Source organism: Pedobacter sp. 22163 (genome assembly GCF_052045595.1).
Lineage (GTDB): Bacteria > Bacteroidota > Bacteroidia > Sphingobacteriales > Sphingobacteriaceae > Pedobacter.
In genome coordinates this window covers 230,686-271,254 of the sequence record NZ_JBQEPM010000009.1, presented here as the reverse complement: position 1 = coordinate 271,254, position 40,569 = coordinate 230,686, and the positions used below count along the sequence as shown (strand labels likewise).

The window sequence follows — 40,569 nt, the reverse complement described above, 5'->3', positions numbered from 1 at the left end:
GCATAGGTATAAAAACCTTGACGATCTGTTAATGAGCCGCTACCGAGTTAGGTAATATTTGTATATTATTAATAGATAAAAATAAACTATAATTCCATTATACAAATCTAAAGGACGATCTTTCAATGCTTTTCCCCTTAAGTTAAAGAAATGGCTCTAGGCTAGAATTAAAATGTACAGGCAATTTTGCCATACACATACCTACCACTAAAACCAAACTGGCTAACGGCTCTTGAGTACAAAAACCTACCATTCGAGGTATTGTCTAATCCCCCAGAATAATTACTCGCAGCGTTTCCGCTCAAATTATTTTCATTATTACGCGGATCGATATATAATTTATCAGGGTAAACATCAAAAATATTATTGGCCCCAACGGTTACCGACCAGGTTTTATTTGCTGCATAACTTACCGAGAAATCTGTTATCCATTTTGGTGCAAAGGTCTGATCCAATTGTGTTGGTAAGCCATTGGCAGCAACATTCGGATCAATTGCATTTAAATAGGTAACCTCGCCAAAACGAACTGTTCTTGCCACAAACGATAGTTTATTTACATTATAGGTTGCGGTAATATTCAGTTTGTTTTTAGGCACAGAACTTTCGAAACGGGAGCGTTCTAAACGATCGAAAAGTTTAGCCTTTAATGTAGGATCACTTTCAATTTTATCAGAACCCTGGATACTTCTCACCACGGTTTTGTTTAAATTTCCGGCAACACTTAAAACTAAGCTGCTTTTTGCACCCAAATTGAACCTATTGGTTAAAACCACATCGATACCTGCGGTATTGGTAGTAATGGCGTTGGTAAAAAACTGGACACTGTTAATTTGTGCCGCTGGATCTACCGTATTTAAAATCTGATTTACCACGCCGGTTGGCACTAAAACACCGCCAGCACGTTCGCGGGCATATTGACTGGAGAAAACAATACGGTCGCTGATATCAATGTTATAAGCATCGATGGTAAAAGTAAAGGTTTTGGCGATTTTGCCTGCTAAACCTAAACTTCCCGATTTAGAAATTTCAGGTTTTAATGCGCCAACACCAAACTGAGCAACAATAGGATTGGCATTATTTACTGTTAAAACCTGCGTTGCATTGGTGCCTACAAACTGTGTACTTTCATTGTTAAAATATTGTTGGTGTAAAGATGGCGCCCTAAATCCTGTGGCATACGCGCCACGGATGGAAACATCTCCAAAAAGCATAACCTTACCCGTAAATTTATACGAGAAGTTAGAACCGAAATCACTATAATTTTCATAACGGCCCGCGGCCCCTAAAGTTACCCGGGGACCAAATTCAGCTTCAAGATCGGCATAGGCACCAACATTGTGCCTCGATTTATCCAATGCGTTGCTCGGCTTAAAGCCCGGGAATACCTGCGCACCTGATGCCGTAGGGGATGTCCCGATCAATCTTCCACCATTTGAATAGGACAAAAACTCCCCTTCTTTGATCTGGTAATTATCTATCCTGAATTCTCCGCCAAAGGCCGTATTTAATGAAGTTAAAAATCCACCGTCAAAAGTGTGCTTTTTGCTTAAATCAAGATTACTGGTGTTTTGCCTGAACAGCAATTCTCCTGCATAAAACGAAGTAGGGCTAGTGCCTGTTGGTAAAGAGGCATTTACCGTATTGTCAATATTAAATTCAATGGTATTTTCTCCACTTGTATTACTCAGGTCGTAATCCCAAGTGCCTATTTTACCTCTTAATCCGGCAGAGAATGAATAATCATTAATCTTGGTATCGATGAAAGGCAAAAATCCATTAGGATAGATAGATAAATCAATCTGTGTTGTTTGTGTTGGCAGGCGATAAAATCCTGCCGCACTACCTGTTTTATGGGTAAAGCCAGCTGCATAGTATAATTGAGTGGTTTTACCAAAATTAAACTGTCCGTTTAAAAAACCACCTCCATTTTTCGAATCGGAGTTACCCACGCGCATGTTGTTTCTATCCAAGCCATTTGCTCTTGCCCTTGCATCATCAGCGGCCTTTAAGCTTGCAAAACGGGCTTGGAAATCAGCTTCGGTTTCTGTTGAACCTTTAGTTGGGCTCGCAGAATATAATAACGGACGGGTGTCTAAGCCACCCCTGTTGGTATAGCCTCTTTGGAGGTATTGTGCCGCAAAATTAATGAAACCTTTATCATTTTTAAATGCCCATCCCTTGCTAAAATCTGCCTGAAAAGTTCTGCCATCGCTAAAATCGCGACCCAAAGCACTTGATGAAGACTGACCAAAAGAGGTAGAAAAACTATATGGTGTTACCTTTTTTAATACAATGTTGATTACCCCTGCAATGGCATCCGAACCGTACTGCGCCGCTGCGCCATCGCGCAGCACCTCAATGCGTTCTATTGCCGAAACCGGGATGGAATTTAAATCGGTTCCAACAGAACCACGGCCAAAAGTACCGTTAATGTTTACCAATGCTGTAGTATGCCTACGTTTTCCGTTTACCAGCACCAAAACCTGATCTGGTCCTAAACCGCGTAAAGATGCAGGATCGATGTGATCGGTTCCATCAGCAACGGTTTGCCGGTTAGAGCTAAAAGATGGCGCCACAAAGTTTAGAATCTGCGTTAAATCTGTTTGGGCAAATACCTTAACATCTTTTGTAGAAATCAGATCAACAGGTACCACACTTTCGATGTTCGTTCTCGGCGTTGATCTTGATCCGACCACAACTACATCACTTAACAGTTCTTTCGCATCCTGCAATGCAAAATCCATGGTTTTTACGGTATTATCAATCTGAACAGCTACTTCGGAAGTTTGATAGCCGGTAAAAGAAATTCTGACTTTATAAGCCCCGGGTGAAGGAAACTTTAAGGCATAAAGTCCATTTCCATCGGATGATGTTCCAACTTTTGAGCCAACTACCTGAACTGTAGCACCTGGAATAGCTAAGCCTGTAGAATCGGTTACCTTACCTTTTAAGCCTTGGGCTAATAATTGAGTAGAAGTTAGAAAGAGGAGAAGGGGTAGAATGTTTTTGAGTAAAATTCGTATCATAGTTCATAGGTTTATAAACAATAATAACAATTTTATTACAAAGATTTAGCGCGAGACCTAATTTTTCCAAATAAAATTTCGGAAAATACATTGAAAGACAAATAAACAATGACAATTGGCTAAAAAATCAATAGATTTTAAGTGAAAACAAAACTTATTTTGCTTCCTCAATCAATAAACCAACATCGCTTATCTCTACAAGTGGATTATCGCGCATATTCTGCTCAACTTCGACCTCAAACTTACCATTTCGGGGAAAATGATAGTTGGTTAACATCGGCAGGGTATAACTAAACATATTTCCGGAACCACTGCCCAACCATTCGCCATCATTTTTGGCGAGTTTGTATTGATAACGCCGGGTTATCATCTTCTTGCCATCTTTAAAATGGGCAAGGATAAAAATATTGGCATATTTATAATTGGCGGTATGTCTAAGCTTAAAATAAATGTTGTAAGTCTTGGTATTATCCTTAATCTCAAACGGCATCGAAATATGGTTACGGTAGGTCCACCTGCGGTCGGCAATTTCTATATTACTATCAATTACGCTGACCATACAGCCCATAAATAGGGTAACCATTAATAAAAAGCCAAGCAAAATTATTTGCTTTTTATTCAGCAGCAGGTTTATTTTCTGAGCCATTATTATTGTTTCGGCGGTTATTATTTTTCCTACGGTTATTTCTATTCTTATTTTTGCTCTGTTCTGGCTTAACACCTTCGGCCGCTACATTTCCTTCAGCTTTTACTACAGGCTTTTGCGCTTGTGGCTGCTGTTGTTTTGGCTTATTGTTTTGAGGTTTTGGGCCATTTACATGCTGTGGTTTAGGCACTGCCTGTTGTGGCTTTGGTCCATTAGGCTGTTGTTTTCCGCCTTGTTGAGCTTTCTGCACACCCTGTTGAGGTTGCTGAGTCTTATTATTAGGCCCTGCATTTTTATCTCCGGCAGGAATTCTTTCTCTTTTATTTTGGTTGTTGTTGCGGTTGTTTTTCTGGTTGTTTTTGTTCTGGTTGTTTTTACCCCGCGAGCGTTCATCTAAGCGGGTTAAACTATCCTGACCAACTACATTTTCGTAATCGAAAGATTTTTCTACCACAACCGGCGCAGCAATCTGAACGGCCTCTTCTTTTAAGTTAGGCGCTTTTTTGCCTGCCTTGTTCATCGCCATGATCTCTTTTACACGCGCAGCTTTAACCGGAATCCAGTTTTCATCACCCATGTAACTAAACCACATTATTTTTTTGAAAATATCTGTTTTTTGGTGACGGGCATAACCAGCCTCCGTATCAAGGTTTTCAATTCTATCGGGAATATCTTTTAAAGCATCCAAATAGGTATCCAGCTCATAGTTTAAACAGCATTTTAATTTACCACACTGCCCAGCAAGCTTTAAAGTATTTAGGGATAAGTTTTGATAACGAGCCGCAGCCGTAGATACAGTTTTGAAGTTGGTTAACCAGGTTGAACAGCATAATTCTCTGCCGCAGGAGCCGATTCCACCTAAACGGCCAGCCTCCTGACGCATCCCAATCTGGCGCATTTCAATCCTGATACGGAAACTCTCCGCCATTTTTTTAATGAGCTCACGGAAATCCACACGTCCATCTGCTGTATAAAAGAAAGTGGCTTTCGTTTTATCGGCCTGATAATCTACATCACTGATTTTCATCTGTAAACGAAGATCCAAGGCTAGTTTACGGGCTTTGTGCATCGTTTCCCACTCCATCCCTTTAGCAGCATTCCATTTTTCTACATCAGCTTCTGTAGCCTTACGGTAGATTTTTTTGGTTACCTGATCGAGTGCCGTTTTACGGCGTTTCATCTGGATCCTTACCAGTTCGCCCGTAAGCGAAACATGCCCCACATCAAAACCGCCAGTTGGCCCTTCAACGGCAACAAGTTCCCCGATTTCGAGGTAAATGTTATCGTTATTGAGAAAAAACTCTTTGCGTGAGCCTTTAAATTTGATTTCTGTAACCTGAAAAGGTTTATAATTAGAAGGCATATCCAAATTAGACAGCCAATCGTGAACTTCCATTGTTTGGCAACCACCGGTGCCGCATGAGCCATTACTTTTGCATCCATTAGGGGTGCAGCCACCACCTGTTGAACAACTTCCACATCCCATATTAATTGTATATATATTGAGTCCCCGTAGGGAGCGTTTTAAACTTGATAATTTTTACCAATTGTAAAGATACATCTAAAAACAGAATTTTCGGGTTTGCGTTTCTTTCAATGTGGTAATGTGCCTTTTCCAGTTCGCCTATTATAGCCTCTGCCATAGGCAAGGTAAGTACGTGTGTACTGAGTTTTTTCGCCGTTTCGAAGGTTAGGGGGGGTAATTTCACCAATTCTTCAGCACCACTTAAAATTAAACAGCATTCGCGTAAATAATTTACGCCATATTTTAAAAAATTCTTCTGGTTTTCTCTTCCCCACTTCGCTGCTTCGTCGGTAAACTCGATCAGATCGGGTACTTTGTTACCAAAACCCATCCGCAACCAGGCCGTAAATGTACCCGAACTATCACTTTGTGTATCGGCAGCCAGTGCTTTTGCTTCAATTAAATTTCCATCGGCCAAAAATGAGTAATCAATAGCCTGGTGCTCGCTTAATCCACTCGCATTTAATAAATATCCAGTTACCTCTTCTGATGAAAGTTTTGGGATTTTCACAATTTGCGTTCTGGATAAAATGGTAGTTAAAATCTGATCCTGACTTTGTGCAATTAAAATAAATAAAGTATTTGCTGGTGGTTCTTCAATTAATTTGAGCAGCGCATTTCCGGCCTTATCCAAATATTCGGGCAGCCACATAATTAAAACCTTGGTTTCGGCTTCGAAGGCTTTATAACTTAGTTTTTTAATAATATCGTGGCATTCGGCAATATTAATATTAGCCTGTTTATTGGCGGCATCGAGTTTAGAGCGCCAGATATCCATATCGAAATATGGGTCATGCATTAACATGCCCCGCCATTCTTCCAATACATCAACAGCTGTTTTCACACTCGCAGAAGCAAAAAAAGGATAGGAGAAATGGAGATCTGGGTGGATAAGACGTTCGTATTTTCTACAGCTCGAACATTCGCCGCAACTATCATTTTCGCCTTTGTTAAGGCAATTAATGTATTGTGCATAGGCAATAGCCAGCGGTACAGCGCCAGAACCAGCAGGCGACAAAAACAGTTGCGCATGACTAATGCGGTTTTCTTTAACCGTTTGCACCAATTGTTGCTTCACTCTTTCCTGTCCGATGATTTCTTTAAACTGCATTTGGTGCAAAATAAGAAATAGATATGAGATTCACGGCCTCGTCATTCTGAACTTGTTTCAGAATCTGCGTTTTTTAGATTAAAAAGACATTTTATTTTTTAGAAAAGCAGGTTTCGGTAGTGCTTTTGTTCAGTTCAGCCCCTCTTTCCGCTATATCCCAAATTGAACTAATTTGGGGATGCCGCTGCAATAGGGTTTAGATGGGTGCTGAAGAAGCTTCTTTGCCGAAAAACCCATTTCCTAAAAAACCTTACCTTTGGCTTTTATTTTTAAACGGGGCTAAGCGCTTTACGCCAAACACCCAACGCTTAACTATTTTTATGGCACGGATCCTCGCATTTGATTACGGAACAAAACGCATCGGTATCGCGGTAACCGATCCCTTGCAGATTATCGCGACAGGACTGGATACGGTGCACCCAAAAGATGTGATTGAATATGTTAAAAAGTATATGCTAACCGAGCAGGTGGAGGCTTTTGTATTGGGCGACCCTAAACAAATGGATGGTTCTCCGTCTGATTCGGCACAACATGTAAAGGGTTTTGCTACACTGCTAAAAAAATCATTCCCCGATATCCCAAGGCATTGGGTTGATGAACGTTTTACCTCTAAACTTGCCCATCAGGCCATTATGCAAAGTGGCCTAAAAAAAATGGACAGAAGAGATAAAGATCGGGTTGATACCATTGCCGCAACCATCATTTTACAATATTTTATGGAAAGTAACCGTTTATAACCAACAAATGAGCCTAATAAACGACGATTTACAGGATTTACTAATAGCCTATTGCGAACCTGAAAGCGAATTGCTTCAACAGATAGACCGCGAGACCAATCTTAAAGTTTTAATGCCCCGCATGTTATCTGGCCACTATCAGGGGCGGGTTTTGAGCATGCTGAGCAAAATGATTTCCCCTAAAAGGATTTTAGAAATTGGCACTTTTACCGGTTATGCTACTTTATGCCTTGCTGAAGGTTTAACCAAAGATGGCCTGTTGTATACGCTGGATATTAATGAAGAATTAGAAGATATGGTGTGCCGCAACTTTGCGCAATCTGCATTTAATGATCAGATCAACTACATCTTAGGCGATGCCACCACCACAATAGCGGGTTTAGACGAAGTTTTCGACATTGTTTTTATCGATGCCGACAAGAAAAACAATGGCACCTATTACGATCTGATTTTTGATCGCGTTCGCCCGGGCGGAATTATCATTGTGGATAATGTGCTATGGAGTGGAAAAGTACTGCAAGAGAAACAGGATAAAGACACCAGAAATATTACTAGTTTTAATGATAAAATAGCTGCAGATGAACGGGTTGAAAAATTGATATTACCTGTTCGCGATGGTTTGTTTGTGATTAGGAAGAAAGCTTAACATATAGTGGTTAATCGGTTAATTATTTTAATCGGTTAATCGTAAGTTAACCAATTAAACAATTTTTACAGTTAACCATGACTAAAAAAATCTTTACTTTTTGTCTGCTCCTTTTAACAGCAATTGTTGCAAGAGCGCAAGATACGGAAGAATATATTGCAGAGCATGTAGAATATGCACAGGGTTTAATGCACGATCATAAAATTCCGGCCAGCGTTATTTTAGCTGTTGCCATACACGAATCGGCTGCAGGAAACAGTAAAATCGCACAACACCTCAATAATCATTTTGGAGTAAAAGGCCCGAATAACAATGCCGAAATCCGTTCATCCTACCGCGATTATTTAAATGCCGATGAATCTTACAGCCATTTTGTAGAAATTATGGAAACCCGAAAGCCTTTTAATAATCTTTTTGAAAAATACGATCAATACGATTACAAAGGCTGGGCTTACGGAATCCGCCGTTGCGGTTATGCCAGCAGTAGAAGCTGGGCCAGCCAGGTAATTGGCTTAATTAAAAAATACGAACTCTACCAATATGATGAAAGGCCAGAAGGATATGAAGAGCCTGTTTATGCAGCGCCAGTTCACCACCGTAGCAAAAGCAGAAGAACAGCCAAAACTTATACTGTAAAATCTGGAGACAACCTAAGTATAATTGCAAAAAAGAAAGGCACCACCGTTAAAGCCCTCATGCAGAAAAATGGCATAAAAAAAGCGAACTTAAAACCAGGACAGAAGTTGAAATTTTAAGTCATGAGTCCAAAGTCGATAAAGCCATACAGTTAAACCAATTCCAACAATTAACCGATTAAACAAATCATAACATCAATGCGTTCATACAGCCATTACATCCTCATAGCAGCAATCCTCCTATTTTTTAGTTCTTGCGGTACGCGGAAATTTTCTAAAAACAATAAGCAAATAGAAAAAGCAGCTAACAAAGCCAACAACAATTCGTACAAAAGTTACAATACTTTAAGTTACATTGATGAGTTTAAAGGAGTGGCAGTTGAAGAAATGAATGCAAACGGGATCCCTGCAAGTATTACATTGGCGCAGGGAATTTTAGAATCGGGCAGTGGAAATAGTGACCTGGCCAAATACGCAAACAATCATTTTGGCATTAAATGTACATCAGATTGGAAGGGAAAAAACTACTTCCGGGACGATGATCAAAAAAACGACTGTTTCAGGGTGTATAAAGATGCCCGCGAATCTTTTAGGGATCACTCTGAGTTTTTAAAGCGCAAACGCTACAGCTTTCTCTTCCAGTTGGACAAAAATGACTACAAAAGTTGGGCACAGGGACTAAAAACAGCCGGATATGCCACCAATCCAAAATACCCGGATTTATTGATCAATACCATCGAAAAATACCAGCTTTACCAATACGATCAACCAGAAAGCGAAAAGCAAAAGATTGCCAGAGAGGATCGTGTCTTTTCAGAAATCAACCAGAATATTCCGCAGGAAAAGGCTAAATTTACGCCAGTGGAAACCCCACCTGCCGGAGCTAAACCCATTCTTGCCGATGGTACTTATACCGTTGTTAAAGGAGATACACTCTATAATATTGCAAAACGTTTTAATTTAACGGTCGATCAGTTAAAAATGCTGAATGAAATGAGTACCGACGCTATTAAACTGGGTCAAGTACTTAAGGTTAAATAATGTTAAGTACAAACATTGCCTGCCAGATATTTGTAGTTTTGTAGCTTAATGAAATTTTTTCTTCCCTTTATACTTGCTTTAGGCTTCTCTACGTTGCTTCATGCGCAGAATAAACCTGTGCAGGGAATTGTTATTGATAAAGAAACAAAGCAGCGTTTGGCGAAGGTTTATATTTATAACATCCGTACAGGCGATGGTTTATACAACAATACCAAAGGTGAGTTTAGCACCTTTGCTCTCCCAGGTGATACCTTAGTTGCGGCTTTATCGGGCTATGGGGTAGATACTATTGTTTTTAAGGGACAAACTGCCGCATACTTTCAACTCAGATCGTTGGGCATAAGACTGCGCGATGTACTTATTCAACAAAAAAGATTAAGTCCGCAGCAGCAATACGAAAAAAATGTTCAGGAATATCGTTACCAAACCATGAAAGGAAGTAGTAAAGATTTATTGAATTTAGGTAACGGTGGTGTTGGTTTAGGTATCGATGCGATCTATAACCTGTTAAGCAAGCAAGGAAGAAATGCCCGCCACCTTCAAAAAATCCTGGAAAAAGACTATCGTGAAGACTTGATCGATTATCGTTTCAGCGCCAGTTTGGTTAGCCAGGTATTAGGTATAAAAGATGCTGAACTTACTGATTTTATGCAGCAATACCGCCCAACTTACCAGTTTGTGCTCGATGCTAATGATTATTCTTTTAATCAGTTTATCAGAAATGCCTATAAAAGCTACAGGTTAAACCCGAAAGCACTGCAATTGCCTCCATTGCCCAAAATAACCATCGATAAGCTGTGAGGGCGCCTATTATCATCGTTAAAAAACTTCCGGCAGCGGGCATGGCAATCTTTCCGTTTATCCTGTTAAAATCGCCGCGGTTTAAGAGCGATCCAATTATTATTAACCACGAAAAAATCCATTTACGCCAGCAATTAGAATTGCTTATTTTCCCTTTTTATATTTTGTATCTGATTAACTACCTGGTTAATCTTATTAAATGCCGTAACCACGATTTAGCCTACCGTAACATCGTTTTTGAGCAGGAAGCCTATGAGCATGAAAATGATTTAAATTACTTAAAAAAGGGTAATTGGTACGGCTGGTTTAAAAAGATCTGAAACAATAGTTTTCATCTCCAATTCAATTGTCAATCTGACAATCATTTTGTTAAATGCTTTTTATCTCTAAAATTTTTCTTTTTCTTTGTAGGTAATGAAGAACTGTTTAGCTGCCATAATCCTGATTCTAAGTTTTTGCTCTACAAAATTATATGCACAGGAAATTGATACTGTTCCGATCAATACAAAAGACCTGAATATAAAATTAAAGCGTAGTCCTTTGCCGAGCAGACAAGGACCATTAAACTTTGAACCTGTAAAAATTAAGCCCTTGGTGGTAAACGCCAAGATTAATTACTGGAAAACAAAAACCAGCATCGGCATTAATGTTAACCAGGCCCAGTTCAGTAACAACTGGAAAGGTGGGGGTACTAACTCTGTGGCTGTTGGTGGATTGTTAAACTGGAAAGCAGAATACAATAAAAACAGCTATAGTTATATTAGTGAAGTTGTTTTACAATATGGTAAAATCAAAAATAAAGATCAGCTGCAAAAGAAAACCAACGACCGTATTTTTTGGGATAATAAAGCCTCATTCCAACTCTCTAAAAGCTGGTTTTTCTTCGGATCGTTAAGTTTTGAATCCCAATTTGATAATGGTTATTCTTACAACGTTACAAACGGACAAGAAACCGCCACCCTAATTTCAAAATTTATGGGTCCGGGTTATTTAACAGAATCTATCGGTTTCGAGTACAAACCGGTTAAATATTTTTCTACACGTATAGGTACTGGTACTGCACGTCAAACTTTTGTTTTGGACGAAAAACTTTTCATTGATCCAGATCCAACCAAACAACTAAAATCTAGCGTTTATGGGGTCGAATTAGGTAAAAAGGTACGTAACGAACTGGCTTTTCAAGTAGTAAGCGCATTTGATAAAGATGTATTTACGAACACCAATCTTAAGGCCCGATATCAGATGTTTGTTCCATATGAGGACTTTGAATGGTCTAAAATAGATCACCGTTTAGATGTGGCCATAACTGCGAAGATTAATCGCTTTATGAACACCAGTTTAACTGGGGTTTTATTGTTTGATGCAGATACACAAACAAATAAGATACAGGCCAGTCAAACCTTAGCCCTGGGTTTTGGCTTTACCTTTCCCAGATAGGCTTAGGCACCGCCAACTTTACCGATTTCCCAGTATGGCATCGTAACAATCTGCCTAAAGCTTACTCCCCTTTGCTTTAGGTACCTTTTAAACAGCTGTATAGACTTTGCTCTTCCTGTTAGATAAAAAGTAGCATTTTGCCACATTTCCCAGCACATCGGGTGCATATTTTCCATCCAGTTGATCGCGTTTTTAGCAGGGGTATCCACATCAGAAGGCACCACATCGATCAATAGATTTAGCTGCTCAACCGAGCAAAGGTTTTCTTCCTGCAGCTCTAAAATGCCAAAATATTCCAGATCCGCATCTACCACTTTTTTCCCAAGCGATTCGTATAAACCCAGGCTGGTTTCATCACCAAAAAAGAAATGCTGATTAGATTCTTCCTTGTATTTAATCCGCGCACGGTCTAGAATAAGCTTTAAAGTATCTCCTTTCTGAATGTTCACCGCAAGACTATGCCCAGGCCCTTGTCTGTTTAAATAAAAGATAACCTCACAGGTTTCATTCATTTGATCAAAGGCAGATAGGGTATAATGTCGGTACTCGTTTGCATTAACTCTAAACAGCACTTCCATTCCAGGAATAAATTTGGCATCGAAAAAATCGCCTTTAAAGGTAACGCACTTTAAGTTGCTGCTTAACATTTTAGTTTCTACAACTTCTACCTGATATATTTTATTGCTGATCACTTTTTCCATAGTGTTGGCCAGCCATGATGGTAATTTTGGCATCGTATTCTTTTGTTTAGTAACTTTGAACAAAAGTAATTGTCTAACAAACGCATCTTTTTATACCAAAAGGATTAAAGTTTATATCAAAAGGATTTTATGGCTTTAAACATTTATGATGGTGATGATAAATACTATATTGTTGGTAACAAGTTCGACAATAACGAATTTAATCAGGCACTGGTAACCGAAAGAAGGGACAAATACAGCTTTCCCTTTGGCGATGCAGAGATTGTGGAGATCGCTTTTTCGGGTATTTACATTGTTTACGGCGATATGCTCGTGAAAAAGAGCCGCCTGCGCATTAAATCTTTTGATGAGCCCGATATGGTTGAACTTCATTTTTCAATTACAGGCGGCGGCATTATGGAAAATTACCTCACCAACAAACGCCTGGATATCAAAGCCAATCAGCACAATATTATTTACAGTCCTGATTTTGATGGTATGGCAGAATTTTCGGTAGGGGGTCCGCATAAATTTTTCGAGGTAAATTTCGAACGATCACGTTTTATCGATTTAACCGGCGAGAGCAGCACTTTGCTAAAAAACTTTGCCGACAAAATCATGAACAACCGTTCGGTAGAGCTTTCATCAGAAAACCTGCCCATCAGCTTAGCCATGCACAGTTGTATAAATGATATTATGAACTGTCAGTTTACCGGTGGATTAAAGCTCTTGTTTCTGCAGTCTAAATGCCTCGAACTTTTAGCGTTACAAGCCCAGGCTTTTGAACTTGCAGCAAAAAAAACCGACACTTCTACTATTAGATCAGCCTACGATAAAGACCGCATTTATTATGCACGCGAATATTTGTTAGCAAATGCCAATCATCCGCCATGTTTAACCGAACTGGCAAAGGTTGCAGGCATAAATGAATTTAAACTGAAACAAGGCTTTAAAGAGGTTTTCCAGAATACCGTTTTTGGCTATTTAAGCGATTATAAATTGATGCGGGCCAAAGAACTCCTGGCCGATAGCAGCAAAAATATCAAGAATATTTCCGATGAACTGGGCTATTCTTCGGTACAGCACTTCAGCAGTGCCTTTAGTAAAAAATTCGGCGTAAGCCCTGGTAAAGCAAGGTAAGGTTAGTCCTTAGTTACAATCTTTATTCTTAGATGTACATTTCCTGGCCTTGGGTTTAAACCCAAGGCTAGGAACGGCCAAAACTTAACCCTTTTTCCTTTTTTTCCTAAAGTCCAAATAATCTACATAATACAAAACCTTAACCGAAAGGCTGTTATTCTGAGGGGCATTTAAAATTCCGCTCAGATTTTTATTGTAACGCTGTGTATAATAAGTGTCGTTAGTTTCTGCCGCATCTTTATAGGAAACAGATAAAGTGCTGCCTGGCGCGAACTGCCAGGTGTAAATTAAGTCAATGTTAAATACATTGTAATTTCTATCCAATCCATTTAGCGGCGCTCCAGTATAATCGGTTAAATTGCCATCAGGTTTAAGCAGGAAATATTCTTTATTTCTTCTGTCGCTCCAATAGTGTCTCAACACCACCGTAAATCCCATTAAATTGGTAAAAGTATATTTGGCATCGAAAGAGTTTTCTACCGTTCTGCGGTCATATATAGAGAAAATAGCTTTATCACCCTGTGCCGTTACCCAGTTTACATAATTATAATTCGGGTTAAAATTAAGATCCAAACCAAAAGCAATTTTATCATTTATCCGCAGGTTTTGGAAAAAGTAAAAGTTATATTCTTTGCCCTTAAAAAGTTCCTGTTCTCTGTAACGGAAATTTCCACCAAAGTTATAAGCTTTTGCACGATTGGGATTAACATATAACACGAAGCTATAGCTTTCAGGAGCTTTATATACCTGCCCGTTTCTCGATTCGTAGAAATCATTTTTTGCAGCGGTATAGATCCCGTTTATTTCTGCCGACCAAAGGTTTTTAAATTGAACATAAGGTCCGCCTTCTACAGAAAAGGTTTGGAAGCTACCCGGCGTAGCCCTCCTCGAGTATAAAACATTAAAGTAGCTTAATAACTGATTGTACCAACTGCTTGGTTTATAAACATTATAATGGAAATCCGCTACCTGATCTAAAAAATTGTTGTTGGTAAAAAAGCCTAAATCAGACGGATCGAATTTATCGTCGGCGTATTGCTGAGAATAGCTCCATAGGAAATTACCGCTCTGTTTACCAAACTTAAGCCCATAACTATATCCGGTATTGGTTTCTTTACCCCTTAAAGAGCTCATTTTAGCCGCGCCATTAACAAAGTATTTATTGCCCTTATTGTTCAGGTTAAACAGTAAAGCACTTACATTGGCATCGTAAGCAGAACCTTGCCTCAGTACATTTGTGTTGATAAACGTAGCCGAACTGTTGTTTTTTAACGACTGATCGAAAACCAGAATATTATAATTGGTGAGCGGTTGCGTTTCTACCATACGAAGGTTACCCTGAGCGTCCTCTACCTCGGTTTCCATGCTATTCGTAATGGCATTAAATATCCCGATACCCAGTCCTTTTGCTGTCCGTCCTGAAATCTTTGTAGCATTTAATACCTTGGCTTCAGTTTGATCTTTTACAATTTTATCACTGCTGCCCACACCGCTGTAATTATAATAGGATGGGATAGAACCGATGCGCTTTGAATAAAACAGATCGCCTTTGTTAAACAATTCTGTTCCTTCGGTAAAAAATTGTCGGTTTTCATTAAATTTCACTTCAAAAGGAGTGAGGTTTAATATCCGGTTATCAGATTGCACTTGCCCAAAATCGGGCACTAAAGTCATGTCTAGTGTGAAACTGTTATTGATTCCGTATTTAACATCCATCCCCCCGTTAAACCGAGAGGTTGTGTTTTTTACCCCGGGCAAATTAACCGGATAATGATTTACATAAGCTGAAATATATGGCGAAAAAGATAATCTTAACGGAGGTTTAACATCTTTTATGCCCATCCACAACCCTTCCTGATTGATAAAACCATTAACTTTAGGATCTACAAAATTCCAAAATGTCTGCGTATTGCTCCGTTGTATCCTGCGGCTAAAATTCAAACCCCAGTTCTGGACATCCTTACCAGAGAAACGCAGGGCCGAATAAGGGATCTTCATTTCGCAGGTCCAGCCTTTATCATCAATTTTAACAGCACTTTCCCACACCGCGTTCCAGTTTGCATCTTCATCACCCACCTGCGAGTATTTGGCATCAAACTGAACACCGGCAGCGGTAACGAAAAAGCCATTTCCATTCATCTTATCGTAAAAGGGATCGACAATAATTGATATGAAATCGGCGTTGCCAATATTGTCCCTCGACACCAATTCATGCGAAACACTGTCGGGGTGATCGTACATCCGGGCATAAACATAAATCGCAACGTCATCGTAAAGCACCTTCATTTCTGTACGCCGATCATGGGTTTCTATCTTTCCTGGATTTGGCCTGATCTGAATAAAATCAGTAGCAATTGGAACATTATTCCAACACTCATCATCTAAAACACCATCTATTTTGGGGCTTTGCAGCGTTCTTTTTGCTTCCAGTTGGCGCTGTTTCGAAATATCCTGAGCTTGGGAAAAAGCACAAATAAATATAAAAAAAAGGAGGATGCAGCGTTTCATTTGTTTAGGTTAGTTAGGTATAAGACCATGCCTTAAACAAAATGTTGCACCAAATGAAAAATTTAATATTCATCTTCCTAAAGTTTTGACTTTGAGTTGCTAAGATTTACAAGCAAAATTTGATACATTTGCCTTTTATTAAAAACAACCAGCTTTTTGCCCTTCGGCATGAAGCTTTTAGCTTAAAAAAAGATGTTTGATAATTTACAGGACAAGCTAGACAGAGCATTTAAAGTACTAAAAGGACAAGGCAGCATTACGGAAATCAACGTGGCAGAAACCATGAAAGAAATTCGTAAAGCATTATTAGATGCCGATGTTAACTATAAAACAGCAAAAGCATTTACCGATGATGTGAGGCAAAAAGCTTTGGGGCAAAACGTGCTTACCGCGGTTTCTCCGGGTCAATTGCTTACCAAAATAATGAACGATGAACTTGCAGCCTTAATGGGTGGCGAAGTTACAGAGTTAGATACTAAAGCAAATCCTACCATTATCTTAATTGCTGGTTTAAACGGTGCGGGTAAAACTACTTTCGCAGGTAAACTGGCTTTGCATTTAAAAGGCAAAGGTAAAAAACCTTTATTGGTTGCAGGCGATATGTACCGCCCGGCGGCTGTAGATCAGTTGGAGGTTTTAGGAACCTCGGTTGGTGTTTCAGTTTACGCTAACCGTGCATCAAACGATCCTGTTGGCATTGCTTTAGAAGGTATTGAACACGGTAAACAAAATGGAAATAACGTAATCATTATAGATACTGCAGGTCGTTTAGCGATCGACGAATCTTTAATGAACGAAATATCTGAAGTTAAGGCCAAAACTCAGCCGCACGAGATTTTATTCGTGGTGGATTCGATGACCGGTCAGGATGCGGTAAATACAGCCAAAGTATTTAATGACAGACTTGATTTTACGGGCGTTGTTTTAACCAAATTAGATGGCGATACCCGCGGTGGAGCAGCGCTTTCAATTAAATCGGTCGTAAACAAGCCGATTAAATTTATCGGTACCGGAGAGAAAATGGAAGCACTTGATGTTTTCTATCCAGACCGTATGGCATCGCGTATTTTGGGCATGGGTGATGTGGTATCACTTGTTGAACGTGCACAGATGCAGTTTGATGAGAAAGAGGCAGCAGAACTTCAGAAGAAAATCCGCAAGAATAAATTCGATTTCAACGATTTCTACAACCAGATTCAACAGATCAAGAAAATGGGTAACATGAAAGATTTGATGGGCATGATACCGGGTGTAGGCAAAATGATGAAGAACGTAGATATTCAGGACGATGCGTTTAAATCAATAGAAGCCATCATCAATTCAATGACTCCATTTGAAAAAGAAAACCCAGATGCTATTCAGCAAAGCCGCCGTTTACGTATTGCAAAAGGTTCGGGCAGCAAGGTAGAAGAAGTTACTAAGCTGATTAAGCAGTTTGAAGATATGCGTAAAATGATGAAGCAGTTTTCTAACCCGGCAGCCGCAGCAGCAATGATGAAAGGTATGCCTAAAATGCCATTTGGCAGATAGTTAGGAGGTTTAAGGTAGAGGGTTTAGGGCGTAAGATCTTATTCCTAGTGAAAATATAAATCCCGATCAGTAATGGTCTGGATTTTTTGTTTTTAGGTTTTGGAAATGGGGGCTCAGTATTTCATAGGGAGTGGCAGCCCTGCTTTCCCTACTGCCCATAGAAGGAATAGGCATTCGTCCAATCAGGTTTATTTAACAGCGTTGGTAAAACCGACTCGCCGATGAATACTAAAACTTGATCTTTTTTAAATAATCTGTATATTAGAATCAATATTCATCCCGAATAATTTACATCCGAATTTATTTTAATTAAAATCAATGCTTGTAAAAACATACGGGAGTGCTGTTTATGGCGTAAATGCACTAACCATAACAATAGAAGTGAATATTAGCGCGGGTACAAAATACTATATGGTAGGCCTGCCAGATAATGCGGTAAAAGAGAGTCTTCAACGTGTGGCCAGCGCCATTAATATTTCGGGATTCCGTATGCCGAAGCAGAAAATTGTAGTCAATTTAGCCCCTGCAGATATCAAAAAAGAAGGCTCATCCTACGACCTCCCAATAGCCATCGGCATTTTAGCAGCATCAGGGCAAATTCCTGCCGACGAACTGGACGACTATTTCATCATGGGCGAACTCTCTTTAGATGGGACTATTCAACCTATTAAAGGCGCCTTACCAATTGCTATACAAGCACAGCAAGACGGCTTTAAAGGATTTATTTTACCCAGGCAAAATGTTCGCGAGGCTGGCATTGTAAACGATTTAATTGCATATGGTGTAGAAAGTATCGCCTTATGTGGTTTGTTTTCCCCCAGTTCCCAGCTACAAACTGTAGCTCCATCAACGCCGAGAATTTTTCCATGTTGTTTCTGGCTAAGCCCATTAATACATCTATGTACTTTTAACTTCCCTGAAAGAGTTGTCAAATCAACATTGAATGGCAAGTATCCCAAAAAATTACTAATACGAGGATAATATTGAATTTGAGGAGTATTCCTGTTTTTTTCCCAATTTGTAATACAATCTTCACTAACTCCACAAATCTTTGCCAATAAGTACAAGTCTTAAATTATTATCATCATTTCAATTAAAAGAAGTCCTGAATTCTAAAGGTGAAAGATTAGTTTTTGTTTTAAATAGCCTGCTAAAGGATTGAGAATGTTCAAATCCTAATCCGTACGCGATTTCACTGATTGTAAGCTCAGTATTCATAAGTTTTTCCTTACCCTTTTCAATCAGTTTGTTCTGTATATGTTGTAATGTGCTTTGTCCGGTCAGAGATCGGAGCATATCGCTTAAATAACTCGGTGAAATATTCAGTTGTTCTGCAAGAGATTGTACTGTTGGTATTCGCTTATCCAATGCAATTGTGTCACTAAAGTGGTTTTCTAAAATTTCCTCAATCTTTTGCAGTAAATTGTTATTTATCGATTTCCTCGTAATGAATTGACGCTTGTAAAATCGATTGCTGTACGTTAGGAGCAATTCAATTTGCGATATAATTACATCTTGGCTTAAACCATCAATTGGTAATTTTAGCTCTGCCTCAATTATTTTGAACAGTGAAACGACTGTCTGCTTCTCCGGATCAGATAAGTGCAACAATTCATCCGTTGAATATGAAAAAAAACCATACTCTTTAATTTTCCTTGCTAAGGTATAGCCAAGCAGGAAATCCGGATGGATGAATAGCGTGAGACCAGAATGATCACCATCATCCTCATAATTTGAAATCACCTGTCCGGGAGAAATGAAAAACATCCCACCTTCATCAAAATCGTGTAAATTCTGTCCATATTTAAACTGCCCACTGGGATTAGCAAAGTATGATATCTTATAAAAATCTAAAACGAAGCTTGTTGCCATTTTATAAGATTCATATTCATTATCCATGTTGTTGACAACGCTTACCATCGGGTGCAAAGGCTTTGGTAGTCCTAGCACCCGATGTAATTCAGATAAGGAGTTGAATTTATGAAATTTGTTTTTTCCTTTATGCTCCATTCAGCCAACTTAATTAAATCTAATTTTCACCAGGGACATAAAGCATTTTCTGGATCAATATCTTCACTGAAAAACTTCCCTGTTGGTCCTGTTGACTCCATCATGGCTATTTTAATTACCCTTGCGGCAGCGACCATTACAGAATCAGTGCCAGTAAAGTTATTCATATCAGTCGCGACAAAACCTGGATCCACTAAATTAATTTTAAATCTTGTTTCACGCAAGTCGTAAGCTAAATGAATAGTGTACATATTTAGTGCTGTTTTTGATGAGTTATAAACGGCACCCTTGGCCTGGTAAAATTTCCAGTTCGGGTTATTGTGCAGGTTCATTGAAGCCAAACTGCTACTAACATTCACGATCCGCGGTTCTGTAGATTCTTTCAATAGATCAAGGAACACTTGTGTAACCTGTACTGTACCAAAGAAGTTGGTTGCGTAGACATCTTTGAAGACTGAAATATCTGCATCCGAAGTTTGTGGCCACGGGCCGGTTATACCTGCATTATTGATTAATACATCCAGCGCATCTATATTCTGGCCTATTTTATCATGCGCAGTTTTTATTGATTCAGAATCACTGACGTCAATCTGCACGGCCTCCAGATTAGTTAAACCTTCGGCTTTAAGCTTATCAACAGCTCCCTGACCAGATGCCATTTTTCTGCTGCCTAAATATACATAATATCCATTTTTCAACATTTGGCGCGCTGTTTCAAGGCCGATACCCCTATTAGCGCCTGTTATTAGGACTCTTTTCATATCTTTTATTTGTTTTTGATATGCAAAGTTCATTGAAAATAAATGTTTAGATGTAACTGGATTGCGGTATATTGTAACTAGATCGCAATTTCAGCATAACCTAAATGGTTGAGTTAGATTAGTGATCGACATCTAATCTAAGTTATCCTCTCCAAACTGAATAACGCAGAAAGTGTTAATAATCAAAAAGCAATATTTCACTATGTTGTTTAAGATATTAAATAAAAAATTGAACTTGCTAAATGGAAAATATACTCAAAGCATGGAAAGCGAGCCGAAAGATGTACATGGATTTTTTTAACAAATATTCGTTAGAGCAACTTAACAAAGTTCCAAAAGGATTTAACAACAACCTTATTTGGAACATCGGACACATTATTATCACCCAGCAAAAGTTGATATACAAAGGTGCAAACTTAAAAGGATATATCTCAGATGACTTATTTGATCAATATAAATCAGGCACAAAACCAACCGCACCTGTTTCTGAAAATGAAGCTAATAGTTTAAAAGGACTTCTAACTTCAATGGTTGAAAAAACTGAACTTGACGTTGCAAAAGGTATTTTCATTTCCTATAATGAAAGAATAACAGGAATAGGATTTCACTTGGAATCGGTACGAGATGCATTCGAATGCAATAATTATCACGAGGGAATGCATTTGGGATATATGATGGGCATCAGAAAATTTGTTTAAGTTAGATAAAGTGATGCAAATCCATGAGATAGTATTTATACGGTATCGGAGTCACTACATTGTAGATACTTTTAAGATGTTCCATAAATGGTCATAAAGTCCAGGACGCTAACGCGGGCCAATTCTGTTGAATCAATACCTGAAGCTTTATCGATACAAAAAATTACCGGATATCGTGCCATCATACAGAGTTGAATAAGTGTTCTGGCAGCTCTGCCTGCATCTCCCGAAGGTAATTTCCCATTGCTCATTTGTGTTGCTAAAAAGTTTTCAAGTAACTCCTCTGTAGCTTTAGGCGCACGTTCATAAAATAACCTTCCCACTTCCGGGAAACGCGCACTCTCACCAACAGCAAGTCGATGCAAATCAATCGATTCTGTCGAGCAAATTTCATCAATATAGTGCTTCGCAAAGTCTCTAAGGGATTGCGCTAAAGGTTGGTCCGATTTTAAATATGGTGCTAACTTTCCGCGAAAAGATCCCGTAGCATGCTCGATATATGCTGCAAAAAGAACTTCTTTATTAGGGAAGTAGCGCCATAAGGTTTCTTTTGAGCCACCATACGCTGACGCAATTGCAGACATCGTAGTAGCACCATAACCGTAGTAAAGGAAGTGTTTTCCAGCTATCTCGATGATCATTTTACGACGGGTTTCTTGTTGCAATTCTTTTGACATATTTTTTATTTGTTTTTCACCGCACTATGTAGTACGTTTGTTAAACCGTACCACGTGGTACGGTTTAACAATTTAATGATGAGTTTTACAACAAAGATACAATCCTACGATGGCGTAGGCAAGTTCAACGTCTATGTAGCCGAGCCCGATGGTAGACCTCGGGGCGCGATTATCGTTATCCAGGAAATTTTCGGGGTAGATACAGACATTCGCTGGCGCTGCGATCTTTTAGCCCAGAGCGGTTATCTGGCTATTGCACCCGATCTCTTCTGGCGTCTCGATCCAGGCATGGAATTAGACCCGGACATAACCTCGACTATGAAACGTTCTGTGGATGTAGTTATTCGCTTCAATACAGATAAGGGCGTACATGATGTACAGACGACAATCAACAAAGCCCGTGAGATTGTAGGCAATAAGGCGAAAATCGGACTGATCGGATATTGTCTTGGTGGGCGAATGGCCGCATTTGCTTCAGCCCGTACTGATATCGATGCAGCAGTTTCTTATTATGGTGTACAAATTGAGCGAATGTTGAGTGAAAAAGATGCCATCAGAAACCCACTCATGTTACATATGCCTGAGTTTGATGAGCACGTTGGTAAGGAAATTCAAAACCAGATTCATGCTGCATTCGATGGCAACGGGCAAATCACAATTTACGACTATCCGGGACAACATCATGGATTTGCATGTGCTCTGGGCAAACGTAGATCGGAAGAGACGGCAAGAATAGCTGACGAACGCACTGCTCAATTTTTAGCGCAACACATTGGTTGAGGTACGCAAAAACTAAATTATCTAAAAAAACAATGAAAATAATAGCTTTAGAAGAACATTTTGTACCTCCCCAGGTGCGCAAAGCCTGGGAGGCAACTGCTACCATACAAGACTTTACAGTCTCGATGAATGGTAATCAATATGCCAGACAATTGGAAGATCTGAATGATATTCGCATTCAGGCAATGAATGATGCCGGCATTGACGTGCAGGTGTTGTCCTTGCCCTCACCTGGCGTTCAGAATTTTAAACCAGCAGATTCAATAGCAGTTGCGAGAGATTTTAACGATATCCTCACTGGCGCTATTGCAAACCGACCAGATCGCTTCGATGGGTTTGCGACCCTTCCTGTTCCCTCACCAATTGCAGCTGCAAAAGAGTTACAACGTGCTGTGCAGGACCTTGGACTCAAGGGTGCGCTTTTAAATGGACGTGTCCATGAGCGTAATATGGATCATCGTGATTTTAATCCAATCTATGAGGCTGCAGAGGCACTACATGTACCGCTTTATATCCATCCCCAGCTCCCTCCATCGGGAGTACGCGATGCTTATTATTCTGGTGTAGGTCAGATTGCCGATATCATGCTTTCCATGGGGGCCATTGGCTGGCATTACGAGACTGGTATACAACTCCTGCGTATGGTACTTACCGGAGTCTTTGACCGTTACCCCAACCTTCAAGTAATTGTCGGTCACTGGGGCGAAGTAGTCCTATTCTATCTGGATCGCATTGCACAACTCAACCATGCGGGCCTCAAACTGGAACGCCCCATTGCTGACTACTTCAAACAAAACGTTTACTACACGCCAAGCGGAATCTTCAGTCAGCACTACTTTTCCCGAACGATTGAGATAGTAGGAGTGGAACGAATGATGTTTTCCCAGGATTGGCCTTATCAAAGCTGCGGCGAAAAGGGTGCCCAGACGTTTTTAGCACAAGCCTCAATCTCTGAAGCTGAGAAGGAAGCTATCGCACATGGAAATTGGGAGCAGCTTGTTAGTGGGATCTGGCCTAACACAGCTACTGAAACAGGAGGTTCTGCTAAGTTATGACTGGTATAGAGGAACGACTGAAAGCTTTAGAAAATGAGCATCAAATCCGGGCGCTGACTGCTTCCTTTGCCGATAGCTGTCTTTCGGGAAATGCGCAGTGTTTTGAAGCATTGTGGGTAGCAGATGGTACCTGGACTTTAGCCGAACCTCTTCATCTAGAAAGCAGAGGTCGCGACAGTATCGTAAAGCTATTCCTTGAACTTGCAACAGGCAAACGTTTTTTTTGTCAGAAGCTGCATTCTGGTATAGTTACGATCTCGGGAGATATTGCAACTGCGCGCTGGATTTTATCAGAAAACGCTGCCAACCACGATGGATCATTATATCAAAGCACGGCAATATATGATGATCGGCTTGTATTCCAAGATGGAAGGTGGCTATTTCAGGCGCGATATTGCCAATTTCTCGACATATCCCATACCGGAAATAATTCTTAGTGAGCCCGACAGAGAGTAACTGCACACAAAACATGTGCAGTTACTATTTCTTTTGGAAATCACGTTTTAGACTGATAGATAGATACAATATGAAAGAATGGAATGACTTTTTTTTAGCTACAGCAGCGGCAGCAGCAACTTTGACGGGATTGATATTTGTTGGAATTTCTATCAACCTCACACATATATTATCCTTCCCACTCCTAGTAATTAAGGCTTCAGTGGCTTTGATATTATTAATAATGATTTTGATTTTTTCGGTTCTTTTACTCGTTCCGCAGGAAAGTCATTATTTAATTGGTTGTGAAACCATCGTACTTGGATTAATCGTCTGGATCTTAATAACCAGGGCGGATTTTAAAATATATTATCAATCATTGAAGGAATTTAAACGCATTTATCTTTTTACATTATTGTTTGATCAGCTTGCTACCATATTGTATATCATAGGCGGAATCTTTCTTATACTATTCGGTAATCCCGGACTTTATTGGACAGTAATGGCGATATTTTTATCATTCATCAAGTCCGTTTACGATGCATGGGTATTACTGATTGAAATTAAAAGGTAAACTAAATATTGTTGTTTGTCAGGCTGTTGCTGACCTGTTGTTGTTAAAGTCGTAGCTGACTATCGGACACGTCTACTTTATAAATTCCGGTCTTGTGGGGATAGGTCATTTGCATTTGGCTTATTGATAGCAATCTTGCCTAGGACTTGCTGTAAAAAGCGCGCAGAAAGCTGAACCACGCAGGAACACCGCCAGTTAGGTGAGTTTCCAATGGAATGATTTCACTAGAAACCTGCATACCTGGCAACGGTTGTAATGAGGTTTGGGCAAGCAGCTCACTCGTCCCCCGCGCTGTAAGCCATTGGTAAGGACCTGGGGAGGATAATTCACGGGCGCCTAATGTCACATGCAGACGTCTGCCGGAAAAATCCATTTTGGAAGCTATAGCCTCGTCATAGAGTTTGAAAATATAGCTATCCTTGCCAACAATACCCGGGCTTCCAGCTCCGATATTTTTGAAGAGATTGGAACGCTTAAGCGCTACGTAAGACGTGAAAAGCCCTCCATAAGAGAATCCCCAAAGGCCTACGTCATTTTGATCGATTTGAAAGGTTTGTGTTAAAAGGGGATGAAGTTCGTTTTCCAAAAAACTCAGATACTTATCACCGGCAGGCTTAGCAAACATTGTCCGATATACTTCACTCTCTTCCTGCGATATCAGGCCTGCCTGAACGGTACCATCCAAAGTTTGATAAAATATTTCTGGGACAACATCTCCAGAAGGCACCAAATCCCTGACACGTAGCCAATCCCATCTGTGACTTTCCTCCTGGGAGTAGCCTATAGAAACCAAAATGAATGGACGTAATGTTGACATAACATCTCCATGGGTAGCAAGATGAAACGGTGCAGTTGAGGGAAAGTACAGGTTTGCGTCTAGTTGATAGACGATCGGAAATGATTCAGTCTTTTGTTGGTCGTATCCTGCAGGTACAGTGACCCACGCAGAGAAACGGTTTCCAGCAATTTTGGAATCTATCTCAAAGTAACGGGTCTGTGGAAAAACTGTTTGGAATGAAGGTGTGATTTCTTCCAGATTTACCGCCAGGGACGCTACATTTCTTTGCGTTTCGGCTTCTTCTTTAAAAGTTGATTTATTGTTTTCCATAGCATAAAATTTATGTGCGTGCAATATAAAAAAAACTGCCTTTCTCGAGATCTCTGGCTCAAAGCAAACTGGTCAAGGGAATTAAAAGAAAAAAGATGGTATACAAACAGTAAATGGTGTTAATTCTTGGATCTGGATGAACTAAGCGCCAAATATAGCAGTTCATCATAGTTTGCTCCACGTTTCAATGATGAGATACAACCGCTCTTCCAGCTTCCTTACGGATAGCCTTAACCCTGACTAACAAAGCGATAAATACCCCCGCTAAAAGCATTGAGATGCCCGCTGTGACGAATACACCAGAGATACCGGCATAATTAAATAGTAATCCGCCCATGGCTGCTCCCGCTGCAATGGCGCCTTGTACTGCTGCTACAACCATTCCTCCGGCACTTTCTGCCTCATCGGGAACTGCAGTGGACACCCAGGTTGACCATGCAACCGGCACACCGCCGAAAGCCATTCCCCAGACTGCAATCAGCAATGCATGTCCAGTAAAAGAGGGTGGTAACAATACCAGGAGCAATGCTGCAACTCCAACCAAAATTGGCATAATGATTAATGTCCAGCGCAGACTGTGTTCCATGAGCCGTCCTGCCAGAAGCGTACCGGCAAAGTTTGCTGCTCCAAAGCCCAGCAATATCATGGCTATTCCATCAGCGCCAATTCTTATTGTATCCTCTAAGAAGGGACGGACGTAAGTAAAAAGGGAATAGTGGCCTATATGTGCCAGCACGCAGCCCAGCATTCCTACTATTATACCCGGTCGCAGCAGTACTTTAAGCACTGTTGTAGATTTGGTTGCCCGCTGTGAATGCAGGCTAGGCAAAGTATACCATTGAAAAATTAACGTCACTACACCAACTGCCGCCGCTGCGTAAAAAGCACTGCGCCAGCCGAACAAGCCTCCCAGGTAGCTGCCGAGAGGGACAGAGACCACGGTTCCGACAGCTATACCACTGAAAATTATCGATAAGGCACGTGGCACCATTTTCAAAGGTACAAGACGCATAGCTACTGCTGCTGCCATTGCCCAAAAGCCTCCAAGGGCAATTCCGAGCAACGTACGCATCAATAAAAGCACGATGATGCTTGATGAGAAAGCAACAAAAAGATTAGAGACGATCATCAAAGCAGAAAAGCTGAGCAATACGATCCTTTTGTCTAAAGACCGTGTAAGTCCGGGTAGCAACATTCCGGAAAACAATGCGGCTATTGCGGTCACAGTTACCGTCTGACCTGCTACCGCTTCTGAAAGCCCTAGTTCTGTAGCCATCGGTGTGAGCAGACTGGCAGGCAGGTACTCTGCTGTTAATAATCCAAAGACGCCCATTGTTAGCGAGAAAACCGCTGTCCACGCTGGAGAGATCGGTTGAGTATAATCCTTATTAAAAAGGTTCACAGCTGATACCTGAGCACCATTACTATTTTTTTTACATAGATTTTCACTTTCCATAAATACATTATTTTTATGAAGCAAAGCTCCATTTTATGGTTAGTTTAAAATTATGCTAATCAAACATATGATTATTAACTTGGTGTAAGATCGGATACTTACAGGAAGTCTACGGTTAGACAGCCATCATTTCTAATGAGATGGTATGGCGGATATTATAACCGGAAGCAGGAATTAAATGCAGAAGGTGATTGATGTTTTCCTTTATAGTTTGGAAATAGGTGTACAGAGAGCTTTCCTGTACTTTAAAGGAGTTGTATTGGTTTGCTTCTTAAAAAAAATGATAAAATTTGCCGAATATTCAAAACCCAGGCTATAGGCAATTTCTGTTATATCCCAATTACTGAACTGTAATAATGCTTTTGCCTCGTTAGTAATTCTATTGGCAATCCATTCCGTGGTAGTTTTGCCTGTGCTTTCTTTCAAAACTCTGTTCAGCGTATTGGTATGTACATTGAGCTGCAAAGCAAATTCTTTAGCTGTTTTGAGTTTCAAAGTTTGTGTAGGGGCATCGATAGGAAACTGCAGTTCTAACAGTTCTAGAAACATAGTTGTGATACGCTCTGCGGAATTGACTGGTTGATAAAATGTATCTGCAGGTTGTATTTTCATTGCCTCATGCATAATGACCTGCACGTAGCTTCTTAATAATTCATATTTATGCGCGTATCCGGAACGGATCTCAAGGAACATGTTTTCAAAAATACCTTTTAATAACTCAATACTCTCTATTTTAGGAAAAAACAAATGATCTCCTCCTATCTTAAATAGAGGCGAATGTGAAAGGCTCTCACTTTTAAGGCTTTGGTTGATGAAGTCCTCAGTAAACAGACAGAAATAGCCTGCCTGATCTTTCGAAGTAGGCTCCCACGAGTAGGGAATCAAAGGATTAAAGAAGGTAATGGAAGGTTTATCAATCCGGATGACTTTATCAGCATAGCTTAATATTCCAGTACCTTTTGTGATCATAGATATTTTATAGAAATCCCTGCGGTTGGGCGGCAGGGATGTACTATCGCAAGAAAATTCTTCTCTGTTATACACGTTGAATTGTCCATTTTTAGAGTATTCCCATCCATGTCGGCTATGAAAATCGCTTATATTCTCTTTTTTGTTCACTTCACAAAATTATGAAATAAAAACATTTAGCAGTTTTTTTTGCCTATTTGAGATTGCAGGATTAAGATCAGACTAAAATAACAGAATTTTTTGTCTTCACAGGTGGGCCTATAAATGTCAACTGAAAGCCAAGCAAAAATTACCATCTTGAAGCACACAAAGAATATGTATTAATCTAAAATAAATCTGAATCCCCTGAGCCATGAACCAAGGTCAATATCAAATTATAATGGTTTAACTCCTCTTTCCAAAATCGGATTTAGCTTAACCAACATCCCCTTATTTGGTTGATTCTCCTCCAATTCCCAACTACAAACAGTACCCCCGTCAACTCCTAGAATTTTTCCCATTTGCTTTTGACCAAGACCATTAATGTGTCTGTACGTTTTTAACCTTCCTGAAAGAGTATCCAAATCAAATGCAATTGGCATGTAGCCCAAGAAGTTTATAATATGCGGAAAAAATTGAATTTGAGGAATACTTCGGTTTTTTTCCCAATTTCCAATGCAGTCTTCACTAACTCCACAAATCCTTGCCACGTCTTTTTGAAGTAGATTTAGTTCTATTCTTTTCTTTCTTATATGATCACCTATCGATATTGGATTTTCAGGATAGGAAATAGGCATTGGTTTTCCGGTTTGGCTTTCAAAACGCAAACAAGGCAACGCAGGAATGCCCATGTGGTTTTTACAACCATCCGGAGAAAGATTGTGTTTGCGCACCAGGCGTGGTTCAAAAGTACCTGAGTAAAATATCCGGACCGCTTCTAGACAGGATTGATCTTCATGTTGAAGTAACGCCGGTTAATTTTACAGAATTAGCCTCCACAGCTGACACGGAAAGAAGCAACCGCATTAGGGAACGTGTAATTAAAGCCCGGGAAATTCAGGACAAACGGTTTTTTGATAAGGAAGAGCTGCACTGCAACGCCCAAATGAGTCCGAAAATGGTGCGTAAAGTATGTCAGATCAGCGAAGCAGGCACTATTTTATTAAAAACCGCAATGGAAAGGTTAGGCTTATCAGCCCGTGCTTACGATAGGATTTTAAAAGTGGCCCGAACCATTGCAGATCTAGCCGGAAGTGAAAATGTAGAGCTCGAGCATTTGGCCGAATCGATTAATTATAGGAGTTTGGATAGGGATGGCTGGGCAGGGTAAACATTTGGGAAGAACCTATTTACTTATTTGCTATCTTGACAAAGTTTGATTTTTTGGGCACCAAATGCTTTCTATTAAAAAATTTATTGCTAACATTAACGCGGCTCCTTACATTCTCCATGAAACTAATCCTACTTTTATGCTTTATAAGTATTACCAATTATTCATTTGCCCAAAAAATATTTCACCAGCAAAAAGCAAAAGGTAAATGGCAATATATTTACCCGTTTGCAGATAAAAGTTATATACTGGCTATACAACACTTAATAATTGAAAGAAAACCATTTGCAGAAATATACAACGCCAACATTTACTTTGGTAAAAGTGAGCCAAAAGCCGATAAGATTTTTTGGAAAGAAAACATTGACATGCGTCAAATCGCACACAATATCACTTACGAAGATTATAACAATGATGGAATAAAAGATCTGCTAATTTTCGAAGATACCGGTGCGCGAGGCGGAAATTCGTTTTACAATTTATACCTCATTAATCCAAAAAAACACACTTTAACCAAGGTAAAGGACTTCGACAAAATTGTTAACCCCAGCTACAATAAAAAGCATAAGGTAATTGTTAGTTATGGTTTAACAGGTACCAATTATTATCAGTTGTATAGGCTTGATAAGAAATACAAGCCGTATGAAATTGGCGAATCTTTCGATGATACTGAGAATTTAGATCTGGATAAAAAGATTGCCACGATCTTAAAAAAACAATAACCCAAAACCACAGAGCAAAAAATAAACAATTAACGCATTAATAATGAATATCAAAAAAATCATAAAGTTGTTAATCTATGCCTCCTTATTGGGCATTATTGTAGTGTTGGGCATAAATTTATTGGTAAAATCTCAAACTGATCCGGTAATTTTTTTAAACGAAAAAGATACACCAGGAACCAAAGTGGCCATTATTTTCGGAGCAGGCATTAACAATAATAAACCTAGCAAATACTTAAAAGACAGGCTCGATGCTGGCATAAAGCTCTATAACAACCATAAAATTGATAAAATCCTCTTATCTGGCGATAACGGCAGCGATGAGCATGACGAGTTAACGGTAATGAAACTTTACTGTTATGAACATGGTGTTGATACCAATAAGATCTATCTTGATTACGCGGGCTTTGATAGCTACTCTACCTTATATAGATCTAAATATATTTTTAAGGTTGATACAGCCATTCTGGTTTCACAAAAATATCATTTAAACCGGTGTATCAATATCGGAAATAAATTGGGTGTTAAATCATATGGCTTTGCGGCCGATCAAGGAACGTATCAGGGTTACAAATATGCTTCTTTTAGAGAATATTTTGCCGTTGTAAAATCTACAATTGATATTTTAATTGGTAGAAAACCACACTTTTTAGGCAAAACAGTAGACATTAACGGACCTTCAAATTATACCAAAGAATAACGTGAAATATATCGCTTTTTGATTACTTTGAGTGGTAAAAAATTTCTCTTTCTTCAAATATCGGGCTACATCAATTTCAATAAACGGGCTCAGCGTTCTTCTAAACTGAACAGTCTTATTTATTTGTGAACGCTAGTAGCTGTAAAAAATCTGTTATGGGTAGCATGAATGAAAAGCGCGGCTCTGTAGACACATAAAAACCTATTAAACAACATTTTAACACATATTATTTTATAGCTTTTATTTTGTTATCTCATCCTTTTTTAGGCTTTAATGACTCCTTTGGCATAGTCATTGTCATAGCCATGTTACATTTATTACCTATTTAAAAAAAAAGTGAAAGAGATGAAAAAGACAGTTCAAATTTTCAGCATGCTTTTAATAGCATTAACCGTAATGGTATCATGTAAAAAGGATACCGATCCTGCAGATAGGGATTTCTTCGTGGGTACTTACAAAGGAACCGTTTCCTATCGTAGCGGTGAGACTACCATTAACAGTTCCGATGGTAAAGTAACAGTAAGCAAAGTTGGCGAAACTTATAATTTTTACTTTGGCAACGGCATTCCTGATATTACAGGTGTAAAGTTTGAAAAAACAGGCGACAACAGTTATGTAAGTATTGGCTCAGGTTTAACAGGTATTAGTATTGATGCCAGTACCCTTAAAATTTTAGTTTCGAAAGATGGGCAAACCTGGACTGCAAATTGCACAAGGTAAACCATTTAAAAGACAGAAGGCCCGATCAGTAATCGGGCCTTATTTTTTTTGCCTCACCTCATTCCAAAATCAAAAAAATGAGTTTCATGCTTAATTTAGTTAAATTTATAGCATGAGTTTTGAATTAAAAACACACCTCGAAGAAATCATTTCCCTTACCGATCAGGAGTTTGAGCATATAGCAGCACATTTCAAACCAAAAACGCTAAAAAAACACCAGTACCTGATCCAGGAGGACGAATTTGTTAATCACATTTATTTTGTAGTTAAAGGTTTGCTAAAGGCTACATTTACAGATGCCAATGGCAAAGAGTATATTATCCAGTTTGCGATGGAAAACTGGTGGCTTTCCGATTTTAGGGCTTTTTATGGTCATGTTAAATCGATTACCAACATCAGCTGCTTAGAAAACTCAGAACTACTCTCCATTAGCAAGGATAGTTTAGATCAGCTATGCAGCGAAAGCCATAAAATGGAGCATTTTTTCAGGGTAAAAAACAGTTTAGGCTATGTAGCGTTACAGCAAAGGATTTTATCACTTTTGACCACAAGCCCGAAAGAGCGTTTTGAACAACTCGCTCAACAGTATCCGCAATTGATGCAACGGGTTTCTAAAACAATAATCGCAGCATACCTGGGCATTTCCAGAGAAACCTTAAGCAGGCTTTCCACAAAAGTGTGATTTTGCGCACATTAAATTTGTGATTGAAGTCCTTTGCTGCCCTATTCAAGTGCACTAATTTTGTGATACACTTAACATAAAAATATGAATAAGAAAGTTTTATTCGTGCTTACAAGCCACGACGAATTAGGAAATACAGGTTTAAAAACAGGTTTTTGGTCAGAAGAGTTGGCAGCGCCATATTATGCCTTAGCCGACAAAGGTATTGATATTGTATTGGCCTCACCAAAAGGTGGTCAGCCACCAATTGACCCTAAAAGTGAAGATCCTTCTTTTCAAACCGAAACGACGAAAAGAATGGACAAAGACACTGTTCTTTTGGACAAATTAAAAAACACCATTCCATTGGCCGATATAATGATGGATGATTATGATGCCGTTTTTTATCCTGGCGGCCACGGACCACTTTGGGATTTAGCAGAAAGTGCAACTTCACAACAGCTCATTTCAGAATTTTATACCGCCAACAAGCCTGTTGCTTTTGTATGTCATGCTCCGGGAGTGCTTAAGGATGTAAAGATAAATGGTGAATACCTGGTAAATGGAAAAAATGTAACCGGGTTTACCAATACCGAAGAAGAAGCTGTACAATTAACAAACGTAGTGCCTTTCTTAGTAGAGGATATGTTGAAAAAAAATGGTGGGCAATACAGCAAGATAGCTGATTGGAATCCCTATGCCATAGCTGATGGCTTATTGATTACCGGACAAAACCCTGCCTCATCAGAAAAAGTTGCAGAAGAATTATTAAAGCTCCTTGCTTAAATTTAAATCCTCAACAAGGCCCGCTTTAGCCAAACCTTGTTGAGGATTTCTTATTATAACTCGTCTTCGCCCTCATCTTCTTCAGGCACATATTTTTCAATGGCCTGTCCAATAGCATTTACTTCTTCGTCTTCTTCAAAAATCGGAAGTTCAGTTTTATAATCCATTTTTAACCAGATAGATGAAGTATCCTTTTGAATTTGAATATATTCTCTTCCATCTTTAAAAATGGTATACGAATCATTTCCTTCCGGAAAAACTGAATAATTAATTGGCCCTATTTCTATATCAAAAGGTTCTTGCATGACTATACTTTTTCTTCAAAGATAAAAAATATTTTCTTCGGGTTGAGCCGGTTACCTAATGACATTCTTATCTTTATGACATAAATTTACTTTATGAATTTTTCAAAAGCAGATAACAAAGTTGCCAGAAAGTTATTCGAGGTAGCTTTACAACGGGAACTAAAAAAACAGATGCAGGTGTTCTCCGAAATTTTAAACCAATGGAAAACACAACAGCCTGAAGATAATAGAGACGATTATTATAAAATTTTCACCGCTGTAACAGATTTCGACAAGCACATCGCCAGAAGGTACGATGGCATGAGAAATTCGTGGTTTTTTGATACGATCATCGCTATGCTATTAGACAAAACGATCATACTATCAGATTTAGAAGATTTTTCGGAAGAGGCAAAAAGTGAAATATTGAGGGCACTAAAATTTAGACAACAAAACGAATGATAATTAAAATATTACGCTTGATTGTTTAAAAATCCCATCATTTATATTACTTTACGGCTAAAGAACTTACGCGATAGATAAGAAGATGAAGTTAACGTTTTGGGGCGCAGCACAACAGGTAACGGGAAGTATGCACCTACTCGAAATTGGGCATTATAAAATACTGATAGATTGTGGATTAGATTATGAGAAGGAAACCTACCAGGAAGAAAACCAACAATTCCCTTTCGATCCGGCAAGCATCAATCTGGTTATTCTAACTCACGCCCATATCGATCACTCTGGCAATTTACCTACATTGGTTCGATTGGGTTTTGAAGGTCAGGTGCTCTGTACGCCACCAACAGCCGACCTTACTTCAATACTATTATTCGATTCTGTGGAACTTTTCTTAAGGAAAGCAGGCCGAAAACCCAGAACTAAACGTGGCAATTTTAGCGGACCAAAACCTTTGTACCTACATAAACATGTAATGGATACAATCGATCGTTTTGTAACCATTGCCTTTAACAAGCCTTTCAAAATCAACGGCGATATTAGCCTAACCTTTGTGCCGGTTGGCCATTTGCTTGGTGCTGCTGCAGCTATTTTAACTATCAACGATAATGGTGTAGAGAAGAAAATTGCTTTTACAGGCGATATTGGCAGAGAGAACTACCCGGTGTTGGTTAACCCTGAGCCGCTGCCAGCGGTCGACTACCTGGTAAGTGAAGCAACCTATGGCGGGAGGGTGCACACCAAAGATCAAACCTTAGAGGAAAGATTAGTTCAGGAAATTACCGAAGCCTGCATTAAGAGCCCTGGGCGATTGATTATTCCTGCATTTAGCATTGGTCGTACGCAATCGTTGGTATTTGCCTTAAACCAGATTTTCACCAAAAAACTGTTGCCACCTATTCAGATTTTTGTAGATAGCCCCATGGCCATCCAGGCTACCGAAGTTTACCGCAAACACCATAACCTGGTAAATCAGGAAGCGAAAGATTTTTACCAAACCATGGGCGATGAGTTTGAATTTGAGCATCTTGCTTACGTTCAAACGATGAAAGAAAGTAAAGATGTTTCCAATTATTTTGATCCTTGTATTATCATTTCATCGGCAGGCATGTTAGAAGGTGGGCGGATTCAGGATCACTTGTACTACAACATTCAGAACTATTATTGCACCATTCTTTTTATTGGCTACTGTGCAAAAGGAACACTCGGTTACAAGCTATTAAGTGGGGCACCTATTGTCCGCATTAAAGACCGTGAAATGATGGTTTACGCCACGATACACCAAACCGATCTGCTCAGTGGCCACGGCGATCATAACGATTTAGTGAAAACAATTAAACAAACTGGCCAACCCAAAAAAGTTTTCTTGGTTCATGGTGAAGATAAAAGTCTGCAAAGTCTTTCTTTAGCTTTGCAAGAAGATGGTTTTAACGTAGCCGTACCTGAAAGAGGAGAGGTTTTTGAATTATAATATTATGCTGTCATTCTGAGCTCAGCGAAGAATCTTTATTTAGTTGCATGGCGCTAACATTTATACTGAAGGCAACAAATCTAATGACTGTTTTCCATCGTATGCAGATTCTTCATTGCATTCAGAATGACAATAAAACCGATCAGCTCCTTACTTGTCCGTCACCTCTTACCACCCACTTATAACTGGTTAATTCTTCCAGCCCCATTGGTCCGCGGGCGTGGAGTTTTTGCGTACTAATGCCAATTTCGGCACCTAGACCAAACTGTGCACCATCCGTAAATCCGGTAGAGGCATTGGCATAAACCGCAGCAGCATCTACTTCGTTTAAAAATTGGGCAATGTTAGCGGCATCTTCAGAAATAATGGCTTCGCTATGTTTTGAGCTATAATCGGCAATGTGGTTCAAAGCTTCAGCTAAATCAGCTACTACTTTAACAGCTAGCTTTAACGACAAAAACTCTGTACCAAAATGTTCAGGCTTAGCCAGGCTTAACAAATGTTCAGGGTAAGAAGCTTTTAATAGCTCAAAACTTTTTTCATCAGCATAGAGTTCAACATCGCTATCAGCCAAGAGAGATAAAAGCGCAGGCAGATCATCAAGCCGATTTTGATTAATTAGTACACAGTCAAGCGAATTACAAACACTTACCCTTCTGGTTTTTGCATTAAAAATAATTGCTTTGCCTTTCTCCAAATCACCAGTCTCGTCAAAATAGGTATGTACAATCCCAGCTCCGGTTTCAATAACGGGGATTTTACTGTTTTCGCGAACGTAATTAATTAACGATTGACTTCCCCTTGGGATTAAAACATCTACAAAACCTCTTGCATTCAATAAAGCTTCGGTTGCGGCTCTTTCGGCTGGCAATAGGGTTAAAACATCGCGATTGATTTTATGCCTCTCCAAAACCCCATGTATCACCTTTGCAATAGCCAGATTCGAAAATTCAGCATCACTGCCTCCTTTAAGCACGGCAACGTTTCCTGTTTTAAAACAGAGTGAAAATACATCAGCAGTAACATTTGGTCGGGCCTCGTAAATTACACCCACAACACCTAAAGGCACACTAACTTTTTGTATATGAAGCTGGTTTTCCAGCGTTTTATCTGAAAGAATTTTACCCAACGGACTGCTTAAGCCTGCAACATTTTTAAGATCGTTTGCAATATCAGCAATGCGCGCAGCGCTTAACTTCAGCCTGTCGTATTTTGGATCTTCAATGGGCATTTTTGCTAAATCTTTTACATTTTCAGCAAGAATTAATGCTATATTGGTTACCAAAGCCTCAGCCAGATCTGTTAGAACAGCATCTGTCGTTTCTTTACCAAGGCTAACCAAGGTGCGACTTGCTTGTTTTGCTTTTTCAAAGTATTGTTTGTAATCCATTTTGTTAATTATTAACCGCAAAGCGCGCTAAGTTTTCGCAGAGAACGCAAAGCTAGTGATGCCCTTTCGTTTGGTTCATACTGCCTCAGCGTTCTTTTGCGTCTTCTCTTTGTGTCCTTTGCGGTAAACCTTTAAATAGCCGAGTAAAAATAATCGTAATGCACCAGCGCTTTCTGTTTCTTCTGTCCGATACGTTCTCTGGCTTTATCAGATCCGTATTCCGCTATTCCGAGCCCAATGAGATTGTTTTTTTCGTCTATGATTTTAATAATATCGCCTTTTAAAAAGTCAGTTTGTATTTCGATAATCCCTATGGGCAATAAACTGGTGGCTTTCCCAGAAGTCAATACTGTTTTTGCGCCATCGTTTAATTTTACAATGCCCGTGGCAGCAGTTTCAGAATGGGCAATCCATTTTTTCTTGCCCGATTTACTTTTTTCGGGAACGAAGCGTGTATGCACCAGTTCATTGTTTAGCAAAGAAGTGAGCACATCATCTTGCGTTCCGTTGGCAATATGGACTGTGATGCCCAGTTTTGCCACTTTCTGTGCCATGGTAGATTTAGTGATCATTCCGCCACGGCCAAATTGCGATTTACCCGTTTGGATAAAAGAAGCCAGGTTAGCTACCGAACCATTAATTTCCTCAATAACGGCCGATCCTTCAATTTTCGGATCGCCGTTGTAGATGCCGTTCACATTCGACAGGATAATCAAGGCATCGGCATTTAACATCGAAGCAATTAATCCAGCCAATTCATCATTATCGGTAAACATTAGTTCAGTAACCGAAACTACATCGTTTTCATTCACCACAGGGATTACCTCATTTTGAAGCAAAATCTGTAAGCAGTTCTTCATGTTTAAATAATGTGCCCGGTCGCGGAAATCTTCTTTAGTAACCAAAACCTGTGCACACTGAATTTCATGCGCCGCAAAAAAATTAGCGTAGGTGTTAATCAGTTTAACCTGACCAATGGCTGCTAAAAGTTGTCGGGTAGTTACGGCGTCTTGTTTTTCAGATACCTTGATCAAACTTCTGCCCGATGCTACCGCACCCGAAGAAACCAAAATAACCTCAATACCAAGTTTTTTTATATCGGCCAGTTGATTTACAAGGTGTTTAATCCTTGCTTCATCAGGCAAACCATTCGCTTGTGTAATTACATTCGAACCAACTTTAACAACTATTTTTTTGTACCCTAATTTCATTATTATTTTCAAGCAATTTGATGTGGCAATTTACCATCAATTTTTCTAATTCAGATGATTATCTATAGGCATAATGGATTTTTGCTGAAATGATAATTTAGTTAGGGCGTTGGGCGTGGAATAAACGGTTAAACAGTTAACCGCCATGCTACCAATGAACAAATGACCAATGAACTATTGAACTAAATTATTAAATTGCATTCGACCTAATTCAAACCACTATGAAACGTATCTTAACTGGCTTGGTTGTACTCAGTACAATTACAGCTTGTAACAATCCTCAAAAGAAAGAAATGAAAGCAATTAAATGGCCCGATGCCAAGGCCCCTATAGCAGAGATTATTCCACATAAAAGAACAATACATGGCGATACCGTGGTAGATAACTACTATTGGATGATCGATTACTTTAAAAAAGGTCCTGATAGTACAAAAGTTGTCGATTATTTAAAAGCCGAAAATACTTATCTCAACACGATGATGAAAAGTACAGATCAATTTCAGGCCGATCTGTTTAAAGAAATGAAAGGGAGGATTAAAGAAAAAGACGAATCTGTCCCTGTTTTCAGGAATGGCTATTTCTATTACACCAGAACGGAAGACGGGCAGCAATATTTTAAGTATTGCCGTAAAAAGGGGAGCTTAACGGCCGCTGAGGAAATACTGTTAGATGTAGATAAACTGGCAAAAGGCCATGCCTATTACAGCGCAACCGGATTTAGTGTTAGTCCCGATAATAAACTTTTAGCTTTTGGCGTAGATCAGGTTTCGCGCCGCCAATACACCATCAATGTTAAAAATTTAGAAACCGGCGAAATGTTAAAGGATGCCATTACCAATACCGAAGGTGGGGTAGCATGGGCAAATGACAATAAAACACTTTTCTATACTTCTAAAAACCCTGTTACACTATTAAGCGAAAAAATTAAAAAACACACGCTTGGCACCGATGCTAAAACAGATGCCGTAGTTTATGATGAAAAAGACAACAGCAACTATATCGGTGTAATGAAATCGAAAAATGGCCGTTTTATTTTCATTGCATCGCAGGGAACATTAACTACCGAATATAGAATGATTGATGCCGATCGTCCAGAGGCTGCGTTTAAAGTATTTTCACCACGCTCAAAAGATGTTTTATACGATATTTTAACGGTAGATGATAAGTTTTACATCATAACCAACTGGAATGCCAAAAATTTCCGTTTGATGCAATGCCCGCTGGATAAAACAGAAAAAGAAAACTGGAAAGAGGTTATTCCAAACCGTAAAGATGTTTTACTCGAATATGGGGAGGAATTTAAAGACCATCTGGTATTATCAGAACGTAAAAATGGCTTAACCGAACTACGCGTACTGAAGAAGGATGGTAGCGATTATTATATCAAGTTTGATGAACCTGTTTACGCTGCCGGCGTTGGTGCAAATCCAGAATATAACAGCAAAACACTGCGTTATTCGTATACCTCTTTAACCACGCCAAATTCAGTTTACGATTACGACCTCGAGAAAAAGGATAAAAAACTAATGAAACAGCAGGAAGTTGTTGGTGGTTACGATCCTAAAGATTATGCAACGGAACGAGTTTTCGCGACAGCAAAAGATGGCACAAAAATCCCAATTGCTTTGGTTTACAAAAAAGGCTTTGAAAAGAACGGACATGCACCATTGCTGCTTTACGCTTATGGATCCTACGGATCTAGTACAGATGCAAACTTCTCTTCGCCAAGATTAAGTCTCTTAAACCGTGGTTTTGTTTTCGCTATTGCCAACATCCGCGGTGGACAGGAAATGGGACGCCAATGGTATGAAGACGGTAAATTGATGAAAAAGAAAAATACCTTTACCGATTTCATTGCCGCGGGCGAGTACCTGGTTGATCAGAAATACACATCAAAAGGCCATTTATATGCACATGGAGGTAGCGCAGGTGGTTTATTGATGGGCGCTGTGGCTAATATGGCTCCCGATTTATGGAACGGTATTATTGCCGATGTTCCTTTTGTTGATGTAATTAACACCATGTTGGATGAAAGCATTCCGCTAACCACCAATGAGTTTGATGAGTGGGGAAATCCTAAACAAAAAGCAGCTTACGATTATATGAAAAGCTATTCCCCTTATGAAAATGTAGAGAAAAAGGCCTATCCTAACATGTTGGTTACTACAGGCCTGCACGATAGTCAGGTGCAGTATTTCGAACCTGCTAAATGGGTAGCCAAACTAAGGGCAACTAAAACTGATAAGAATGTATTATTGCTTAAAACCAATATGGAATTTGGCCATGGCGGCGCATCAGGCCGTTTCGATTATTTAAAAGATGTTTCACTAAGGTGGGCATTTTTATTCTCATTGGAGGGGATAACGAAATAATTTTTCAATAGATTCGTCATTCCCGCCTGCGCGGGAATGACAACCATCCTTCTTAAATTTAAATCGAGCTAAATCCACAATGAATACTAAACTAAAAACACTCCAAATTATCCACCTTGCTTTATGCGCTGGGGTTTTCCTCTTTGCACTAGTAACCATATTTCTCAACCGCGAGATCATGTTTTTTGATGCCAACCCTAAAACCACTTCGCCTTTTAACCCAATATTTCCAATAATGGGATTGATCACCATCTCGGCGAGTATATTTTTTTATAGAAACTTAATGGCAAAAATTGACAAAAATGCTTCTGCCGATACCAAGATTAACATGTATCAAAGTGCGTTTATCATTAGTTCGGCAATGCTGGAAGGAGGTGCTCTTTTTAATATTGTTGGTTTTTTTATGACACATAATTCGTTCTTTTTAATATTTGGTGTAGCTAATTTTATTTTTTTGATACTCAAAAGGCCTACCAGGAATAAATTGATTTCCGCTTT

At 39.4% G+C, this 40,569-nt stretch carries 39 protein-coding genes and 2 pseudogenes (1 of these 41 only partly in view); 25 read left to right on the top strand and 16 right to left on the bottom strand.

Features of this window, described 5'->3' with window-relative positions; genetic code table 11:
• Positions 1–167: 167 nt before the first annotated feature.
• From ACTJKN_RS22320 to ACTJKN_RS22305, 4 genes are all read right to left on the bottom strand, one after another.
• On the bottom strand, positions 168–3,026 hold the full coding sequence (locus ACTJKN_RS22320) for a TonB-dependent receptor (protein WP_440827911.1): 2,859 nt from the start codon (positions 3,024–3,026) through the stop codon (positions 168–170).
• Positions 3,027–3,180: 154 nt separating this feature from the next.
• Positions 3,181–3,672, bottom strand: coding sequence for a gliding motility lipoprotein GldH (locus ACTJKN_RS22315; RefSeq protein WP_440827910.1), 492 nt, complete (start codon positions 3,670–3,672; stop codon positions 3,181–3,183).
• Positions 3,641–5,158: a PSP1 domain-containing protein gene (locus ACTJKN_RS22310; protein ID WP_440827909.1), complete on the bottom strand. Its 1,518-nt coding sequence runs from the start codon at positions 5,156–5,158 to the stop codon at positions 3,641–3,643. Before ACTJKN_RS22310 ends, ACTJKN_RS22315 begins: the two co-directional genes overlap by 32 nt.
• A gap of 1 nt (position 5,159) precedes the next feature.
• A complete protein-coding gene (locus ACTJKN_RS22305) occupies positions 5,160–6,308 on the bottom strand; it encodes a DNA polymerase III subunit (RefSeq protein ID WP_440827908.1) in 1,149 nt (382 codons plus the stop codon).
• A 320-nt stretch (positions 6,309–6,628) separates the two neighbouring features.
• Between ACTJKN_RS22305 and ruvX the strand changes: the two genes are divergently transcribed.
• The 7 genes from ruvX (at position 6,629) to ACTJKN_RS22270 (ending at position 11,605) form a co-directional block, all read left to right on the top strand.
• Positions 6,629–7,045 (top strand): Holliday junction resolvase RuvX, encoded by a 417-nt coding sequence (ruvX, locus tag ACTJKN_RS22300; RefSeq protein WP_025141594.1) that lies wholly within the window; start codon positions 6,629–6,631, stop codon positions 7,043–7,045.
• A 7-nt stretch (positions 7,046–7,052) separates the two neighbouring features.
• Complete coding sequence (locus ACTJKN_RS22295; RefSeq protein WP_440827907.1) at positions 7,053–7,691, top strand: O-methyltransferase; 639 nt, start codon at positions 7,053–7,055, stop codon at positions 7,689–7,691.
• 77 nt (positions 7,692–7,768) lie between these two features.
• The gene (locus ACTJKN_RS22290) at positions 7,769–8,446 is read left to right on the top strand and encodes a glucosaminidase domain-containing protein (protein ID WP_440827906.1); all 678 of its coding nucleotides are present in this window, start codon (positions 7,769–7,771) and stop codon (positions 8,444–8,446) included.
• A 78-nt stretch (positions 8,447–8,524) separates the two neighbouring features.
• Positions 8,525–9,367, top strand: coding sequence for a glucosaminidase domain-containing protein (locus ACTJKN_RS22285; RefSeq protein WP_440827905.1), 843 nt, complete (start codon positions 8,525–8,527; stop codon positions 9,365–9,367).
• A gap of 48 nt (positions 9,368–9,415) precedes the next feature.
• A complete protein-coding gene (locus tag ACTJKN_RS22280; protein ID WP_440827904.1) occupies positions 9,416–10,168 on the top strand; it encodes a hypothetical protein in 753 nt (250 codons plus the stop codon).
• The gene (locus ACTJKN_RS22275) at positions 10,165–10,488 is read left to right on the top strand and encodes a hypothetical protein (RefSeq protein ID WP_440827903.1); all 324 of its coding nucleotides are present in this window, start codon (positions 10,165–10,167) and stop codon (positions 10,486–10,488) included. Before ACTJKN_RS22280 ends, ACTJKN_RS22275 begins: the two co-directional genes overlap by 4 nt.
• 94 nt (positions 10,489–10,582) lie before the next feature.
• Positions 10,583–11,605: a DUF3078 domain-containing protein gene (locus ACTJKN_RS22270; protein WP_440827902.1), complete on the top strand. Its 1,023-nt coding sequence runs from the start codon at positions 10,583–10,585 to the stop codon at positions 11,603–11,605.
• Positions 11,606–11,607: 2 nt separating this feature from the next.
• Here the strand turns inward: ACTJKN_RS22270 and ACTJKN_RS22265 are convergent, their stop codons facing one another.
• Complete coding sequence (locus ACTJKN_RS22265; protein WP_440827901.1) at positions 11,608–12,339, bottom strand: hypothetical protein; 732 nt, start codon at positions 12,337–12,339, stop codon at positions 11,608–11,610.
• A 96-nt stretch (positions 12,340–12,435) separates the two neighbouring features.
• Between ACTJKN_RS22265 and ACTJKN_RS22260 the strand changes: the two genes are divergently transcribed.
• Positions 12,436–13,425: a helix-turn-helix transcriptional regulator gene (locus ACTJKN_RS22260; RefSeq protein WP_440827900.1), complete on the top strand. Its 990-nt coding sequence runs from the start codon at positions 12,436–12,438 to the stop codon at positions 13,423–13,425.
• A gap of 84 nt (positions 13,426–13,509) precedes the next feature.
• Here the strand turns inward: ACTJKN_RS22260 and ACTJKN_RS22255 are convergent, their stop codons facing one another.
• Positions 13,510–15,933, bottom strand: coding sequence for a DUF5916 domain-containing protein (locus ACTJKN_RS22255; RefSeq protein WP_440827899.1), 2,424 nt, complete (start codon positions 15,931–15,933; stop codon positions 13,510–13,512).
• Between the two features lie 192 nt (positions 15,934–16,125).
• On the opposite strand from ACTJKN_RS22255, the gene ffh reads away from it, so the two are divergent.
• Complete coding sequence (ffh, locus tag ACTJKN_RS22250; RefSeq protein ID WP_440827898.1) at positions 16,126–17,463, top strand: signal recognition particle protein; 1,338 nt, start codon at positions 16,126–16,128, stop codon at positions 17,461–17,463.
• A 318-nt stretch (positions 17,464–17,781) separates the two neighbouring features.
• Positions 17,782–18,255: pseudogene (locus ACTJKN_RS22245) on the top strand (magnesium chelatase domain-containing protein); the annotation flags it as partial.
• Positions 18,256–18,552: 297 nt separating this feature from the next.
• Here the strand turns inward: ACTJKN_RS22245 and ACTJKN_RS22240 are convergent.
• A complete protein-coding gene (locus tag ACTJKN_RS22240) occupies positions 18,553–19,473 on the bottom strand; it encodes a helix-turn-helix domain-containing protein (protein WP_440827897.1) in 921 nt (306 codons plus the stop codon).
• 26 nt (positions 19,474–19,499) lie between these two features.
• Complete coding sequence (locus ACTJKN_RS22235; RefSeq protein WP_440827896.1) at positions 19,500–20,267, bottom strand: SDR family oxidoreductase; 768 nt, start codon at positions 20,265–20,267, stop codon at positions 19,500–19,502.
• A 209-nt stretch (positions 20,268–20,476) separates the two neighbouring features.
• On the opposite strand from ACTJKN_RS22235, the gene ACTJKN_RS22230 reads away from it, so the two are divergent.
• On the top strand, positions 20,477–20,932 hold the full coding sequence (locus ACTJKN_RS22230; RefSeq protein ID WP_440827895.1) for a DinB family protein: 456 nt from the start codon (positions 20,477–20,479) through the stop codon (positions 20,930–20,932).
• Between the two features lie 71 nt (positions 20,933–21,003).
• On the opposite strand, the gene ACTJKN_RS22225 is transcribed toward ACTJKN_RS22230, so the two are convergent.
• The gene (locus tag ACTJKN_RS22225; protein WP_440827894.1) at positions 21,004–21,609 is read right to left on the bottom strand and encodes a TetR/AcrR family transcriptional regulator; all 606 of its coding nucleotides are present in this window, start codon (positions 21,607–21,609) and stop codon (positions 21,004–21,006) included.
• Positions 21,610–21,684: 75 nt separating this feature from the next.
• Here ACTJKN_RS22225 and ACTJKN_RS22220 point away from each other — a divergent pair, with 75 nt between their 5' ends.
• The 4 genes from ACTJKN_RS22220 to ACTJKN_RS22205 all read left to right on the top strand — a co-directional run bounded on the left by ACTJKN_RS22220 (position 21,685) and on the right by ACTJKN_RS22205 (position 24,453).
• Entirely contained in the window at positions 21,685–22,389 is a 705-nt protein-coding gene (locus ACTJKN_RS22220; RefSeq protein WP_440827893.1) for a dienelactone hydrolase family protein, read from the top strand.
• 32 nt (positions 22,390–22,421) lie between these two features.
• Positions 22,422–23,444, top strand: coding sequence for an amidohydrolase family protein (locus ACTJKN_RS22215; protein WP_440827892.1), 1,023 nt, complete (start codon positions 22,422–22,424; stop codon positions 23,442–23,444).
• Positions 23,441–23,881 (top strand): nuclear transport factor 2 family protein, encoded by a 441-nt coding sequence (locus ACTJKN_RS22210; RefSeq protein WP_440827891.1) that lies wholly within the window; start codon positions 23,441–23,443, stop codon positions 23,879–23,881. The genes ACTJKN_RS22215 and ACTJKN_RS22210 overlap by 4 nt, the downstream gene beginning before the upstream one ends.
• An 89-nt stretch (positions 23,882–23,970) precedes the next feature.
• Positions 23,971–24,453 (top strand): hypothetical protein, encoded by a 483-nt coding sequence (locus ACTJKN_RS22205; RefSeq protein ID WP_440827890.1) that lies wholly within the window; start codon positions 23,971–23,973, stop codon positions 24,451–24,453.
• A gap of 139 nt (positions 24,454–24,592) precedes the next feature.
• Here ACTJKN_RS22205 and ACTJKN_RS22200 read toward each other — a convergent pair whose 3' ends face one another.
• From ACTJKN_RS22200 to ACTJKN_RS22185, 4 genes are all read right to left on the bottom strand, one after another.
• Positions 24,593–25,561, bottom strand: a complete 969-nt coding sequence (locus ACTJKN_RS22200; protein WP_440827889.1) for an alpha/beta hydrolase — start codon at positions 25,559–25,561, stop codon at positions 24,593–24,595.
• A 184-nt stretch (positions 25,562–25,745) separates the two neighbouring features.
• A complete protein-coding gene (locus tag ACTJKN_RS22195; RefSeq protein WP_440827888.1) occupies positions 25,746–27,017 on the bottom strand; it encodes an MFS transporter in 1,272 nt (423 codons plus the stop codon).
• A gap of 204 nt (positions 27,018–27,221) precedes the next feature.
• Positions 27,222–28,136 (bottom strand): AraC family transcriptional regulator, encoded by a 915-nt coding sequence (locus ACTJKN_RS22190; protein ID WP_440827887.1) that lies wholly within the window; start codon positions 28,134–28,136, stop codon positions 27,222–27,224.
• 224 nt (positions 28,137–28,360) lie between these two features.
• On the bottom strand, positions 28,361–28,762 hold the full coding sequence (locus tag ACTJKN_RS22185; RefSeq protein WP_440827886.1) for a helix-turn-helix domain-containing protein: 402 nt from the start codon (positions 28,760–28,762) through the stop codon (positions 28,361–28,363).
• Between the two features lie 47 nt (positions 28,763–28,809).
• Between ACTJKN_RS22185 and ACTJKN_RS22180 the strand changes: the two are divergent.
• The 6 genes and pseudogenes from ACTJKN_RS22180 to ACTJKN_RS22155 form a co-directional block, all read left to right on the top strand.
• Positions 28,810–29,295 (top strand): annotated as a pseudogene (locus tag ACTJKN_RS22180) (ATP-binding protein); the annotation flags it as partial.
• Positions 29,296–29,414: 119 nt separating this feature from the next.
• A complete protein-coding gene (locus ACTJKN_RS22175; RefSeq protein ID WP_440827885.1) occupies positions 29,415–30,017 on the top strand; it encodes an XAC2610-related protein in 603 nt (200 codons plus the stop codon).
• Between the two features lie 43 nt (positions 30,018–30,060).
• Entirely contained in the window at positions 30,061–30,717 is a 657-nt protein-coding gene (locus tag ACTJKN_RS22170) for a SanA/YdcF family protein (RefSeq protein ID WP_440827884.1), read from the top strand.
• Positions 30,718–31,062: 345 nt separating this feature from the next.
• On the top strand, positions 31,063–31,437 hold the full coding sequence (locus ACTJKN_RS22165) for a hypothetical protein (protein ID WP_440827883.1): 375 nt from the start codon (positions 31,063–31,065) through the stop codon (positions 31,435–31,437).
• A gap of 112 nt (positions 31,438–31,549) precedes the next feature.
• Positions 31,550–32,119: a Crp/Fnr family transcriptional regulator gene (locus ACTJKN_RS22160; protein WP_440827882.1), complete on the top strand. Its 570-nt coding sequence runs from the start codon at positions 31,550–31,552 to the stop codon at positions 32,117–32,119.
• Positions 32,120–32,203: 84 nt separating this feature from the next.
• Entirely contained in the window at positions 32,204–32,884 is a 681-nt protein-coding gene (locus ACTJKN_RS22155) for a type 1 glutamine amidotransferase domain-containing protein (protein WP_440827881.1), read from the top strand.
• A gap of 53 nt (positions 32,885–32,937) precedes the next feature.
• Here the strand turns inward: ACTJKN_RS22155 and ACTJKN_RS22150 are convergent, their stop codons facing one another.
• Positions 32,938–33,189 (bottom strand): hypothetical protein, encoded by a 252-nt coding sequence (locus tag ACTJKN_RS22150; RefSeq protein ID WP_440827880.1) that lies wholly within the window; start codon positions 33,187–33,189, stop codon positions 32,938–32,940.
• 93 nt (positions 33,190–33,282) lie between these two features.
• Here ACTJKN_RS22150 and ACTJKN_RS22145 point away from each other — a divergent pair, with 93 nt between their 5' ends.
• Positions 33,283–33,630, top strand: a complete 348-nt coding sequence (locus ACTJKN_RS22145; protein ID WP_440827879.1) for a hypothetical protein — start codon at positions 33,283–33,285, stop codon at positions 33,628–33,630.
• 85 nt (positions 33,631–33,715) lie between these two features.
• Positions 33,716–35,098 carry an MBL fold metallo-hydrolase RNA specificity domain-containing protein gene (locus ACTJKN_RS22140; RefSeq protein ID WP_440827878.1) on the top strand — a complete coding sequence of 461 codons (1,383 nt, stop codon included), beginning with the start codon at positions 33,716–33,718 and terminating at the stop codon, positions 35,096–35,098.
• A 142-nt stretch (positions 35,099–35,240) separates the two neighbouring features.
• Here ACTJKN_RS22140 and ACTJKN_RS22135 read toward each other — a convergent pair whose 3' ends face one another.
• Both ACTJKN_RS22135 and proB read right to left on the bottom strand, forming a co-directional pair.
• Entirely contained in the window at positions 35,241–36,488 is a 1,248-nt protein-coding gene (locus tag ACTJKN_RS22135; RefSeq protein ID WP_440827877.1) for a glutamate-5-semialdehyde dehydrogenase, read from the bottom strand.
• 131 nt (positions 36,489–36,619) lie between these two features.
• Complete coding sequence (gene proB, locus ACTJKN_RS22130) at positions 36,620–37,699, bottom strand: glutamate 5-kinase (RefSeq protein ID WP_440827876.1); 1,080 nt, start codon at positions 37,697–37,699, stop codon at positions 36,620–36,622.
• Positions 37,700–37,920: 221 nt separating this feature from the next.
• Here proB and ACTJKN_RS22125 point away from each other — a divergent pair, with 221 nt between their 5' ends.
• Positions 37,921–40,071 (top strand): S9 family peptidase, encoded by a 2,151-nt coding sequence (locus ACTJKN_RS22125; protein WP_440827875.1) that lies wholly within the window; start codon positions 37,921–37,923, stop codon positions 40,069–40,071.
• 79 nt (positions 40,072–40,150) lie between these two features.
• Positions 40,151–40,569: the 5' portion of a hypothetical protein gene (locus ACTJKN_RS22120; protein WP_440827874.1), read on the top strand. Its footprint extends 34 nt past the window's final position; 419 of the gene's 453 nt are visible here — the first part of the coding sequence; it begins with the start codon at positions 40,151–40,153; the stop codon falls past the right edge of the window.

Bases quoted from the DNA above. Each gene is read 5' to 3' on its own strand.
- ACTJKN_RS22320 (WP_440827911.1), bottom strand. From the start codon at position 3,026: ATGATACGAATTTTACTCAAAAACATTCTACCCCTTCTCCTCTTTCTA.
- ACTJKN_RS22315 (WP_440827910.1), bottom strand. From the start codon at position 3,672: ATGGCTCAGAAAATAAACCTGCTGCTGAATAAAAAGCAAATAATTTTG.
- ACTJKN_RS22310 (WP_440827909.1), bottom strand. From the start codon at position 5,158: ATGGGATGTGGAAGTTGTTCAACAGGTGGTGGCTGCACCCCTAATGGA.
- ACTJKN_RS22305 (WP_440827908.1), bottom strand. From the start codon at position 6,308: ATGCAGTTTAAAGAAATCATCGGACAGGAAAGAGTGAAGCAACAATTG.
- ruvX (WP_025141594.1), top strand. From the start codon at position 6,629: ATGGCACGGATCCTCGCATTTGATTACGGAACAAAACGCATCGGTATC.
- ACTJKN_RS22295 (WP_440827907.1), top strand. From the start codon at position 7,053: ATGAGCCTAATAAACGACGATTTACAGGATTTACTAATAGCCTATTGC.
- ACTJKN_RS22290 (WP_440827906.1), top strand. From the start codon at position 7,769: ATGACTAAAAAAATCTTTACTTTTTGTCTGCTCCTTTTAACAGCAATT.
- ACTJKN_RS22285 (WP_440827905.1), top strand. From the start codon at position 8,525: ATGCGTTCATACAGCCATTACATCCTCATAGCAGCAATCCTCCTATTT.
- ACTJKN_RS22280 (WP_440827904.1), top strand. From the start codon at position 9,416: ATGAAATTTTTTCTTCCCTTTATACTTGCTTTAGGCTTCTCTACGTTG.
- ACTJKN_RS22270 (WP_440827902.1), top strand. From the start codon at position 10,583: ATGAAGAACTGTTTAGCTGCCATAATCCTGATTCTAAGTTTTTGCTCT.
- ACTJKN_RS22265 (WP_440827901.1), bottom strand. From the start codon at position 12,339: ATGCCAAAATTACCATCATGGCTGGCCAACACTATGGAAAAAGTGATC.
- ACTJKN_RS22260 (WP_440827900.1), top strand. From the start codon at position 12,436: ATGGCTTTAAACATTTATGATGGTGATGATAAATACTATATTGTTGGT.
- ACTJKN_RS22255 (WP_440827899.1), bottom strand. From the start codon at position 15,933: ATGAAACGCTGCATCCTCCTTTTTTTTATATTTATTTGTGCTTTTTCC.
- ffh (WP_440827898.1), top strand. From the start codon at position 16,126: ATGTTTGATAATTTACAGGACAAGCTAGACAGAGCATTTAAAGTACTA.
- ACTJKN_RS22240 (WP_440827897.1), bottom strand. From the start codon at position 19,473: ATGGAGCATAAAGGAAAAAACAAATTTCATAAATTCAACTCCTTATCT.
- ACTJKN_RS22235 (WP_440827896.1), bottom strand. From the start codon at position 20,267: ATGAACTTTGCATATCAAAAACAAATAAAAGATATGAAAAGAGTCCTA.
- ACTJKN_RS22230 (WP_440827895.1), top strand. From the start codon at position 20,477: ATGGAAAATATACTCAAAGCATGGAAAGCGAGCCGAAAGATGTACATG.
- ACTJKN_RS22225 (WP_440827894.1), bottom strand. From the start codon at position 21,609: ATGTCAAAAGAATTGCAACAAGAAACCCGTCGTAAAATGATCATCGAG.
- ACTJKN_RS22220 (WP_440827893.1), top strand. From the start codon at position 21,685: ATGATGAGTTTTACAACAAAGATACAATCCTACGATGGCGTAGGCAAG.
- ACTJKN_RS22215 (WP_440827892.1), top strand. From the start codon at position 22,422: ATGAAAATAATAGCTTTAGAAGAACATTTTGTACCTCCCCAGGTGCGC.
- ACTJKN_RS22210 (WP_440827891.1), top strand. From the start codon at position 23,441: ATGACTGGTATAGAGGAACGACTGAAAGCTTTAGAAAATGAGCATCAA.
- ACTJKN_RS22205 (WP_440827890.1), top strand. From the start codon at position 23,971: ATGAAAGAATGGAATGACTTTTTTTTAGCTACAGCAGCGGCAGCAGCA.
- ACTJKN_RS22200 (WP_440827889.1), bottom strand. From the start codon at position 25,561: ATGGAAAACAATAAATCAACTTTTAAAGAAGAAGCCGAAACGCAAAGA.
- ACTJKN_RS22195 (WP_440827888.1), bottom strand. From the start codon at position 27,017: ATGGAAAGTGAAAATCTATGTAAAAAAAATAGTAATGGTGCTCAGGTA.
- ACTJKN_RS22185 (WP_440827886.1), bottom strand. From the start codon at position 28,762: ATGCCTATTTCCTATCCTGAAAATCCAATATCGATAGGTGATCATATA.
- ACTJKN_RS22175 (WP_440827885.1), top strand. From the start codon at position 29,415: ATGAAACTAATCCTACTTTTATGCTTTATAAGTATTACCAATTATTCA.
- ACTJKN_RS22170 (WP_440827884.1), top strand. From the start codon at position 30,061: ATGAATATCAAAAAAATCATAAAGTTGTTAATCTATGCCTCCTTATTG.
- ACTJKN_RS22165 (WP_440827883.1), top strand. From the start codon at position 31,063: ATGAAAAAGACAGTTCAAATTTTCAGCATGCTTTTAATAGCATTAACC.
- ACTJKN_RS22160 (WP_440827882.1), top strand. From the start codon at position 31,550: ATGAGTTTTGAATTAAAAACACACCTCGAAGAAATCATTTCCCTTACC.
- ACTJKN_RS22155 (WP_440827881.1), top strand. From the start codon at position 32,204: ATGAATAAGAAAGTTTTATTCGTGCTTACAAGCCACGACGAATTAGGA.
- ACTJKN_RS22150 (WP_440827880.1), bottom strand. From the start codon at position 33,189: ATGCAAGAACCTTTTGATATAGAAATAGGGCCAATTAATTATTCAGTT.
- ACTJKN_RS22145 (WP_440827879.1), top strand. From the start codon at position 33,283: ATGAATTTTTCAAAAGCAGATAACAAAGTTGCCAGAAAGTTATTCGAG.
- ACTJKN_RS22140 (WP_440827878.1), top strand. From the start codon at position 33,716: ATGAAGTTAACGTTTTGGGGCGCAGCACAACAGGTAACGGGAAGTATG.
- ACTJKN_RS22135 (WP_440827877.1), bottom strand. From the start codon at position 36,488: ATGGATTACAAACAATACTTTGAAAAAGCAAAACAAGCAAGTCGCACC.
- proB (WP_440827876.1), bottom strand. From the start codon at position 37,699: ATGAAATTAGGGTACAAAAAAATAGTTGTTAAAGTTGGTTCGAATGTA.
- ACTJKN_RS22125 (WP_440827875.1), top strand. From the start codon at position 37,921: ATGAAACGTATCTTAACTGGCTTGGTTGTACTCAGTACAATTACAGCT.